This window comes from Clostridium sp. KLE 1755, assembly GCF_000466465.2.
GTDB classification, from domain to species: domain Bacteria; phylum Bacillota; class Clostridia; order Lachnospirales; family Lachnospiraceae; genus Eisenbergiella; species Eisenbergiella porci.
Window position 1 is genome coordinate 1 of the sequence record NZ_KE992783.1, and the last position, 54514, is coordinate 54514.

A 54514-nucleotide genomic window follows, 5' to 3' on the forward strand; every position below is an offset into this window, starting at 1 on the left:
CCCCCGGTGATCGATGGATCACCGGGGGCGCGGCTTTTTTTGAAAAGAAAGAGAAACGGTACATTATAAAAAAGCAAAAAAGATTAATATTATTGACAAGCAAAATAGAGTGATATATTATTAGTAAAAATGATGAATAAATAGCCTTAAAAAACAGTGTAAATTACAAGTTTGGACAAATTATAAAAGAGGTTTTATGGAAAATTCTGATTTTTGTATTATGATTTGGGTTAAACCAAATGCATAAATTGTATAAAATATACAAAAATATAAAAATTACCTGATTGTAGATATTTACCAAAGGTTTTGCCGAAAACAAAGAAATGAGGTGCTGTAAAATTATGAATCAGGAGAATAAAGAAATTGCGGACATCCTGCGCAGAGAAGTAAAGCAGCTGCAGTCCGACCGGCTGATTAAATTGGAGTCGGAAAGAAAACTCGAACGGAGGCTTATGGTTGGCAGGCAGCGTATCCGGGAAGTAATTAATCAGCTCGTATCCGAAGGGCTTCTTATCAAATATGAAGGGAAAGGCACATATGTCACACCCATTGTTAAAAATAAATACATAAATCTTATATGTTCTCCCAGCATCAAACTTAATGATCCCTTTTATAACAGGATGCTTATGGAGCTGACTGGCTATTCGGCAAAAAATAGCGTAAACATGATTCCATTGACTTTGGAAACGCTGGAAAACGGTGATATGATTTCACCGGTCCTTATGATTGGTAAGTTTGAAGAAGAAAATCTGCAGAAAATAAAAAAAATATACCCCCATATCATTTCTTTTGAAAATTATCCTAATCATGATGATTTTGCACAGATATATTTCGATCATTTTAAAATCGGTATGAATGCAGCTAAGGTTTTGAGTGGCTATGGACATAAGAAGGTAATACATATCACCGGGCCTGGTACTTATGCCTCAGCTCTTTACCGTAAGAACGGTTTTATCAGAGGGGCAAGAAAAAATGGGATTGAGAATGTAATTCTGGAAAGCAAAATGAACTTCAGGGGAGGCTACGATCTTGCAGAACGGGTGGCTAATCTGGTCATGTTTCATAAATACACGGCGATATTTGCAGCAAATGACTGGATGGCGATTGGATTAATTCAGGCGTTGAGGACAAAAGGAATTGAAGTTCCGGATCAAGTTTCCGTGCTCAGTGTAGATAATATACCGTTGGCAGGGCAGTTTGCTCCAGCGTTAACAACCTATTCTCTGGATGCAAATATGATGATTGCAGAATGCTTTTCATTGATGGATGCTGTGGATAACCGTATGGAAAGCAATGATGTTGAGGAGCAGAAGTTCCATAAGAGAATAATTCTGCAGCCGGTGCTGATAACCAGGGATACACTTAAAAAACGGGAGGAACAGCCTCATCCCGGCAGCTGATTTATAAGCCTGGCTGTATGATGAAAAAAAGAATGTCCTTCCCCTGAAAGAGACAGGACCGTGTTAATTGTGGCATGTTATTTTACAGATAGGCGTACAGTGACCGGAATAGGGGATTAAAAATCGGATTTCCTGCTGCAGGCAGCGGGGAACCTGGCCCTTGCGGTAATTGCCAGGCAGAGAAGGGAACCTTTGGTTTTCAGCATAGGTGGCAGTCTGGCTGGTGATACCCGGGTAAATATAAATTAAAAAAGCGGAGGAAAAGCGGATGAACAAACAAGTAAATGTAAAGGTGGATGCAGGTGTTTCTATAGGGGTACAGGAACATCTCTGGCGTTACATTGGCTATGACGAGTGCAACTATACTTATATCCCTGAGGGAGTGGATTTATTGAAAAAATTTGCTGCACTGGGAGATGCCCCCTATTATTTCAGGACCCATTTCATGTTCTGTACGGGCAACTGCCATGGAACTTATAAATTCGGTTCCACCAATATTTATTGGGAAAACGAAAAAGGGGAGCCGGTTTATGATTTTACCTATTATGACTATATCATAGACGCATTTCTTAGTACCGGAAACAAACCCTTTATAGAGCTGGGCTTTATGCCAATGGATTTGGTGGATACCAATTATCTGAGACCGGCAGCGGGCAACTGGGAAAAATACGGACGATATAAAGAGGTAGGCTGGACCTGCCCTCCGAAGGATTATGATAAATGGCATGATTTCATTAAGGCGGTTGCATCCCACCTGGTGGAAAAATACGGGGCGGAAGAGGTAAAGAGCTGGTATTTCGAGCTTTGGAATGAGCCGGATATTTTCTATTGGAGCGGGACTGCGGCGGAATACTGCAAGTTATACGACTATACGGAGCATGCGGTGCATGAGGTGCTTCCGGAATTAAGGCTGTCAGGCCCTGCGGTAACCGGTATTTTTGAGGGCGGCCATGCGCAGAAGTTTTTCCGCTTTTTCCTGAACCACTGCAGGGACGGCGCGAACTTCTGTACGCAGGAAAAGGGAACACGGCTGGATTTCATTACCTTCCATGTTAAAGGCGGCGGCTTCCCGTTTGAAATGCATGCGCCCAAAGCCGTGCCTTCCGTAGAAAGCCTGGTGCATCAGGTGAAGCTGGGGCTGGATATCATTCAGGAGTACGGCTACCAGGACTGCGAGGTGGTGCTTTCAGAGGCGGACCCGGACGGCTGGGCAGCGGGCGGCATCTATGACAATGCCAACATGATTTTCAGAAATACGGAGTATTATGCAACCTACGTTGCTTCCACCTATGAAAAAATTGATCAGCTCAGCAGCCAGTACGGCATCCGGGTAAGGCCTCTTGCATGGGCATTCATGTTCCCGGGAGAAAGGTGTTTTGAAGGAACCAGAACCTTTACCACACAGGGAATCGATAAAGCTGTATTCAATATGTTTAAAATTTACGGCTCTCTGGGAAACGAAAAGCTTTCCTTTGAAAGCGATGGCACAAAGAAGCTTGAATTCCTGAAGGAGCCTGAAATCGGCGTAAAAAATCACAGCCAGTACACCGGCGAGGGCGAGGATACGGATGTGGCGGGCTTTGCCGTAAGAGGGAAAAACGGGGAAATCCAGATTGTTATTTACAGCCACTGCAACGACCGTGACAAGGTGGAGGATCAGAAAATCAGCCTGACGGTGGATGGAATCGGTGAAAAAGAGGTGAAGATCAGACATTACCGCATTGATTCCGAGCATTCCAACCCGTATGCGGAATGGGTGAGACAGGGCAGCCCGCTGTTCCCGGAAGGAGAGCAGTATGATGCAATTAAGGCAAGAGACGGCCTGGAGAAGCTGTGTGAGGATGAAACGGCTGCGGTTAACGGAGCCCTCAGCCTGGAATTCAGCCTGCCGGCGCATGCAGTCTCTTATCTGGTAATTGAGTAAAGCATTTGGCCGCGGGAAATGCCGGCCGTAAGAAAAGGTCAGCTGCAAGGAAATTCCGGCCATAAGGAAATACTGGCCATAAGGACACATAACAGGCTGCCAATTGGGACAGCTTCAGCTTCCGGCCTTTTGCAAAAGGGCCGGAAGAAAAAGGGGGTAAAATATGAGCATGGATTTAAGCGGAAAAACACTGGGGATTATTCACGCATCCCATATTACAATTCAGGCGATGGAGCCTTATATCAGGGAATATATTCCTGAAGTGGAAATCATGCATCTGTGTGACGATACGATCCAGCGGGATAACATTAAGGCAGGGGCAGGCGTTATCCCCAAGGTTAACTATTTTAAATTTGCCCAGTATGCGCATAATCTGGAGGAAGCCGGCGTGGATTTGATTCTTCTGGCATGTTCCACATTCAACTATGCGGCGGAGCTTGGCAGGCCGCTTGTAAATACGCCTATTGCGCAGATTGACCGTCCGATGATGGAAAAGGCTGTCAGGACGGGAAAGCGGATCGGCCTGCTGGCGACGCTTGCCACAACGGTGCCGTCCTCGGAAAGGCTTCTGGATATCGCGGCAGCGGAGGCGGGAATGCAGATAGAGCGGAAAACGGTTTTATGCAGCGAGGCCTTTGAAGAGTATTCCAAAGGAAATATTGCCAGGCACAACGAGATACTGGTGGAGGCAATTGACAGGCTTTCGGAGGAGGTGGACTGCATCGTTATGGCGCAGCTGTCCATGTCCGCGCTGGCGCCGTTTTTAAAGGATACCAGGGTGCCTGTGTATAACAGCGGTGAGACAGGGTTCTTAAGAGTCCGGGAAATGCTTGAAAACATGGAATAAGGAGGGGCCGGCAATGCTTAATCAGGAGAAAAAGCAGGAACTGGAAATACAGGCCAGGGAAATCAGGAAAGACATTGTAACGATGATCGGTGTGGGGAAGGCAGGACATCTGGGAGGCTCCTGTTCGCTGGCGGATATTGTTACGGTTCTGTATTTTTATAAAATGAGGCATAACCCGGCGCAGCCGGACTGGAAGGAAAGAGATCGTTTCCTGCTGAGTAAAGGGCATGCGGCGATTGTCCAGTATGCCGCTTTGATGGAATGCGGCTATTTTGACAAGGAAGCCTATATCCATACGCTGAAAAAGCTGGGAAGCCGTCTGCAGGGACATCCTGACATGAGAAAGCTTCCGGGCATTGAAGCCAATACAGGCTCTTTGGGACAGGGGGTATCCCTGGCGGCGGGACTGGCGGCAGGCCTTAAGCTTGACGGGCTGGACTCCAGGGTCTATGTGGCGGTAGGAGACGGTGAGCTTGCGGAGGGGCAGCTGTGGGAGGCTTTTATGGCGGCTTCCAATTTTAAACTGGACAATCTGCGTGTCATTATTGACAGAAACGGGCTGCAGGCAACCGGAAAGACCATGGATCGGTTCCGGATTGGCAGTATTGAGGACAAGATGCGTTCCTTTGGATTTGAGGTTATGGTAATTGACGGCCATGATATGGGACAGATTGCCGATGCTTTTGACAAAGCGGATGAAATCAGGGAAAAACCGGTCTGCATCATAGCCGATACCGTAAAAGGAAAGGGAATTCCGTTTGCAGAAGGGGTCGCAGCCTTCCATAATGGAACGCTTACGCAGGAGCAGTACGAAGAAGCGCTGCAGGCTTTAGGCTGTGTCAGCAGAACGGAGGCGTAAAATGGGGATACATAATCAGAGAAAAGAATATGGCAGCATGCTGGTGGAGCTGGGAAAGAAGAATCCGGATATCGTGGTGCTGGAAGCGGATCTGGGAAAATCCACCATGAGCTGTATGTTTGAGGAAGCATTTCCGGACAGATATTTTGAAATGGGGATTGCGGAGCAGAATATGACAAGCTTTGCGGGAGGCCTTGCGCTGGCGGGAAAGGTGCCGTTTACCAACACGTTTGCCGTTTTCGCCTCAGGAAGGGCGTATGATCAGATCAGGCAGAGCATTGCAACGGCGAAGCTGAATGTTAAGATCGTAGGATCCAGCTCCGGTATGTCGGATTTCGGAGACGGTGCGACGCACCAGTCCATAGACGATGTGGCAATTATGAGCGCAATTCCCAATATGACAGTATTCACGCCATGCGACGGGCTTGAGGTGCGCCGGGCGGTTGAGGCTGCGGCGCAGCTGGAAGGCCCCTGCTACATCCGGCTGTGCAGAAATGATCTGGAGGATATTTTCCCTGCTGATGCAGCCTACAGGATTGGTGAGCCTGTGGTTTTGCGCGAGGGGACGGATGTGACGGTTTTTACCCATGGAATTATGGCGCATGAAGCGCTGAAAGCGGCCGCAGCGGCAGAGAAAGAGGGGATCAGCGTAAGCGTGGTCCACATTCCCACCATCAAGCCGCTCAATGAGGAGGCGGTAAGAACCCTGTCGGCCGGGAAAAAGGGTGTTGTAGTCTGCGAAGAATGCAGCATTCGCGGCGGGCTGAATATGCTGGTCAGCTTTGCCCTCAGGGGAAGCGGCATTCCTATGGAAAGCGTCGCTGTCATGGATGTATTCGGGCAGTCCGCGTCCTCCCATGAGGAACTGCTGGAATATTATGGGCTGGATGCAAAGAGCATATATAGGAAAATCAGAAAGGCAGCGGGAAAACAGGAAATATAGCCGGATTGGGACTATTTACGGGACAGGCGGCGGAAGGCTGCAGAGCAAGGAGGAAATTTGCAAATGAAAATAGGTTTTATCGGTCTTGGAATCATGGGAAAACCCATGGCTAAAAATCTGCTGAAGGCAGGGTATGAGCTGAATATATGCGATATCAACAAGGATGCGGTGGCTGATGTAGCCGCCTCCGGCGGCAGGGCATACGATACGCCCAGGGAAACGGCGGCAGAAAGCGATATCATCCTCACCATGCTTCCCAACTCCCCTCATGTAAAAACTGTAATTGAAGGGAAGGACGGCGTCCTGGAAGGCATGAAGCCGGGAACGATCCTTGTGGATATGAGCTCCATTGATCCGAACGTTTCCATAGAGCTGGAAAAAGAGGTGGCGGCGGCCGGCGGGGAAATGCTGGATGCACCGGTGAGCGGAGGAGAACCCAAGGCGGTGGATGCCACGCTTTCCTTTATGTGCGGCGGAAAGCAGGAGGTGTTTGACAGGGTAAAGCCGATTTTGGAGAAGATGGGCTCCTCTATCGTTCTTGTAGGGCCAGTGGGAAGCGGGAATATGACCAAGCTGGCCAATCAGATTATTGTGGCGGTAAATATTGCCGCATTGTCTGAGGCCCTGGTTCTGGCTACGAAGTCCGGCGTAAATCCGGAGAATGTCTACAAGGCTATCCGCGGCGGGCTGGCAGGCAGTACGGTTATGGACGCCAAGGCGCCGATGATGCTGGACCGTAATTTTGATCCGGGCTTCCGTATCGAGCTTCATATCAAGGATCTGACGAATGCGCAGAATGCATCCAAGGCCGTTGGCATGGAACTGCCCATGACGGACAGGGTGCTTGATATGATGAAAAAACTCCAGGAAGAGGGGCTTGGAAAATGTGATCACGCAGCGGTGCTCCGTTATTATGAGGAACAGGAAAATATAGAGGTGAAACGCTGATTAATTTCGGCGATAGCTGTGAAGGGACGGAACAGTTATAAACGCTGACTGTTCCGTCAGGAAGGGGAAGGCTATGAAACTGGGATGCTGCCTGAATATGCTGGGGGACAGCAGCGAACCGATTGGCCGCAGATATATGAATTTGCTGTACCGGGCGGGGTATGATTACATGGAGCTTCCGCTGGCGCAGATAATGGAGCTTTCGGAGGCTGGATTTGAGGAGCTTCTTTCACAGATACAGGAGTCGGGAATTCCCTGTGAATGTTGCAATAATTTTTTCCCGGCTTCGGTAAGGCTGACAGGGGAAGAGGCCGATCCGCCCAAAATCAGCGAGTATGTAAAAGGGGCAATGGACAGGGCGGTCCGGCTGGGAGCGAAAATAATTGTATTTGGCAGCAGCGGCGCCAAAAATGTGCCGGAGGGGTTTGATTATCGCAGGGCTCTCTGCCAGACGGCAGATGCGCTCCGCATCATTGACGCTTTTGCGCTGCCCGCGGGAATCCGCATCGCCATCGAACCGCTCAACCGCAGGGAAAGCAATATTATATGCAGCCTGGAGGAGGGAGCGCTTCTGATGAAGGAAGCGGACAGGTCTTCCATCCGCCTGCTGGTGGATTATTATCATTTTATGATGGAAAAGGAGAGCCTGGAGACTCTTGGCGCGCTGACGGAGGATATCATACATGTGCATTTTGCAGAACCGGCGGGGAGAAGCTTCCCTACAGCGGAACAGGAAGCGTACAGGGAATTTTTCACCGTTCTAAAAGAGAAGGGATACGACGGCAGGGTGAGTATTGAGGCTTATGGGAAGGAGCCGGAGAAGGAGCTTGAGAAGGCGGTTTTTATAAGAAAATACTTGTAACTGTCAGGGATGGGACAGGTTCAAATATTTTTGATAAGCTCTATTGACGCCGGCATATGGGGAAGTGGGTATGGATATAAAAAAAGTGGTTTTGATTCCGGATTCCTTCAAAGGGACGCTATCATCCACCAGGGTCTGCGAAATTATGGACAGCAGCATAAAACGCCGATTCCCGGATTGTGAGGTGATACAGATCCCGGTGGCGGACGGAGGGGAGGGCACGGTGGACTGCTTCCTGCAGGCTGTGGGCGGCAGAAAACGGACGGTGCGGGTGCCCGGCCCCTTCCTGGATCCGGTGGCGGGTTTTTACGGAATCCTGGAGAATGAAGAAAGAATAGCTGTCATTGAAATGGCGGCATGCGCCGGACTTCCGCTGGCGGAGGGCAGGGAGAACCCGGAAAAGGCCAGCACCTATGGGGTGGGCGGGCTGATTGCGGATGCGCTGGAACAGGGCTGCAGGGAATTTGTGCTTGGCCTGGGCGGGAGCGCGACAAATGACGGCGGCTGCGGTATGGCGGCCGCGTTGGGAGTGCGTTTCCTGAATAAGGAAGGAAAGCCTTTTCTGCCTGTGGGCGGGAACCTTATGGAGCTTTGCAGCATCGATATGTCGGGACTTCATCCCGCCTTGAAGGAATGCCGGTTTACCGCCATGTGTGATATTGATAATCCCATGTATGGCCCGCTGGGCGCAGCCTGCATTTTCGGCCCCCAGAAGGGAGCGGATGAAGCCATGGTAAAAAGGCTGGATGCAGGGCTGCGGCATCTGTCCGGTGTGCTGGCAAGGGATCTGGGCAGGGATGTTTCCGGGCTGCCGGGCGCAGGAGCGGCAGGTGGCATGGGAGGCGGCGCAGCGGCCTTTCTGCAGGCGCAGCTGCGTTCCGGCATTGAAGTGGTTCTGGACACTGTCCGGTTTGATGAAAGGATAGAGGGGGCAGACGTTATTTTTACCGGAGAAGGAAGGCTGGACTGCCAGAGCCTGATGGGCAAGGTGGTGGGAGGCGTGGCGCAAAGAGCAAAACGCAAAGGGATTCCGCTGGTGGCAGTGGCGGGGAGCATTGATGAAAACACCGGGGATATCTACACCTCTGGCGTCAGCGCCGCGTTCAGCATAACGAGGAAGCCCGTCCCGTTCAGGGAGGCGCGTAAGTCCAGTGAAGAAAATCTGGCGTTTGCCATGGATAATATCTTACGGCTTCTGGCAATATCGGAAGGAAACAAAGCCGAGACAAAAGGGTGAGACGGGACCATGAGAGGAAGGCGGTGCCGTGAGAGCAGGGCGGCGCCGTGAGAAGAAGGCGGAGCCGGAGTTAATGCCAGAGGCATAGCCGCAGGTTAAAGGACTTAGCGGGCCTGTTCCTGCATATATTGGATAGAAAAGACCTTTGGAGCCGCCATGAAACGCTGCGGAAAATTAAAACATGCAATTTTAATAGAGCTGGTGCTTATCCTTCTGCTGCTTGCGGTCAGACAGGCCGGAGGAAGGCCTGCCAGCGTGAACTCAGATTCTGTGCTGATGGAGGAAAATGCAGAGGAAGAAACGGGAAAAGACTATATTAAGTGGGTGGACTTCAATGTTTCCTGTGAAGCCCTCAGTCAGGCCTATGAGACGGACGTGGATACCTACAGGGAGGATTATCACATTGACTGGATTTCCCTGCTTGCCTATACTGCGGCCAGGAACGGCGGCGAGTTTGGGAAACAGGCACTGAAGGATATGGATGCCCTGACGGAAAAGATAAAAAACGGGGAAACCACTCTGGAAGAGGCGACGGCGGATCTGAAGAACTATGATTATTTCCGCGAAGCCTACGATGCTGCGCTGGGCGGTATGGTAGGCGAGTTCCTGCTGCAGGAGCAGGATGAATCCGGGAATCTGGTATGGAAACGGAAATATGGCCTGAAGGCCTATTCACCCATTGCCAAGGGCTTCCCCTATACCGACTATGATGATTTCGGCTCTTCCAGAAGCTATGGTTACAAGAGGCCGCACCTGGGGCACGACATGATGGGCCAGATTGGCACCCCTGTGGTGGCTGTGGAATCAGGATATGTGGAGGTGATGGGCTGGAACCAGTACGGCGGGTGGCGAATCGGCATCCGCAGCTTTGACGGAAGGCGCTATTATTATTACGCCCACCTGCGCCAGGATTATCCGTTCGCGGAAGGCCTGGAGGAGGGCAGCGCGGTGACTGCCGGCGACATCATTGGCTACATGGGCCACACCGGGTATTCCAAAACAGAAAATGTGAACAACATTAAAACCGTCCATCTCCATTGGGGGCTGGAGCTGGTTTTTGACGAATCCCAGAAGGAATCGGACAACGAAATATGGATTGACTGCTACCAGCTTTCCCGCTTCCTCTATCTTAACCGCTCTGAGGCGGTGAAGGTGGATGACAGCAAGGAGTGGAAGCGGGTGTACGACATGGAGGATCCGGCGGTGGAAAAATACCTGGAGGAGCATGGAGACTCTGTTTCCGGAAATTCGGTTTCCGGGAACGGGGTGTCGGAGAATGGTTTGGAATAAGGGGAGCGTAATTGTATTTTTATTCCCGCGAGCAACGAGCCAAGTAGCCATGCTTGCATGGATATTTGGCGACTGCATTTAATATTTTTGTCCGCCAGTCGCTGCGGGAGGGTGGAATTCCCTTTGCAATCAAAACGGAACGCCCCAACAAGGAAACCATCGCTGCGCTGCTGAAGGCGGAAAGGATTGCGAAAGATCAGTCGGTAAAGGGCTACACCGATTTGGATGAACTGTTCGCAGAACTGAAGAAATGAGAGAAACCAAACTGACCGTAAAACCCACCACACAATTAAATGTTCTGGTATTGACCCTGGTCCGCACCGGGACACACGCTGATTTGTTTGGATAATAGAAACTGCACCGCCGCCGTATGGGAAAATTTTGCCTGTGCGGCGGTTTTTTCGTGTCCGGCATTTCCGCAGCCTTGGCGCTGATCCGGTTTAAAAGAGTCATAGAACTGCAGGGCTATATTCACTAATTCTCCAAAGGTCATAAAAAGACAGTCAAAAAGCCAATGACTATTTTCTCCCTGCATATTACAATAACCTGTATAAGCAAATCAAACACCCCACCGCAGGCAGCGGCCATCAAGCATGAAGCAGTAATAGGAGAAAAAACACATGAAGCTGACAAATTTAAAAGTGAATCATCTGAAGAACCCGCTGGGCTTTTGCGTAAAAAACCCGTCCTTTTCCTTCCAGGTGGAGGAAAGCACCGGCAGGCATCTGAAATCGGCCAGAATCAGGGTATCCAGGACGGAGGATATGACCGATCTGGTATATGACAGCGGAGAGAGGACGGATATTTCCTCCCTTTCCTTTACCCCTGAACAGGAATTTGAGGGCGGCATCCGTTATTATTGGGATGTATGCGCAGAAGCGGATAACGGGGATACCGGCATCAGCAGTGTTGCCTGGTTTGAAGGCGGCTGCAGGGAAGAGGAATGGAGCGCGGACTGGATTGCTTCCCCTCTGGATAAGGAAATCCAGCCGGTGATGTACCGTGAATTCACACTGGACGCCCCGGTATCTGAGGTTGCCTGTGCCAGGCTTTACATAACAGGGCTGGGCGTATATGAAGCCGGCCTGAATGGGGAAAAGGCCGGTGAGGAATATCTGGCTCCTTTTTACAACGATTACCGTTTCTGGATACAGTACCAGACCTATGATGTGACACAGCTGCTTTGTCCGGGAGAAAATGTGCTTTCCGTCATGCTGGGGGACGGCTGGTACAAGGGCCGATTCAGTTACCTGGATGAAGCGAGGGTGACGGAAATTTACGGCGATAAATTCCTTGCCGCCGCACAACTCCTGATTACCTACAAGGACGGCTCACAGCAGAAAATAACAACGGATGAAAACTGGAGATGCCTTCCGTCACCCGTTCTTTTTTCCAATATTTATGACGGCGAGGTCTATGATGCCAACAGGGATTTCCGGGACTGCTCCGGCAAAATCTGCGCCCGCGCGAAGGAAGAGGCCGTGCCCGTCAGCAGGGCATCCGCGCCGAAGGCGAAGCTGACCGAGCGCCTGAGCGTTCCGGTGACCATCCATGAGAGACTGCGTCCCGTCAGCCTCCTTATGACGCCGGCAGGGGAACAGGTTCTGGATTTCGGTCAGGAAATCACAGGCTGGGTGGAATTTGACTGTAAAGCGGAAAAAGGGACCCGGATTTATCTTCAATACGGGGAAATCCTGCAGGACGGTAACTTCTACAGGGACAACCTGCGCACCGCAAAAGCGGAATTCACCTACATTTCCGACGGCAGCAGCGCCCATGTGCGCCCGCATTTTACCTTCTATGGCTTCCGTTATGTGAAGGTGATCGGAATCACGCTTACGCAGGAAAATCTGGACAGCTTTGCCTTTGAGGCCTGCGCGGTTTATTCTGATTTGGAAAGAACAGGCCGGATCACCACCGCGGATGAAAAGGTGAACCGCCTGATAGAAAATACGCTTTGGGGACAGAAGGGAAACTTCCTGGATGTGCCTACAGACTGCCCGCAGCGTGATGAAAGGCTGGGCTGGACCGGAGATGCCCAGGTGTTCTGCCAGACGGCGTCCTACCATATGGATACGGCGGCTTTTTACCGGAAATATCTGAAGGATATGCGTTATGAGCAGCGGATCAACCAGGGCGCCGTACCCTTTGTCGTGCCGGATGTCCTTTCCGTGGCCCGTGAAAACATGGGGCAGGAAGCGCCGGATATGACGGCAAATACCTGGGGAGAGGCCGGTTCCTGCGCCTGGGGCGATGCGGCGACGATCATCCCCTGGACCCTGTACCAGTTTTACGGGGATACAGGCCTGCTGGCTGAAACCTATGAAAATATGAAGCAATGGACAGATTTCATCATCCATATGGATGAGACTTACTGCGGCGGCGGAAGGCTGTGGCAGGTGGGCTTCCATTTCGCGGACTGGCTGGCGCTGGATAATCCGGATAAGGACAGCTGCTTCGGAAGAACCGATCCTTATTATGTGGCTTCCGTCTATTACCTGTATTCCTCCCTGCTGACCGCAAGAGCGGCAGCCGTGCTTGGCAAAAAGGAGGACGAAGCCTATTACGGCAGGATTGCGCAGGAGGTCAGGGACGCTATCCGCAAGGAATATATTACGCCGGGCGGAAGGGTGGCGATCGATACGCAGACGGCGCTGGTGCTGGCGATTTATTTTGACATCATCCCTGAAGAATTCATGGAAAAAACAGCGTCCCGCCTGAAAAAAATGCTGCAGGAGAATGGAATGCATCTGAATACCGGTTTTGTGGGGACCGCTTATCTCTGCCAGGCGCTCACAAAGGCGGGGCTGGTAAAAGAGGCCTATACGCTGCTTCTACAGGAGGATTATCCCAGCTGGCTGTACGAGGTGAACATGGGAGCCACCACCGTCTGGGAGAGATGGAATTCCGTTCTGCCCGATGGGAAAATCAGCGGCACAGGCATGAACAGCCTGAACCATTACGCCTACGGGGCTGTTTCCGAATGGATTTACAGAAGCGTCTGCGGCATTGCGCCGGATGAAACGGCTGTCGGCTTTAAAAAGGCGGTCCTGGCACCCTGCCCGGACAGGAGGCTGGGCTGGGTGAAGGGCGAATTTTCCTCTGCGGCCGGTGTTTACGAAAGTGAATGGGCATATGAAGAAGATGGCATCCGCTTCCAGGTCCGTATCCCCTTTGACTGCACCGCCCGGTTTATTGTGCCGGATGGAATGGTCCTGAAGGCTGTGGATGGCGCTGAGCCGGAAGCGCAGAAGGCACTTTCCCTGGAAAACGTGAAGTCCCTTACCCTGGAGGCGGGAAGCTATCAGCTTCTTCTGCAGGAAGTTTAGAGTCTGTAATTTAGAGCTTGCAGCTTAGAGCCTGCGGCCGATTGACATCAGGCAAAAAGGAACCTATACTAACTGATATGGAATGGTTCATACAGCCGGAAAAATTTAGCCGCTGGCCATAGGAATCAATAGCGGCAGCAGGCGGCCGGCAAGAGTCTGGTTATCCGGGCTGTTATGATGCCGGCTACAAATAGGAAACGGGGGATTTTTGCATGCTTGACAAAGTATATGTGGTACATTTCAGTCCGGCGGGAAATACCAGGAAAGCCGCTCTGATGCTGGCCGGAGAGCTGGCGGCGCAGGTGGAGGAATATGATCTGACGCTCCCCTTGGGGGAACGGCGCAGCTTTGCACCATCGGATGTGGTGATTGCGGCGGGGCCGGTTTACGGCGGCCGGCTTCCCGGTGTGATGGCTGAAAGGCTTTCCCGTGTGCAGGGAAACGGCGCCTGGTTCATTTCCCTTGCGGTATATGGGAACCGGGCTTATGAGGATGCCCTTGCAGAGCTGGATGACAGGATGGAGCAGCAGGGTTTTTCCAGGCTGGCTTCAGCGGCTCTCGTTGCACAGCATTCCATCGTAACACAGCTGGCTGCGGGACGGCCGGATGGGCAGGACCGCAGGGAAATCGCCGAATTTGCCGGTGAGATTTTACATAAGCTGAAGACCCTGGCCGAAGGGAACAGGCCGGAGGAAAAAGCGACGCCGGGGAACCGTCCCTATAAAAGCTGGAAGCCCATGCAGGCCGTCCCTCAGATAGCAAAGGACTGTATCCGGTGCGGCCTCTGCGCACAAAAATGTCCCGTGGAAGCCATACCCGCCGGAGATCCGACGCAGACAGATCCGTCAAAATGTATTCTGTGCATGCGGTGCATTACCATTTGCCCGGAAAAAGCGAGAACTCTCCCTGCGCCGGTAACGGAGATGCTCAGCCAGAAGCTGGCGCCGTTCCTTTCTGTGAGAGGAAAAAACGAATGGTTTTTGTAAATGGCGGAAAAAAGTAACGGTTCAGACAAGCCTGCGCATTTGCTGCGCGGGCCGTACGGGTTCGTGGTGGCCGGGCATCCGGTCCATCGCGGGGAAAGGAGCAGGAAATGAATGAAACACTGAAGGTATTGACGGAGCGCAGAAGCGTGCGTTCCTATAAGGACGCGCAGGTGCCGGAAGAAACACTGCAGCAGATTCTTACGGCGGGAGAATATGCCCCCAGCGGCATGGGAATGCAGCCGGTGGTGATGGCGGTGGTACAGGATAAGGAAACTATCCGGCAGATGTCCCGCATGAATGCGGCGGTGATGGGAAATGACAGCGATCCTTTTTACGGTGCGCCGACGGTGGTGGTGGTTTTTGCAGACAGCCGCAGGGGAACCTGTGTGGAGGATGGAAGCCTTGTAATGGGCAACCTGATGAATGCCGCTTTCTCCCTGGGTGTTGACTCCTGTTGGATCCACCGGGCCAGAGAGGTTTTCCAGACGGAGGAAGGAAAAGCCCTTATGAAAAAATGGGGACTTGGCGAAGAATATATCGGCATCGGAAACTGCATCCTGGGTTATGGCGACAAACCGCTTCCTCAGGCGAAACCGAGAAAAGAAGGCTTTGTCATCCGGGCATAACAGCGGGGATGCAAAGCAAGTATATGAATCTGTGAAGGAAACGCGGGCTGCCGGCGATGGGCAGCCCGTTTTTTTGCGTACCCGGAGGGCGCAGCTAAGATAAACTGATGTCAAAGGCAAACCGCATATCTTCTTCAAACCACTGTTTAAAATTGGTTCCCCACCGGTTGTTGTACAAAAGGAAAAAGAAGCCCTGGGAAAGCTCAGGCATGCTGTTGTCCGGCTGGTACAGCTTTTTACCGCCCAAAGACACAAGCGGCGCATCCGTCGGGGTGATATGGAGCCTGCTGTCTGCGCCAGTATAGGACAGGTCCTGCACAACATGCAGCTGCCGGTTTCCGTTGGAAACCACATTGGAAGGGGAAAGGGCCGCGCCGCTTTTAACCATCTGCCAGCAGGAGGGATTTTCCACCTCCGGACGTATGCCAAGCCATAATGCTTCCGGGCTTCGCAGCGCATCCTTATCCTTCCAGAACAGCTCCAGATGGATATTCCCTTCGGTGAACCTGTATACTGCCAGGGCCTCCCTGGGGCAGCCGTACTGCTCGCTGGCCTCCGGAGGAAATATAAGGCGGATATACAGCTGTCCTCCGCTTACATGGATGGAAGCGGGGAAAGGACGGCAGGTACGATGTTGGATTTCAGGATGGTAGCGAAGTCCCGGTTTTCCGAAGTCAGGCTCCGCCCAGTGGAAGTTCTCCCCCAGATCCCGGCCGTATTCAAAATAACAGTCATCCACTTCCTTTCCGCCAAAGGTTTCATATTCCAGCAGACCGATGGCGCCGGATATTTCCCGTTTTTGTCCGTTGGCGCTGAAGGAAATATGCGTCAGCTCCCCGCTGGATCCAACGGTTACCATACAGGGGCCGGCCTGAAGGGGCGTATAGGCGCGGCAGGGCACGGCACAATCGGGCAGCGCCGGATAGGAGAAGGAAAAGGAAGCCTGCGCTTCTTTTTTCAACGCATCAGGCAGCGCCCCCAGGGCGCGGGTGATGTAGTCCCTCTGTTCCTGATGGGAGCTTTCAAACAGGGAATAGGAGGAGCACTGTCCGCCGCGGACCTTTTTGTAATCCTCCAGTTCGGGGAGCAGCGCCTGGAAGATATGCTGGTTCTGCGGAGAAAAAAGCGCGTAGGAGGTGATATCCTTTTTCCGGGCTTCGGCAAAGGCCCTCTTTTCCCAGTTGGTGAAATCAAGCAGGAATTTCTTGGTATCCATCCCCCAGGTGTGTTCGCAGATCAACAGGAGATTTTCCATCAGCGTATCATAGGCCGGGCTTTCCTGTGCCAGCCGGCCCTCAGCCAGCCATTTTTCCTTCAGGAGAAGCAGGCGTCTGTACCAGGATACCTTCAGGGGATCGCTGGCGGCGCCGTGAATCCAGGTATCGCCGATTTCCGCTTCCAGGACGGGCAGGCTGTCCCTCACCTGCCGGATTTCCTCCGCGAATTCGTCAAGAGTCCCCGCTTCGATATGTGCCTGGGGATACTGCGCTGCCAGCCGGGCATACAGCTGCTCCAGCTCTTCGGGAGAGGGCGGGGCGGAATTGTCATGGGCATGATAGAAAACGAGCGCGGCTCCATTTTCCAGTAGGGTGACATTCCCATATTCCGCGGCATAGTTAACTGTGATTTCTTTGCCGCCAAAACGCCAGCGAAACAGGGAGGGGACGGAAGGCACCCGGGAAGAGGCATTTACCCCGATATGGAGGAATTCAATCCCTGCGTCGGAAAGCGTGGGAACCAGGCCTATGGTATGCCCCGGGACGTCCGTCATTTTGGCAGCCAGCGTGGTGACGCCGAAACGGCGGTCAAGCGCCTGTGAAATGGAAAGATCATAATCCATCAGCCGCCTGTCCATCAGTTCGGTATGGGTAGTGCAGGCCAGCCCGTGCCAGCGGATGAAGCCGGCGCGGATGGCCTGTTCCAGCCGGACGCAGGCATCCGGTTTTGCATGCTCCAGATAATAGCGTATGAGGTAGGAGCCTACCGTCCAGACGAATTTTTTCTGCGCCCCGGTATTGACACGGAAAGCCAGCTCCACCGCTGCAGGGATAAAATCATCACAGTATCGGCGGAGCACGTCTTCCGCCAGCCCTGTAAAACCGATGTCCAGGTGGGTTTTAAATACCACAATAACCTTTTTTGCAGTAATATCCATATTTTAAGTAATTCCTCTCTTTTTTCAGCCAAAATAAACAGGATTGCTCAGCAGGGCCTTCATAGGGGGAAGGCCGGGCGCATAGCTGCGGTAAAGCTCCAGCCGGAGGAACAGCGCATCCGGATAATTACGCTTCAGCATCAGCTGTACCGCGCCCTTCGGCGCATTCAGGATTTCTGTATCCTTCTCTGTAATCAGGCGGATTTCATCCCCGGCCTGCAGGCCCGTAAAAAGAAGGGAAACCTCAGAGCCGCGGACGGCAAAATCCCCGAAGGAGGCGGCATTTCCATCCATTCCCTCGGCCTGCAGGTCGGCCATCGGCCCGGAGGGCAGATAGGAAATAAAGCCGTTTCCCCGTCGGAGCGCCTGCAGCAGGTCTTGCGGGGAACGGGAGGGCGCATACAGACAATGGCAGGGCATGGCAAGACTGCCCAGCAGTCCGGGGCGATGGTAATCGCTGCCTCCGGTGACCGGAATCCGCCGGCCGGCACACAGCTGGGCATGCCACCAGCCCGCCGCCCTTTCATTCCGTTCGGACATGACGCCGTTCCATACCTCCAGGCCGTCAAAGGGAAGGGCAAAGCCCCATTCCCATGGTACCAGAGGGCAGAAAGGATGGTTGATGACACGGAAAGCGCCGCGTTCCCCCGCCTCCCGGAAAAGTGCATCCGTTTCTTCCGGGGAGCCTGTGAAATAAGGACGCAGGAAAGCCCTTTTTACGCCGAGAAAACCGGCATGTCCCTTGTAATGCGTCCATTCGGTGCCGGGAAGAAGCGTAATGTCATCGCAGTCGGGCAGATTTTCGTTTTGTGCGCTGTTATTGTGGTCTGTGAAAAAAAGATAATCCAGCCCCATGCGTTTTGCCAGCCCCGCCGCCTCTTCCGGCGTCAGGATACCGTCCGAAGCGGTGGTATGAACATGGGTATCGCCTTTAAAAAGCCGGCGCTTTTTTTCCGTAAATTCCAGCGTATATTCTACGGTGACCCCTTCTGCGGGCACATGATAGGCGCCGGCGATGATATGCCAGGTCCCTTCCGGCAGTTCACCGGAAAGAAAACCGGCGCTGCTTCCCAGCGGGGACAGCCAGACGTGGTTTCTGTCGGAACCGGAGGCCCCGGCCATGGTTCCATCCGGCAGCATGACGGCCAAATCAATGGTACAGGGTTCGCCGGAAATGCAGTAATTCCCTTCGCTGCTGATCGGAGACGACGGATAGCGGTAACGGATGTCTATCCTCTCCGTATTTTTTTCCACCTGAAAGGGGACTTTGATGTAGCCGCGTTCCTGGGATTTGTCCAGGGTAAGGGCGAGATGCTTTATTTTATCCATAATGTTTTATTCTCCTGTTGATATTTTCCGTTGGGATTGTCTGCTTCTGCTGCCGGGAATGCGGCGTCTCGGAAAAATCAGCGGCTTTACGGCGCAGCTCCTCGAAAGGAGCGCTGCCCCAGGAAACCGGTATAAAGCCTTCTTTTTCTACCAGACGGGCAAGTCGTCCGCTTTTGAGAAAATAATATTCCCATTCCCTCTTCCGCCACTGGGGCGTGCGCGCCAGAAGCCGTCCGTCCGGGACGGAGGGGTGGAGGAATACTTCGGTAATGCCTGCGGGAGCAATTCTTAACTGCTCCTCATAATAACGGCAGAGCGCTTCGTAATCTCTGATTTTTTCCACAGGATAAGGATTGGTGATGAAATAGTCGGGCAGAGCCACCCCCATACGCTCCGCCAGAAATACAATTCCCGAATGGGCCAGTGTGACTGCCGGAGACACCCTTCCTGCAAACTGCCTCTCCAGGAAGGCGGTTGTACGTGCAAAACGGAAGGGCAGTCCGTATTTCCGGCACAGCCTGAATGCATTTATGAAAAAAAGCCTTCCATTAATCCCATACAGGGTTCCGCCATGGCTGTCCGCATGATCAGGAATGCATCCTGCAGCAGCCATGCGCAGATATTGCGCTTCCAACTCTCTTGTAATATCGCTGGAAGCCGCGCGCTTTGCCGCAGCGCCTCCGTCCGCAGGCAGAAACCCGTTGTCCGTAAGAAAACCGTGCTTTCCCTGTAAGGATGCGGCGGGCCAAAGCTCCTCCTTCCACTCGGAAAAAAGTGTCCAGTGCACGCCGGCAGGAAGCTTCTGCTGTGCCGCCAGGGCACTGGCCTTAGCCGCCCTGGGCGCAGGACTGAGAATGGAAGAAGAGGTGATGGCCCCTAGCCGGAAAAGTTCCTGCACCGCCTGGTTCATGCTTTCACACAGACCAAAGTCGTCCGCATTGATGATCAAATACCGTTCGTTCATTGTCTGAATTGTCCTTTCGGATATTACTTTTTCGCTTCCCGGGTTTCCGGCTGTTTATGCGAAGCCTGGGAAGGCGCTTCCGGGAATTTGAGGAAACGGGAGCACACAACGCACAAAAGCATGGCGCACAGCGGGAATACCACCATCAGAAAACGGGCGGCGTCATGAGGCCTTGCCCCCGGCATGTCGCCGCTTTCAAAACCATAAAGCCAGCCCACCAAAAGAAAGGCAAAGCTTGTAAAAAATCCGCTCAGCCGGTTCATAAAGCCCATGGCGCTGGCATAGGTGCCCTCACGCCGCAGCCCGTTCTTCCGGGTATCCTCATCCATAATGCGGGCGCCCACCAAATCCATGGTGGTGATGGCGCCGGAGTAGCCGAAGCCAAGCAGGCAGGAGGCGGCGAGCGCCGGCACAAAACCGGACACAAAATAGAGCGGGATAAAAGACAGCGCAAGCGCGATGAGCGCCGTACGCCATATGGGCATTAAAGAACGTTTTTTCACAAAGAAAGCCCAGACCGATACCCCGGCCATGGCAAACAGGAGCACCACGCCAAGGAGCATGGTATTTGCCATGCTGTCCAGCCCCAGCGTATATTTAACATAAAAAGGAACCGCCGACATCACCAGCGCCATGGCAGCGCTGTAAAAAGCATTGGTCAGCCCGAAAATCCAGAATTTGGGGTTGGTGAGAAGATCCCGCAGGGTGGAAAGCAGACGTGGTTTTTCCAGTTCTTCCTCCTGTGCGGTTTCATGGCAGCCGAGAGTGCAGTAGAGAATAACGGAAACGGCTAAAAGCCCGTAAATCACACTGGTCAGGCCGTAACCCAGAGCATCCGTTACTATAGGCGTGAGTGCGATGCTGATTACCATGGCGAGCAGCTGGAAGGCCTGGCGCATGGCGTTGGATTTGGCACGCTCCGCATCCGAACGGAAAAGCTCCGGGAAAAGCGCCCCATAATTGGCATTGATGAGGGAATCCAGCGTACCGGTGAGTATGTACATCAGCAGCATATAGGAAAAAATTCCGCTTCCGCTTAAGAAAGACGGGATATTGAAAAAGGCAATGAAGCAAAGCGCCAGCAGCGGCGCGCCGATAACAAGCCATGGCCTGCGCCGTCCCCAGCGTGTCCGTGTCCTGTCGGAAAGAAAGCCGTACACCGGATTATCAATGGCATCCACAAAGGTATACAGGAACAGCACCATGGAAAACTGCGCTGTGGTAACGCCGTGCCCGATAACATAAAATGCGGCGGCATAGGTTTTAAACATATTGATGGGGATGGATGTGCCGAACATGCCGACAGCATAACGGAAGGGACTGGTTTTCCTGGTAGTGTTCATGGGTAGCCTCCTTTGGCTGGGATAATTTTAAGTAAAGGGTGGTTGTCTTGCCGCCATTTTCGACAGAAATGGTGTAAGACCTGCTTTAAAGGTAGCATAGGGGTATTTGTTTGTAAATCGGACTGATTTTTTTCTCTGATTCTGCTAAAAAGCGGAAGGGATTACTGGGGAATGTGACATGAAAAAGAGGAGTAAAGTATATTTTTCTTGTTGTATATATGGCTGTATTTGTAATAAAATATATTTTATTGAGGATGAATGAAATGGAAGATTGATGGAGAATTAAGGTATGCGTGTTTGCATATTAGGCATTCAGGTTTAGCGGTGAAGGGATGTTATAAAGAAAATGGGAAAAGTATTTTTATATCAGAAGGTATATGAGGAGTTGCTGGAGCGTATCCAGAACGGAACCTATCCGCCCGGTGAAAAACTGCCTGCCGACGAAGAACTGTGCAGAGAGTTTTCGGTCAGTGCAATAACAGTGAAGAAAGCGCTGGAAATGCTGGCGGAAAGCGGATGTGTGAAAAGAGTGCCGGGGAATGGCAGCTTTGTGAGAAAACAGGAGAAGGCGGCAGGGGAAAAGGGCGGTAAGGATCATTTGCTGGGATTGGTACTGGAGCATGTATCAACACCCTTCGGGCTGGAAATGATGTATCGCATGGATTGTCTCGCCAAAAAGACAGGATACAGCCTGATTGTCAGATTTTCCTATGGAGACAGGGAGAGGGAAACGGAGGAGATCCATTTTCTTATGTCGCTTCATGTGGACGGCATGATAATCATGCCCTGTCATGGAAAGAATTACAGTCCTGCTATCCTGCAGCTGTATCTGGATGATTTCCCTGTGGTTCTTATTGATAAGAAGATGAAGGGCATCCCGGTACCTTCGGTAAGAACTGACAATAAGGCGGCGACAGCTGCTTTGGTCAGGGCTTTGGCTGAGGACGGCTGCCGCCGGATAGCTCTGTTTACTACGGAGGATACCGAAGCGGTTTCAGTTCAGGAACGGCGGAATGGGTTTATTAATGAGATGGAACGTCTCGGTCTGACTGAAGCCGGAATCTGTGTGCTGCCGTCAGGCGGAGGGAAGGAGTCTCTCTTGGATAACCACCCCTGTCCGGAAGCAATTCAGGCGGCAGTACGGTTCCTGGAAAAGGGGAGAACGGAAATGGATGCCATAATTGCGGAGGAGTATGGCATTGTGCCTGCCATTACTGCCGCGGCGGGGAAAGTAGGAATCTCTCTGGATAAGGAAATCCGCCTAGCTTGTGTGGATGAAGATTATCTGGCGCCCTATGGGCCGGCCTTCCTGCATGTGAAGCAGGATGAGGCGGCGATTGCGGAGAAGGCGGTGGAGGTGCTGTTGGGGAGGATTGCTGGGGGACGTGGGGAAGAGGAGATATTAATATATGCAAGGTATAAAAAATATAATTAAACTTAAAAAACGGACTAATAACTTCATTAAACTGTTTAAATTATTAGTCCATTTTAAATCAAATAATACATAATTGGTATAGGAAGTCATATTATTTAACTATTTTTACCCATATATCTTTATCTTTACTTAAATCTTCTGCATTTGTTTTTGCATTAATTAATTTAGAGATTGTTTGCTCACTTGCATCTGGCATGGAATTTGCTCCGGTAGTTCCATTATTACCAAGAAAATAATAATACGAACCCTGATAATATGCGAGTGATACATAGAACGTACCTTCGGTTTTTGTAGCAACGAAATAATGTTCATATGTAGAATCACTGTTTTTATAACGGCACGGCATCCATTTTAAAGAATCTAGAGTCGAATTTGACAAAGTAGTTTTAGCGCTTAATAAATCTTTTTCTGCATCTGTTAAGGCTGCTTCACTAGATTCATAATATTCTTTTCTTGCAACATTCCAAACATTATTATTATTATAATTATTACCATATTTTTCTTCGAAAATTTTACCATAATTTTTTATTCTATTGTCCATATCACTTAAATTATTTTGCTCCTTAATATAAAAAATTGAGGCGTTTTTAATATCATAGACAACTATTATATTTTCTGAATACTTGTATTCTAAATAAGCAACTTCAGTCGAAGGCATATCTGAAAAGTTTACACCAAAAACTATAGAACCAGATACACTTGCAGCAGCACAAATTTTTTTCCTAAAATCGTTATTTTGAAATTCCAGAGGATTAAATAAACTTTTTCCATATTGTTCCAGGGCCAAAGTCTGCGCCGCCGTAACCACCGCCCGACACTCCACAATCGCCTGCTGCTCTTTAGCCTTCTGTATGTACCTAAACATCCCCGGCACCAATATAGCCAGAAGAATCCCTATTATAACTATTACAACTATCATCTCAACAAGCGTAAACCCTTTATTTCTGTAATCCTTCTTCATAATAGGACTCCTTATTGATCAATATAATATAAGATCTTCCATATATTATGTTATTCTACAATATTCCAACCACAATAGCAATCAGCATAAATAAACAAGAATAAATCAAAAAAACAAGAGTAAACTGAAAAACATTATTGACATCCTAATTAAATTTTGCTATGCTTTCAAATGTTTTGAAAATCAAAATATTTGAACTTGATTCTAAAATATACCATACTTTATATAACCCGATGACCCACACACAATTAAAACAGTAACATTAAATCAATAAAGCTGAAGATTTCCACCATTCGGCCCGTTTTTGATAATAGCGTATTTACGCGCAGACAGGAGTAAAAATGAGTATCCGTTTTATCTGTGATTCAACCTGCGATTACACAACAGAACAGGCAGCCAGTCTGGGCATCACCCTGGTTCCCCTTAAAGTACTTTTCGGAGAAAAAGAATATTTTGACGGTGTTGACATGAAACCGGAGGAATTCTATGATAAGCTTGCCTCAGCGGAGGAACTGCCCACAACAAGCCAGCCCTCTCCGGAAGCATTTCTGCAGTATTTCAGGGAGGCCAAAGAAGCGGGGGACGACGTAATATGCATCCTTCTTGCGAGCAAGCTTAGCGGTACCTGCCAGAGTGCGCTTATTGCCAGGGATATTGTGGAATATGACAGGATTTACATAATCGACAGCATGCAGGCAACGCTGGGGACACAGCTTCTGCTGGATCGTGCATTTGCCCTCAGAGAGGAAGGAAAGACAGCGGAGCAGATTGTTGAAATTCTTGAAAAAGAAAAAGAGAAGATCTGCATTTATCTGATTGTAGACACACTTCTTTATCTCCAGAAGGGAGGACGCCTGTCCACAACGGGCATGGTAGTGGGAAGCGCGCTGAACCTTAAGCCCATTCTGTCCGTGAGATACGGGGAAGTGCGTGTGGCCGGGCTTGCCAGAGGCCAGAAGAGCGCCTGGGACAAGGTGCTTAAAACAATTGAGAAAGACGGCGGGATGGACAAGACAAGAGGCTACAATCTTGGCTTTACAGGAAAAAAGGAATGTGTCAGCGGATTTGAGACATTTATTAAGGAACATTTTGATGCGGAATACAAAAAGACAGTTCCGGTTGGTTCTGTAATCGGGGTACACGTAGGTCCTGGAGCGAATGCGGTTGCCGTTTTCCTGAACTGATGCTGTCCGCAGAATGCCGGAGTGCATGAAAGGATGCAATATGGGAGATTTTACTTCAGCCGCCCTGCCATGGGTGGTGATAGGACTGGATATCGCAGATAAAAAGTAAATCTCTGTTGAAACCGTATATATTGCGTATGATGATAAAAAGGAGCCATGGCAGGAAAATTCCGCTGGAACGGAATTTTTGCTGAGGCTCCCTTTTTATATGCTTCCGGCAGACAGTTTAAATAAATGCTATATTACCTGAATCCGGAACGCCGTGGCGATTGGCGGTATGCTTGCCGTCTGGAAATTTGAGTGTGATATCTGCACCAGCTGTCCGGGGCGGAGAGCGCGCAGAGGGATTGGGAAACCGTTCCTGTTCAGAATAATTGTGGAATTTGTTATGACAAATACCATCTGTCTGTTTATATTGTTTTGCGAAACGGTGATCAGCCGGTTATTATTTGCATCTATCCAAAGGATTCGTGCTGTTGTTACACTTGGCGGCGCAACGGGAGGCCGCGACGGGCGTCTTACAGTGATTGAAAATGCATTGCTCTGAGGCGGGATGCTTCTTGTCATACGGGGCGAAAAGGTGACATCGACCCGCATTCCCTCGCGCAGATCACAGAGACATATCGGCAGTCGGAAGGAATTCAGGATAACGGTATTGTTATTTACGTTAAGCTGCAGCTGGTCTGTCGTGGTAATTCCGCTCTGCCATGGGACGGAATAGGAGATAAGGATATATCCGGTGTTGTTATTTGAGAAAAAAACCTCATCAATAACAGCGTTGTCAATCCGGAGAACATTACCCAGGGATACGATGGAACCTAAATTATCAGTGGCCATATCTAACCTCTTGAGAGACAAAATAGTCTTTTTTATCATTATATGACTGAAAAACCGAGAGGTGCGTCCGTGCAGCGACATATCCGAAGCGTTACAAAACTTAATTTTTATTAAAAATTTATTTATTTTTACACTATTTTAATTAGGTTTCTTATGCCAGAAAGTTTCCTGTTATTGAGCATCGAAAAATCCTTGCTATTAAATATTCTCTATGCTATAATAAAGGCTGTGGGTAATGACAAAAAATTAACAATACCGTCAAAACCCAGTAAATTCGCAGTTTTTAATGAATATGGAGGAGAAAACATGGCAAAGAAAATCGTTTTGGCAGGTGCATGCCGTACAGCCATCGGTACAATGGGCGGGGCCTTAAGCACAACTCCGGCAGCGGAGCTGGGTGCTATCGTTATCAAGGAAGCTTTAAACAGAGCGGGAGTTGCTCCCGAAGCAGTTGATCAGGTATATATGGGATGTGTTATCCAGGCTGGCCTGGGACAGAACGTGGCACGTCAGGCATCTATCAAAGCTGGTTTGCCTATCGAAGTTCCGGCTGTTACCATGAACGTTGTATGCGGTTCCGGTCTGAACTGTGTGAACCAGGCTGCACAGATGATTCTTGCAGGAGATGCGGATATCGTTGTTGCAGGCGGTATGGAAAACATGTCCATGGCTCCTTATGCAATCCCTCAGGGACGTTACGGATATAGAATGGGCAACGCAACTATGGTTGATACCATGGTGAACGATGCTCTTACAGATGCATTCAATCAGTATCATATGGGCATCACTGCAGAAAATATCGCAGAGCAGTGGGGACTGACCAGACAGCAGCTGGACGAGTTCGCTGCATGGAGCCAGCAGAAGACTGTTGCAGCTCAGGAAGCAGGAAAGTTTGATGATGAAATCGTTCCTGTAGAAGTTAAGAAGAAAAAAGAAACCATTATTTTCAATAAGGATGAAGGGCCTCGTCCGGGAACCACCGCAGAAGGCATTGCAAAGCTTCGTCCTGCATTCAAGAAAGACGGCGTCGTAACCGCTGCGAACTCTTCAGGAATCAATGACGGCGCGGCAGCAGTTGTGGTTATGAGCGAAGAAAAGGCAAAAGAGCTGGGCGTAACCCCTATGGCAACATGGGTAGCGGGAGCACTGGCAGGCGTGGATCCTACCATCATGGGAATCGGACCTGTTGCAGCAACCAGAAAGGTTATGGCTAAGACCGGAATGAATATCGATGATTTCGATCTGATTGAAGCCAATGAAGCTTTTGCCGCACAGTCTCTTGCTGTTGCACATGATCTTGGCATTAACAATGACAAGCTGAATGTAAACGGCGGCGCTATTGCGCTGGGACATCCCGTAGGAGCTTCCGGATGCCGTATTCTGGTTACTCTGCTTCACGAAATGGTTAAATCTGATGCTAAGAAGGGTCTTGCAACTCTGTGCATCGGCGGCGGCATGGGCTGCGCAACCATCGTAGAAAGAGACTGATATAGGCTTCTAAACTGAATGATTAGCGGACTTTGCGGTCTGCTAATCATTCGTTATGCACAGGGGTAGCTGAAAAATTCCCGTCATAAAAGACGGTGATATAGAAAGGATGAGTACTATGGAATACATTGTATATGAACAGAAGGGTTCCTACGCAGTTATCACCATCAGCCGTGAAAAAGCGCTGAACGCTCTGAATTCCCAGGTTCTTGATGAACTGAATGAAACTTTGGATGCTGTGAATCTGGAAGAGGTAAGATGTCTGATTCTGACAGGCGCAGGGGCAAAATCCTTCGTTGCAGGCGCGGATATCGGAGAAATGAGCACTCTGACCAAGGCGGAGGGCGAGGCCTTTGGTAAGAAGGGAAATGATGTTTTCCGTAAGCTGGAGACATTCCCGATTCCTGTTATTGCTGCTGTTAACGGCTTTGCACTGGGCGGCGGCTGTGAGATTTCCATGAGCTGTGATATCAGAATCTGTTCTGATAATGCAGTATTCGGACAGCCTGAGGTTGGCCTGGGAATCACACCTGGTTTCGGCGGCACACAGAGGCTGGCCCGTCTGGTTGGACCTGGAATGGCTAAGCAGATGATCTATACGGCAAGGAATATTAAGGCTGACGAGGCTCTGAGAATTGGCCTGGTGAATGCGGTTTATACACAGGACGAGCTTATGGCTGCTGCTGAGAAGATGGCGGCGGGAATTGCCAAGAATGCGCCGATCGCTGTGAGAAACTGCAAGAAGGCTATTAATGATGGTCTGGATGCGGATATGGATGAGGCGATTGTAATCGAAGAGAAGCTGTTTGGCGACTGCTTCGAGAGCTATGACCAGAAGGAAGGAATGGCTGCTTTCCTGGAGAAGAGGAAAGTGGAGAAGTTTTTGAATAAGTAAGGACTTAAGGGATTAAGGACTTAAGGGATTGGTTACCGGAAATCCGCCGGGAGGCTCAAGGCCTGCGGCCTTTCGCTATGCGGCTTCGCCGCATGTGGGCCGGATTGTAAAAACTGGTCGGTGAGCAAGCTCACCGCTCAGCTTTTACAATCCGGTCCACGCCCGGCTCAACTAAAACATATCTTGTAGGAGGTTTAATCAGATGAAGGTTGGTATTATTGGTGCAGGTACAATGGGTTCTGGTATTGCGCAGGCTTTTGCTCAGACGGAAGGGTATGAAGTTTTTCTGTGTGATATCAATGAGGAATTCGCTGCAAACGGAAAGAACAGAATCGCTAAGACTCTGTCTAAGAGAGTGGCAAAGGGTAAAATGGAGCAGGCTGCTGCTGACGCTATCCTTGCTAAAATCACAACAGGTGTGAAGACTATCTGCACAGATTGTGATCTGGTTGTTGAAGCTGCTCTGGAGAATATGGAAATCAAGAAGCAGACTTTCAAAGAGCTGCAGGATATCTGCAAGAAGGACTGCATCTTCGCTACTAATACATCTTCCCTGTCCATTACCGAAATCGGCGCTGGCCTTGACAGACCTGTTATCGGAATGCATTTCTTCAATCCCGCTCCTGTTATGAAGCTGGTTGAGGTTATCGCAGGACTGAACACACCTGAAAGCGTAGTGGAAACAATTAAGGAAATCTCCGTAGCTATCGGCAAAACACCTGTACAGGTTAACGAAGCTGCAGGTTTCGTAGTAAACAGAATCCTTGTTCCGATGATCAACGAAGCTATCGGCATCTATGCTGAAGGCGTTGCTTCCGTAGAAGATATCGACACCGCTATGAAGCTGGGCGCTAATCATCCCATGGGACCTCTGGCTCTGGGCGATATGATTGGTCTGGATATCGTTCTGGCTATCATGGAAGTTCTGGAATCCGAAACAGGCGATCCGAAATACCGTCCTCATACACTGCTTAAGAAGATGGTTCGCGGCGGACAGCTTGGACAGAAGACCGGCAAGGGCTTCTATGACTACAGCAAGTAAAATATCCCGCAGCAGATTACGGAACGGCGGGCAAAAGGCGCAGTAAGCGGCAGGGCTTATCCCCTGCGGGCGGCCGCCGGAGCCGGGATTCCCTGACTCAGGCCCGCTGCTTTCGCAATAATAAAGATAAAAACGGAGGAGTAAATAATCATGGATTTTACTTTAAGCAAAGAGCATGAGATGGCAAGAACTCTTTTCAGAGAATTTGCAGAAAAAGAAGTAAAGCCTCTTGCACAGGAGGTTGACGAAACAGAGGAGTTCCCCAGGGCTACCGTTGAAAAAATGGCTAAGCTTGGTTTTCTGGGAATTCCGGTTCCGAAGGAATACGGCGGACAGGGCTGCGATCCTCTGACCTACGCTATGTGCGTGGAAGAGCTTTCCAAGGTATGCGGCACCACAGGTGTTATCGTATCCGCCCATACATCTCTGTGCTGCGATCCTATCATGACCTATGGTACGGAAGAGCAGAAGCAGAAATACCTGGTTCCCCTTGCAAAGGGTGAAAAACTGGGTGCATTCGGCCTGACAGAGCCCGGCGCAGGTACTGACGCACAGGGACAGCAGACCAAGGCTTATCTGGATGGAGATGAGTGGGTGCTTAACGGATCCAAGATTTTCATCACCAACGGTAAAGAAGCTGACGTTTATGTAATTTTCGCTGTTACAAGCGTTGTTGAAGATAAGAGAGGCAGAAAGAAAAAAATGATTTCTGCATTCATCGTGGAAAAAGGAACTCCCGGCTTCTCCTTTGGTACCAAAGAAAAGAAGATGGGTATCCGCGGTTCATCAACCTACGAACTGATTTTCACAGACTGCAGAATCCCGAAGGAAAACCTGCTGGGAGCAGAAGGCAAGGGCTTTGGTATCGCTATGCATACTCTGGACGGCGGACGTATCGGTATCGCTGCACAGGCTCTTGGGCTTGCTGAAGGCGCTCTTAACAATACCATCGCTTATGTAAAAGAAAGAAAACAGTTCGGCAGAGCAATCGGCGCTTTCCAGAACACCCAGTTCCAGCTTGCAGATATGGCTACCAAGGTTGAATGTGCCCAGCTGCTTGTTTACAAGGCTGCTATGGCAAAGGCTACCCAGTCCGTATATTCTGTGGAAGCTGCAAAAGCTAAGCTGTACGCTGCAGAGGTTGCAATGGAAGTTACAACCAAGGCTGTTCAGCTGCACGGCGGTTATGGATATACAAGAGAATATGATGTTGAGCGTATGATGCGCGATGCCAAGATTACCGAGATCTACGAAGGAACAAGCGAAGTTCAGAGAATGGTAATCTCCGGAGCACTGCTGAAATAAGCTGCGGCACGACTGTTATCTTAAGAAAATTATAAACAAGGAGAGAAAATACAATGAAAATTGTTGTTTGTATTAAGCAGGTACCTGATACAAAGGGCGGCGTTAAATTCAAACCCGATGGTACGCTTGACAGAGCTGCAATGCTTACGATCATGAATCCCGATGACAAGGCAGGTCTGGAAGCTGCACTGAGACTGAAAGATCAATACGGCGCAGAGGTTACCGTTATCACCATGGGTCTTCCCAAGGCAGAAGAGGTTCTCCGTGAAGCTATGGCTATGGGCGCTGATAACGGAATCCTGGTAACCGACAGAGTTCTGGGCGGCGCTGATACATGGGCTACCTCCCAGACAATCGCAGGCGCTATCCGCAATCTGGATTATGACCTGATTATTACAGGCCGTCAGGCTATCGATGGCGATACCGCACAGGTTGGGCCTCAGATTTCCGAGCATCTGGGAATCCCGGTTATTTCCTATGCACAGAATATCAAAATCGAAGGCGAAAATGTTATCGTAGAGCGTCAGTTCGATGACAGATATCATGTCCTGAAAGCTAAAATGCCCTGCCTGATCACAGCTCTGGGCGAACTGAATGAGCCCCGTTATATGACACCCGGCGGAATCTTCGATGCATACAAGAAAGAAATCACCGTATGGGGAAGAGCAGATCTGAAGGATGTTGACGATTCCAACCTTGGTCTGAAGGGATCACCGACTCAGATCGCTAAGGCTTCTGATAAGGTAAGAAAGGGAGCAGGAGAGAAGTTTACCTTTGATACTCCTGATGAAGCAGCTTCCTTTATTACAGGAAAATTACAGGAAAAACACGTTATTTAATATTAATAGAAAAGTGTGGTGAATAAGGATGAATTTAGAAGAATATAAGGGAGTATTTGTCTTTGCACAGCAGGTTGATAACGTAGTAAGCGGAATCGCATTTGAACTGATTGGCAAAGGGAAAGAACTGGCAAAGGATTTAGGAACAGAAGTAACCGCAGTACTGATCGGTTATGAAGTAAAAGGACTGGCTGACGAGCTGGCTGCATATGGCGCTGATAGAGTAATCGTTGTTGACGATCCTGAACTGAAGGAATACAGAACAGAGCCTTATGCCCATGCACTTTCCTCTGTAATTGAAAAATATAAACCGGAAATCATGCTGGTAGGCGCTACCGCAATCGGCCGTGACCTTGGCCCCCGTGTTTCCGCAAGAATCCATACAGGTCTGACTGCAGACTGTACACAGCTGGATATCGGAGATTTCCCGTTAAATCCCATTCCCGGACAGGAGCAGAAACATAATCAGCTGTTAATGACCCGTCCTGCATTCGGTGGAAATACCATCGCTACTATCGCCTGCCCGAACTTCCGTCCTCAGATGGCAACCGTTCGTCCCGGCGTTATGCAGAAGGCACCCAAGGTAGAAGGCGCTAAGGCTGTAGTGGAAGAGTTTAATCCCGGCTTTACCCCGGACAACAAATATGTTGAAATCATGGAAGTTGTTAAATCCGTAGTTGATACCGTTGATATTATGGATGCAAAAATCCTGGTATCCGGTGGCCGTGGAGTTGGCAGCCCGGAGAACTTCAAGATTCTGGATGACCTTGCAGAAGCTATCGGCGGAACAGTAAGCTGCTCCCGTGCAGTTGTGGACGCAGGCTGGAAGCCCAAGGATCTTCAGGTTGGACAGACCGGTAAAACCGTTCGCCCCAACGTATACTTTGCAATCGGTATCTCCGGAGCAATTCAGCATCTGGCAGGTATGGAAGAATCTGACATCATTGTTGCAATCAACAAGGATGAGACAGCTCCTATCTTTGACGTAGCTGATTACGGCATCGTTGGTGATCTGAATAAGATCGTTCCGATTCTTGCCGATAAGATCAGGGAAGCAAGAGCTGCAAAATAATGCGGTGAACAACAATCGCCGCTCTACGGTTCTGGTATCACACCAGTTTTGCCGTAGGGCGGCGGTTTTTTATATAAAAAACAGTATTCTTTATTTTTCTTCTTATATTTCTCTTGGCTGCCCTGCATGGATGTAAAGTATTCCGTTTATCCGAATGGCTTTCTCCGGAGTCCCTGTTTTCTATTTATCAAATCATAATTTCACAGCTTCTTAGTTTCACGGCTTCATAGTTTCATTGCTCTATAGTTTCACAGCTTCTTAGTTTTATAGCTTCACAGCTTATAAAGTTCTGCTCTTTATCCGTTCAAGGAAATACATACTTTGTAATGTGTTCAAAACGGTTATTCTCCACATAATACACCGCCTGTTCTTTTGCAGAGTAAACAAAGGATACTCTGGTAGCCCATGCACCCTCCTGACGGACGGCATGAAGCAAAGTATATGCGTTGGATACCGAGAAATCATTTCCGCAGCAGTCCAATAACTGCAAAGCCCGCTCATACCGGTCATCACCCGGCACAATATAATTTTTTGTGCTTTCCGGATCTATCAGAGAATAATTCGTTATCAGGGAATATTTCTTATGTTCTTCCCGATATCCCAATCCCGGCTCGATTATCAAAACACGCCCATGGATATCTGACAGCAACGCCTGCATAGTGGCGTCCGGCGCATAGGTAATCTTTTTATCCCTTACAAGCTGAAGCGCGTCATCAAATGTAATCTGTCCTTTAATAAATTCTTCCGTCAAATCTGCAATTGTCATGCAGTCCGGTCCGGCCTGGTATTCCCCGCCAGGATTGCCGTGCACGTAAAGCAGCGTACCGACATTCCCATTTTTATTAATCCCATGATAAGAATGATAGGTTCCATCCGGACGTAAGATTCCAATATAAAAACGTTCCTCATCCATAATCACCTTATGCTTCCATGCAGAGAGGTCAATATCAAAATTAAAGCCTGTAATCATATCATTTCCATGATAAACAAATCTGGTACACATAATTGTTTCCTTTCATAAAGCCTGAGTAAACACCTCATAAATTCATTATAGATTTCCCTTTTATTCTACGGTTATTGGAATATTTTTTCTATATACAGTATGCTACCGAACCAATATGTATAAAAAAAGAGGCCGCGACTGGCAGCCTCCTTCAATTATTTTTGATATATGATTTTCCGGACAGTATATAAAGACAAACAGTATTTTTCAGTCAGACATTCAATGGAAACACCATTCCGATATTCCCTTTTGATTTGCTGATTACGTTGTTCCAGTTCCTGCCGATAGCCGGAAGCTTCTCCCCAACGTTTTTGCTGTTCCTGTTCTATTGGAATGTAGATGTAACCACCCTGAACATAGTTCTGCAGCTCTTTTACCAAAGTGTCCGGAAGAACAGATGTTGCGTTCAGATATTTCATGCAGGCTTCCTCCTTGATATTATAGTCAAGTTCCAAAAGCCAGCATTATTATTTTGCGACCATATCTACTCCATGCAACCGTCGCAATCTGCTGGCTTTGCATGGAGAAAAACTTTCTTCTTATTTTTTGTGTTGATACACATATAAACCCCTTCTTTCTTTATATACGGTTAAAAGCTAATGTAGCTTTAGTGTAGCATATTCTTTATTCCGTATCAACTAATCTCGGATTTTTGTGAGAACAGTAACTATATTTATTCATATATAAGATAATATATTATAAAACTAAAAAAAACCACCTGTTTTTGCCAAAATTTGTGCTCTTTGTTTCTTTTATATTATCTACTATAATTCAATAGTAAGTTGAATGCATTCACATTTTATGTCAGAAATAATCGTGCCGTGAAGAAACGGCACATGATTCAGGAAGGAGACTTTTCCAATGAAAAAAGCTATTGCGATGTTGCTGGCGGGAGTTATGACGTTATCTCTGACAGCATGTTCAGGAAATACAGCATCTGAAACAAACTCCGGCACAGGAGAAAATAATACGGCAGGAAGTACTGCGGCGATACAGGAAAGCACTGCTTCGCAGGGAGGCGAAGGCGGTGAAGCGGAAAATGGTGAGGTAGTGGAAATTACTGTTCAATCCTGGCAGTATGCCCTGGGAAATTATAAGGGATTTACAGAGGATGATGAATTGACGCAGGCAATTGCAGATGAATTTAATGCCACCCATCCCGGTATACATGCAACTGTAAAAATCATGAGACAGGAAGATCATTATAACGCATTGAAGGTTGATTTTGCAGCAGGCAGCGCACCTGATGTAATTGGTATTGCGCCTGGTGCAGACTTGGAACAGTATAAATCGCAGCTGGCTCCTCTGGCAGATTATGCATCACAAGATTTGGGCGAGGACTGGCAGGATAAGTTTACAGAAGCTTCATTTACGACAATTAAACTGTCCGGTGATGAAATCTATGCATTTCCCAGTGCGATGAGCGCGGCAGGAACCGTTTGGTATAACAATAAACTGATGACAGAAAACGGCGTGGAATCTTTCCCTGCTACCTGGGAGGAACTGCAGACTGCGGCACAGACACTGCGTGGTGCAGGACAGATTCCGCTTATGTTCGGCGGAAAAGACAACTGGCAGAATTATGATATGTTCATTACCATTATGGCAACCATCAACAAGGATCTCTGTAACGGAATTTTTGCCCTGGAAAATGAATGGACGGAAAGCGATGTGGTTAAAGCCTTTGATTATTATCAGAAACTGTTTACAGACGGAATTGTTCAGGACGGAGCCCTTTCTACAACTTTGTATAATGAAGGTTATTCCCAGTGGAAGGATGATGATGGAAATTCCACAATCCCGATGATTTTTAATGGTTCCTGGGATATGGGCTCTCTGAAGGCAGAAAATTCCTTCTATGAAAATTTCTCTTCCAATGATATTAAAGTATCAACCATGCCTTCTATTGAAGGCAAGCCTGGTGCAGTGCTGACAGCTCCCGACGTTGCCTGGGGTGTAAATGCCAACAGCGCTAATAAGGAAGCTGCATGGGAATTTGTAAAATGGCTTTGCTATGATATGCAGCAGGAAGTTGTTGACGGACTTGGCTTTTTCAGCGTATTGAAAGATGCTCCCAGTCCCACCGTGGATTTAACCGACGATTATAAAGCAGCTTATGATGTTATTTCCGCGGCTGCAGCATCGGACAATACGGTAGGCTTCCGCAGTTCTTTCTATACAAAGCTGAATGATGCGCTGTTTGATCAGCTGCAGCTGCTGGGAACCGGGGCTGCTACACCTGAAGAAGCAGCTGCTGCTATGGCTGAAGCGGCAGCAGGTATTTCCAAATAATAAGGCCGGTATCTTATTAATGCTCCGGACTGCCGCAAGGCGATAAGCGGGCGGCAGTCCTTTTTATGTCCTGCTACAACGGTTCAGGCTTTTTACAGTTAACAGTAACATTTTGATAAGTTTAAACTACCGACGGTTCTATTTTCAGGAGGCCGGAATAAATGATTAATTTTAAAAACAGTAAGAAAATCGGTTTTTTCTGTGTACTGCCATTAGTGCTCTTTGTGCTGGTATACATGGTTTATCCGATTCTGTATAATGTAAAAATCAGTTTTTATGACTGGAACGGCATCGATCCGGATATGACCTTCATCGGCATTAAAAACTTTACCGATATCTTTAAAGACAAGGTTTTCCGTGTTGTTTTAAAAAATTTCCTGCTTTTTGCCCTGTTCACAGTAACAATACAGGCAGTGCTGGGCTTCCTTCTGGCGGATTTATTTCAGAAAAAATTTTTAGGAAGGGATGTTTCCAAGGCTGTTCTGTTCATGCCGGCCATCCTTTCATCTATTATTATCGGTCAGGTTTTTTACAGACTGCTGGATCCCAATATCGGATACCTGAAAAATATTCTCAGCTTTTTCGGAGTCAGCGCACCGCTTTCCAACCCGAAGCTGGCTATCTGGGCAATTATCATCGTTAATATATGGCAGTGGACGGGATATTCCATGACACTTTATTATGGTTCCATGGCAGGAATATCTGAAGACCTGTATGAGGCAGCAAGAATTGACGGTGCCTCCCATTTCCAGATTCTGAGAAAAATAATGCTGCCGTTGGTGCGCGGAACTACATATAATCTGACCATTATCGGAGTTATCGGCGCGTTGAAGCAGTACGATTTGGTTGCATCCCTTACAGGAGGCGGCCCTGCCAATTCCACACAAACTTTTGCGACCTATCTGTATGAAGCGGCATTTACAAATTATGAACAGGGGTATGCGTCGGCTATTGCGGTGGTAATGTTCCTGATTGCAGGCATAATTACCGTCATACAGCTGCGGCTTTATAATTCTAAATCAATTTATTAGATCTGCGGCAGATATCTTGATGATTTGAAAGCGCGCCATAGCGCGCGGTTAGGAGCAAAGATGAAAAAATTACGGTTGGCAGGTGCCGTGCTTCGGTATCTGATATGTATTGCATGTGTTGCAGTCATTCTTCTGCCCATAGGGATTCTGGTGCATGGCTCCTTCCAGGGTGGAGGAATTCAGAACTATGTGGATATTCTTACAAAGTACCATATTCAGACGTATTTTATAAACAGTCTGATTATCAGTGTTTCGGTGGTAGTGCTGGTGGTGGTTCTGGATGTACTGGCGGGATTTGCCCTTTCCAAGCTGAATTTCCCGTTTAAAAACGGAGTGTATATTTTCCTGCTTTCGGCGCTGCTTCTTCCTGCAGCTGCCATCCTGGTTCCGGTTTTTCAGATAAATTCAAAGTTGGGCATATTGAATACTTATCTGGCAGTGATGGGGCCTTATGTGGTGCTGATAGCTCCATTTAATCTTCTTACGATAAAAAACGGGTTTGACGCACTCCCTAATACGGTATTGGAAGCAGCGCTCATAGATGGCTGCGGTATTATGAAAACGCTCTTCAAGATAGCGGTGCCCATGTGTAAGCCTGCTATTGTCATGGCAGTTATCTGGACTTTTCTTTCCAGCTGGAATGAATATATGATGGCATTTGTAATGCTTCGCAAGGAAGAAATTATGACAATCACAGTGATTCCCACCAAGTTCCAGTCAATGTATGGCGGTAATGTGGGAAAACTTTATGCAGCTCTTTTCATCATTCTGGTGCCGGGTATTGTCATATATCTGCTGATGCAGAAATTTATTGTAAACGGCCTGAATGCGGGAGCCGTGAAGGAGTAGCAGCCGATAGAAGACGGCTATTGGCATATATGAAAACATAGCAACAATCCGGTTATCTGAAATGTTACGAAAAAAGGAGATTACGAATGAATAGAGAAGAATTCAAGAGCAGAGTCTATGGCTGCTGGATGGGAAAGAATATCGGCGGTACCCTGGGTATGCCCATGGAATGGGAACGATGCAAAAATAACATTACATATTATACGCATGATCTTAATGGTGAACCGCTTCCCAATGACGATTTGGATATTCAGATACTCTGGCTGCTGGCGCTGGAGGATCGGGGCATCCATATAGATGCCAAGGATCTTGGTGAATATTTTAATGAATTTATGATTTTTACTCATGCAGAGTACGGGGTGGCAAAAACCAATCTGAGGAGCGGGTTCCAGCCGCCTGTGACAGGGAGCTTCAACAATGAGTTTAAGGACAGCTGCGGTTCCTATATCCGTTCTGAAATATGGGCGTGCCTGTTTCCTGGTAAGCCTGATTTGGCGGCTGAATATGCATTCCAGGATGCCATTGTGGATCATGGGGATGGTGAAGGTGTATATGCGGAGGTGTTCATTGCCGCTATGGAGAGCGCGGCATTTTATCTCAGGGATATCAGAAAACTGATTGAAATAGGGCTTTCCTATATTCCGGAGGGCTGTGCGGTAAGCATCGGTGTGAGAAAAGCCATGGAAACCTTCGATTCCGGTATGGATGAAGAGGAAACAAGAGAATATATCATGCAGAACTTTATTGGTCATCTTGAGTGGCACTATATTTCTGAGGAGGATGAGAAGAAGGGCTATCAGAATGGAAAAATGGGTTGGGATGTTCCTTCTAATCTCATGATCATTATCTATGGCCTGCTTTTTGGCGGCGGGGATTTTGAAAAATCAGTTCTGACAGCTGTCCATTACGGAGAAGATACGGATTGTACGGCAGGAACCATCGCGTCTCTCTTTGGAATCATGTATGGCATTGATTTCTTTGAGGCAAAATGGATTGATCCAATCGGACACGGAATTGTAACCTGCAGCATTGATCCCTTCCGGATGGCAGGAAGGATTCCTTCCACGGTAGAGGAACTGACCGACAGGGTTCTGGCGCTTAAGGAAGTGGCCTGGAAAGAGCTGGCGTTGACAGAAGCTACGGCAGAAGATGAAGAAATTTTCTATGCGAAGCCTTATTTCAGAAATATTTTTGATGAAATGAAGACTGTAAAGTATGAATTTCCCTACCTGAATGTACGTGTGGATTATTGCGGTGATCCGGTGATTAATGCAGAAGAACCGAAAAAAATCAGGTTTATTCTTTCCAACACGTCCAAATCGGTGACTTCGGATAGATTGAATGTTTACCTGTATAATCGGGATGGATGTACGGTGAGTCCACAGAACGAAGCTTCTGTATTTCTCACTATGGCACATATGGGAGCCGGTATCAAGGAGGTGGACTTTGAGATAAACGTAGAGGGTCCTCTAAAGCCGCTATACCGTTTCGTAGCAGAATTTACCTTTGAGGAAAGCAAAAACAGACGGGTAATGCATGTACCAGTGGTTCTTGTCAGTGAAACCGGAACAGTCAGGGATGTGAAGTGGGAGAAAAAGGGCCCCCGTTCTGTAAATAATCTTCCCAGAGTATAGTCGTTATAAAATTAAATTATAAAAAACAGGAGGAGACTTCGTAACAGTTTGTTTCCGCCTGAAAGGTTATAAAACTCCGGCAGGAAAGCATGGACAGTCAGGCTTTCCCATCCGGAGTTTTATGATGCGCTTTTATCTGGGAGGGTGAGATTCCATGGTATTTTTTGAAGGTATTGCGGAAATGCCTGATATCTTCATAGCCCAGCATGTGAGCTGCTTCATAGATTTTACAGTTGGCGGCGATCAGTTCGGCGGCCTTATCCATTTTCAGCTTGGTGATGTAGGAAATATAGGTCTGCCCTGTTTCGCGCTTAAACAGTGTGCTGAAATAAGAGGGATTCACATAAAAATAGCTGGCGATGGTATTCAGGGAAAGATCTTCCATGATATGGTTGGTGATGAACTGGAGGACCTCCTGAATTTGAAAGCCGGTATTGGAACGTGTCAGATCAAAGTTGTCCAGTGTGTAAATCAGCCAGGTACAGAACCAGTCCTCAAGCTGGGAGGCTTGAGTTATACTGAGTATTTCATGTACCTCAAGGCCGGATTTAATACGCTTCAGCTTCAGGCCATACATATCAAACAAAACATATTTAATACTGGAATAAAGGATGATCAGATCGTATTTCATGTCATCCAGCTCATAATTCAGCGCCCGGCATTCAGCAAACCATTGGCGGGAATACTGCAGTGCATTGCTTCCTTCCCTGAACTGAATGTCTGTCCGTATGGAACGTTCGATTTCCATGAGCTTTTGGGGCTTTAGCATCTGTCCCGGAGGGCTGGAAATCTCTTCAAAAATGGCACAGGGCCGTTGATAGGAATTTACATAATATACTTCACAGGCCTCCAGAAAGGAGGAGGTAAGGCCGGCCAAATCATGATGGATCACCCCAAGACAAAACATGGGAAGGCTGTCTTTTCCGGATTGGATTCGCTCTATCAGCAGCTGCCGGTTTCGCTCAAGCTGCGTGAAATTTCCGGTGGGCTCAAACAGGACAAACAGAAACAACGGAATACTGTCATTATAATAGCAAAAAGAAGAATGGAATAAGTGTGTAAGCAGGCGGCAGAGGTTTAACAATTCAGGCGTCTTTTTTTGTCCCCGCAGAAGGCAGACAGTAAAGCTGAAGCCGGATAAATTGGGTATAGTAAGGCCGGCTCCCGGATTTATATGGCTCAGGAAGGAAAGACGTTCCAGAAAGGCCTGACTTTGGGCATAGGAAACAAATTCCTTATTTTTTACAGGAAGAAATGCCTTGTCGTATAAGAGGGGAAGTACCAGCTCCCGCAGGTCTGTGCTGCCATCATAAACCAGTGCGGGAATGTGAGTATGCTGGGAGGACAGCAGCCGAAACCAGGAATGTGCGTCCTGATCGGGGCAGGAGCGGACATCCAGCAGAAAGGCGGAGGGAGAACCTTTGGGAAAAATCGCTGCAGGGCCCTGAAGAGGACCGGCATTTTCCACGTAAAGCTTATCCCCAAGGTACAGGGAGAGAAGCACTGTGATTTCCTCCGCCAAAGTATCAGAAGGGGTGAAAAGCAGAAGATAATACATGACACAATTCCTTTCAGCAATTATGATTAGTCCTTTTTTATAATAGCGTAGATAACTGGACAGTTATGCTTTTTTCACCCTGGTATTTTCTAAAGCGTCGCCTGTAATTTCCTGGCCGCGTATGATCTGGCGGATGGACTGGAACAGGTACGGCTTTAATTCCTGTATGGGCACGGGCTCCTCATATAAAATGGAGCTGTAGCAGGTGGAGCCGGTAAGCTCTATGATTAGATAAAGCATGACCTCAGGGTTCCGGTAAAGCTTGTCTGACGCTTCATTTTCGAATACGGAGGTATACAGCTCATGGAAATCAAAATCAGAGCTGTCAGAGGAATGAAGCAGTTCATTTTTAAAGATCCCCCAGCTTAAATTTTTGGAAATAAACCGCAGAAGGATCTTGTCTTCATTAAACTGCTCCAGAATATGATCCACCAGGAAAATTATTTTATCCTCCAGCAGCGTAATGTCCGTCTGATGGAGCGCCTCCTCCGCTTTTGTGAAAACCTGGCTGGCCTTATGGGCAATCAGTTTGTTGCGGATGTCATATTTGTCCTTGAAATAGAGATAAAAGGTTCCCTTAGCCACTCCTGCCCGATCCACAATATTGGAAATGGTGGTGTCTGTAATTCCTTTACTGGTGAACAGCTCGAATGCGGTATTTAATAGCGCGTCTTTTTTCTGTTTCTTATTCCGTTCCGCTTTTCCCATAGGCCATAACTCCCTGCCGTTTTTTATTTCCCTTATTATAAGGCAGATTCCTTCAAATGAAAATGCTTTACAGAAAAAAAGGGACTGCCGGGGCAAAAGGACCGCGGCACTGTAATATCCATGCAGAGAAGGGCCGGAGGGATAATGCGTCGGGTGGAAAACGGTAAATATCAGGCTTTATAGTTATTTAATAATTTAAAATATTGACCAATGGTCATTAAAATGATATAACAATACAGGTAAACAAAAATGACCAATGGTCATATAATGATAAAAAACAGAGGTGCAGGGAATGGATAGGTTTGGAAGGAGAATTGTGGCTTTAAGGATTCCGATCCTGATAGCGGCGTTAGTGTTGTTGGTGCCGTCCGTTATCGGCTATGCGAAAACACGGGTGAATTATGATATTTTGTCTTATCTTCCCGGTGATATTGAGACGATGGCGGGGCAGGATATTCTGACGGAGGAGTTTGGAACAGGCGCCTTTTCCATGTTTGTGGCGGAAGGGATGACGCCAAAGGAAATTACGGAGCTGAAGAATGAGATTGAGCAGGTGGAGCATGTAAAGAAGGTTATCTGGTATGATACGGCCATGGATATTTCGGTTCCCATGGAGATGCTGCCGGATGAACTGTATGAGGCGTTTAATCATGGGGACAGTACTTTGATGGCCATTATTTTTGATGATACGACTTCTTCGGATGCGACGATGAAGGCCATTGAGGAGATACGGCGGGTTGCGGACAGAAACTGTTTCCTGAGCGGAATGTCAGCGGTGGTCACGGATACAAAGAATCTGTCGGAAAAGGAAGCGCCGGTTTATGTGTGCATTGCTGTTCTGCTTTCCTGCCTGGTGCTGTCCCTGACCATGGATTCCTATCTGATTCCTTTTTTGTTTCTGCTGAGCATAGGGATGGCGATTTTATATAATCTGGGAACCAATGTGTTCCTGGGGCAGATTTCCTATATTACCAAGGCGTTAAGCGCGGTGCTTCAGCTGGGAGTAACTATGGATTATTCCATCTTCCTCTGGCACAGCTATCAGGAGCAGCAGCAGACCGGTACGGGTAAAAAGGATGCCATGGCAAAAGCGATCGCGGCAACCATTACCTCAGTGGTGGGCAGCTCCATTACTACGGTGGCGGGCTTTCTGGCGCTTTGCTTTATGAGCTTTACCCTGGGGCTTGATTTGGGAATCGTGATGGCAAAGGGTGTTGTGTTCGGGGTAATTGCCTGCATCACCATACTGCCGTCCATGATTCTTGTTTTCGACAGGGCGCTGGAAAAAACAAGGCACAGGGCAGTGCTGCCGGAGCCGAAGGGAATCGGCGCATTTATTACTAAGCACTACAGGGTGTTTGCCGTACTTTTTGTTGCGGCTCTGATTCCGGCAGTGTTCGGCTATACGCATACGAAGGTTTATTATAACCTGGATGAAACGCTTCCCAAGACACTCCCCAGCATTGTGGCAAATGATAAGCTGAATGCGGAGTTTGATATGAATGCCACGCACATGCTGTTGGTAGACGGCGATGTTTCACCAAAGGATGTCCGGCATATGACGGAGGAGCTTGAGAAGGTGGACGGCGTAAAATGGGTGCTGGGGCTGAATGCCCTGAAAGGGACGGCGCTTCCCGGAGAAATGGTGCCGGCTGAGCTTACAGAGACCCTGGAGGATGAAAACTGGCAGCTTTTGCTCATTGGATCTGCTTATAAGGTGGCATCGGATGAGGTGAACGCTCAGTGCGATACGCTGAGCGCAGTGAGTAAAAAATATGATCCCGGCGCGATGCTGGTAGGAGAAGCGCCATGTACCAGGGATTTAATCCGGATTACGGATCATGATTTCAGCACGGTAAGCATTGTTTCCATCGGGGTTATTTTTCTCATCATCCTGCTGGTATTCAAATCCCTCACACTTCCGGTAGTCCTGGTGGCGGTGATAGAACTGGCGATATTTATCAATATGGGAATCCCCTATTATACGGACACGGCCATACCGTTTATCGCCTCCATCGTAATCGGAACCATACAGCTGGGCGCCACAGTGGATTACGCCATTCTGATGACCACAAGATATAAAAGCGAGCGCCTGGGCGGGGCGGATAAGGCGCAGGCGGTTTCCGTGGCCTGCCAGACCAGCGTAAAATCCATTATGGTAAGCGCATTGTCCTTCTTTGCGGCCACCTTTGGCGTCGGGCTTTATTCCAATATTGATATGATAAGTTCCCTGTGCACCCTGATGGCAAGAGGCGCGCTGATAAGTATGGCATCGGTTATTTTTATTCTTCCTTCCATGCTGATGGTATTTGACGCGCTGATCCGGAGGACTACCTGGGGAATGAAAACAAACAAAGCAGAAAAGGAACAGGAGGCTTCACAGGCATGAATAGAATAAAAAGAAACGGATATCAGAAAATACTCAGTCTTACCCTGAGCGCATCGCTGCTGCTTGGCCTGACAGGGTGCGGGGCGCAGAAGGCGGAGGAAACCGCTGCTACAGCTTCGGAGGAAGAGGCGCTGCTGACAGAGGCGCTGAGCAGTCAGGGAGCGCCTTCCCACAGTGCGGAAACGGGAAAGGAGGAGACCGTTTATGTTCTGGCGGACGCTTCCGGCGGCGTGGAGAAGATCATTGTAAGCGACTGGCTGAAAAATAAGGACGGTGACAGTACCCTGCAGGATGCATCGGATTTACAGAATATCGAGAATGTCAAGGGCTACGAAACATTTGTCTCAGATGGGAAAAACGGGCTTACCTGGCAGGCGGACGGAGCCGATATTTACTATCAGGGAAGTACGGAAAAACAACTGCCTGTTGCGGTGAAGCTTACCTATAAGCTGGACGGAAAAGAAGTAAAGCCGGAGGAAATCGCGGGAAAGAGCGGACGGGTGACCATCCGTATGGATTACGAAAATAAAGAAACGAGAACCGTTGAAGTAAACGGCAGAAAGGAAGAAATACATATCCCCTTTGCCATGCTGTCCGGTATGCTTTTGCCCCAGGATACCTTTTCCAATATCGAAGTTACCAACGGCCGTCTGCTGTCGGAAGGAAATAACAGCATTGTGGTGGGGATCACTTTTCCGGGGCTGAAGGAAAGCCTGAACTGGGAGGAACTTAAAAAAGATTTGTCAAAGGCGGAGAAGAAACAGGCGGAGGAGGAGCTTGCCATTCCGGATTATCTGGAGGTCAGCGCAGATGCTGAAAATTTTTCTCTGGGAATGACTATGACAATAGCCATGAGTGACATGCTTTCTGATTTTTCCCTCGCGGATTCCCTGGATCTGGAGGAAATGAATGATTCCATGAATGATCTGCAGTCCGCATCCAATGAACTGAAGGACGGGACCTCCGATTTAAAGGACGGCAGTGCAAAGCTGAAGGAAGGGACGGACAGTCTGGCAGATGGTGTGGTAAGCCTGAAGGACGGCGCCGGGAGCCTGAAGGAGGGAACCGGGGAGCTGTATGAAAAGTCCGGAGAACTGGACGAAGGCGCTGCAAAACTGGAGGAGGGCGCATCTTCACTGGCAGAGGGAGCAGATAAGCTCAACAGCGGCGCTTCCTCCTTAAGCGACGGGGCAGGAAGCCTGAAGGACGGCACCCACAGCCTGGTAGAGGGAACCGGCAGCCTGATGGACGGCGCCGGAAAGCTGGATGCCGGAGCGGGGGCCCTGCAGGAAGGAATTGCCGGTGTTAATAATGGTATTTCGGCGTTGAAAACGGCCATGGAAACCGGAAGCGGCGACCAGCCGCCGATCCTGGGCAGTTCCGAGGCAATCGCGCAGAACATGGGAACATTATATGAAAAGGTAATCGCCTATTTTGATACCTATGAAAAGGATTTGGCGCCCGTAATCCAGATGATAGAAGAGCAGATGAGTCATGCAAATGGAGCCCTGGAGACCGCCCAGGCTAATCTGGATGCCGCCAGATCCCGGTGCAGCCAGGCTCAGGCCGATCTGGACAATGCATGTCAGCCTTCCACGGAAGAGGTGGAGGTAGTGACCGGCCGCAGTGTGGAAAGTGTCAGCGGCAACGATATTGTATCGGTGGACACTCAGACGAAGGAGGTGGCAACCATCTCTGCGGACGCGGTATCGGGGGCGGTGGAAAGCTACCGGGAGGCCGTCAGGGAGGAGGCTGTCTATGAAGCACAGGTTTCCGCTTACAGCGAACAGCTGAACCAGCTGGAGGAGGTGTATCAGGTGGTTCAGGGCCTGAGCAGCGATGCGGTGCAGAAAGCGACGGACATTGTTACTATCAAGCAGTATTGCGCTCAGCTGAGTGCCGGAACCCAGGCTCTTTATGCGGGCCTTGGGCAGGTGGACGGCGGGTTAACGCAGCTGGCGGATCAGGAAAAAGGGGTTCCCGCCCTGGTTGCGGGCGCCAATGCTCTGAAGGAAGGGACCGCAGGCGCAGTATCCGGCGCCCGGGAACTCAATGAGGGCGCCAAAAAGCTGGATTCAGGAGCCGGGACGCTGAAGGGCGGCCTGGATGAACTGAAAAACGGAGCCGCTACGCTTTCTGCAGGCAGCGGTACTCTGAAAACAGGAACCACACAGCTGAAGGAAGGCACTGCCCGGCTGGTGGAAGGGACAGGAAAGCTGGATGAAGGAGCGCTGACGCTCACCGACGGAGTGGATACCCTGGAAAACGGCGCGCATTCCCTGCAGGAAGGGGCGCTGGCGCTGGACGAAGGCGCAGGAACCCTGAAGGATGGCATGTTCCGCTTTGACGAAGAAGGAATCAGTAAGCTGACGGATATTTTTGGAGATAATACAAAAATCGTGACGGACCGTCTGAAGGCTGTGGCGGATTCCGGAAAGGAATACAAGACCTTTACCAGGCTGCCTGAGGGAATGGACGGTAGCGTGAAATTCATTATTAAAACAGCAGAGGTCAAAGCGGACAGCTGACCCGCCTGCTATGATCTTCCGAACCGCCGGTTGCGGTTCACTTTTACTCCATCGTGAGGGATTTGCGCCGGATGCGCAGAAAACTGCAGGTTGCACTGCCGCAATTATCGGTTCCTCAACCGTACCTTGCGTGCCGGGCAATGACAAATACGATATTCTGACTGTATAGCACAGCCGGAAGATGCCAGATGTAACGGCGCTTCCGGCTGATTTTATATTAAAGCGGGGGACATTGTATGTAGCAGTTAAAATGAAGAGAATAAATCTGTTTTTTACTGCCTTTTTTAGACAGTAAAATTTACAATGACAACATACATGTGTATGTATATCAGGAGGAGGAACATGTCAGAAAAAATAATTGAAGTATCCGGGCTGCAAAAATCCTATAAGGAAAACCATGTTTTGAAGGATGTCAGTTTCACTATTGATAAAGGGAGTATTTTTGCTTTGCTTGGTTCCAATGGTGCAGGAAAAACGACAGTTATCAAAATTCTTTCCACACTATTGAAAGCAGACGGCGGCAGGGCTGTTGTTAATGGATTTAATGTGGCGACGAATGGCGGCAATGTACGTGAGTGTATCAGCCTGACAGGGCAGTTTGTGGCGGTAGATGAAGTTTTGACAGGCAGAGAAAATCTGACGCTTATCGGACAATTGAAACGTCTGCCAAACCTCAAAAGCACCGTAAACGAGTGGCTGTCTTTTTCGAGATTGGAGGATGCAGCCAACAAAAGAGTCTCCACCTATTCGGGGGGGATGCGGCGCAGGCTTGATATAGCTATGAGCCTTATGGGAAACCCAAATGTACTTTTTCTTGATGAACCTACAACAGGGCTTGACCCACAAAACCGTATTGCCATGTGGGATTTGGTAAAGGATTTAGCAAGGACAGGAACAACTGTATTTCTCACAACACAATATTTAGAAGAAGCTGAATTTCTCGCTGATGATATTGCTATTTTACATGACGGTAAAATCATTGCAGAGGGCACGCAGAGGTATCTTAAAGAAATATTGCCGGAGAGAGGGCTGAGGCTTGTTTTTGAAAGTGAGGCTAAAGCCGGTTCAGCGATAAAGCTCTTAAATGAAAATGGAATTTTTGCCGACAGTATAGAACAAAACCTGCCTTCATTAGAAGATGTATTTTTAACACTGATTGATGAAAAAAAGGAGAAAAACCAATATGAAAAAATTTAGTAGAAAATTATTCCCCGATTCATGGGTTATGTTCAAACGCTGTTTAATTATATCATTGCGTAATCCTGAAACACTCCTGACGGCAACGCTGATACCATTTTTCTTAATTCTTTTATTTGGCACGGTCTTTGGCAGCATATCCGATGTAGGGGATTTTAATTACATTGATTTTATTGTGCCGGGAATTATTTTTCAAAGCATCGCCCAGGCCTCTCAATATTCGGCAATGAATGTTGCAGCGGATATGACAAAGGGTATCATAGACCGCTTTCGCTGTATGTCTGTTTCAAAATCTGCTGTGTTGATTGGCCATACAGGGGCTGGAGTGATGCGGGGAATTATTTCAAACATTGTTATTATGGCAACAGCTCCCATTCTTGGCTTTAGGCCGCAAGCAGGGTTTGTGGATTGGGTTTTGGTTATAGCGCTCCTTTTGCTGATAAATATTACATTTACGCTGATCGCTGTACTTTGTGGGACGATTTCAAAGTCGGTAGAAGGGGCAACCGGACTATTGTTCCCCCTTTTTATTTTACCTTTTACGAGTTCGGGATTTGCTCCTGTTGACACTATGCCAAGAGGTATTGGCAGGTTTGCTTCGATACAGCCTATGACACCGATGATTGACAGCTTGAGAGCCCTGACCCTTGATTTGCCTTTGGGGAATAGTTTAATGCTGGCACTTACATGGTGCATAGTATTAAGTGTTGTGTGTTTTGCTGTGTCAATGCGGACATTCAACCGTAAATAAGCATAACGGTAAATTATTAGCCAAGCCTTGCTGCATTGTGTTTAAAGTAAAAAATTGCCGGAGTAATTTCCTGACAACAAAAAATGTTTATTAAAATATTATATGATATTATTGCGTTATAAATTTCAGTATGCTACAATCGGATCAAGCAATGAATTCAACATATCTGTTCATCTTTTAAGATTCTATGCCGTACTGTCTCAGCGATTCCGCTGACAGGCCGGTATCTGCACGCAGTTTCGCGTGTGCATGAATGCATATGCCGAGGAAAATCCCATAGGAACGGCAGAGAGATTGCCCGGGCCATGAGGAAGATACATCCCGGTTACGTATGCGTGATAATGCATGAACTCCTTGCTGACAAATGAATAAGCAGGGAGAGCAAAAGGCATAGTTCTCTCTGCGGAAAAAGAAAGAGAGGAATGCCTATGAACCTTATAACAACAGGGGATACTTCTACCCAATTGCTGCCCCGGAACTATCAGTTTAACCTGAGTGATTTCGCTTTGTTTTTATCCGTGATGAAGAACAAGACGGCCTATGAATGCACCCTGAGTATTATTCTGGATGAACCGGAGCTGAAGCTGGCTGAGGTAGAGGTGGAGCAGGTAGTACTTAACAAAAGCGGGAAACGGGCTATCCGGCTGGATGCCTGGGCACGGGATACGCTTGACCGCCGTATTAATACGGAAATGCAGAATGAAACCGAAACGGATGATGTCAGGCGAAGAGCAAGATTTTATCAGGGTTTGCTGGATACTCCGGTTTTAAAATCAGGAAAGATGACAAAATATAAGCATTTGCCATCGACTATTATCATTTTCATTACGCAGGAGGATATTTTTGGACGGGATTTGGCTGAATACACATTTACTGAACAGTGTGAAGAAATTTCCGATTTGCCGCTGGATGACGGCACGAAGAAAATATTCCTGAATATGACCAGCAGGAATGGCCGTCCTGAGCTGATAAGCCTGTTGCAGTATATGAAAAATACGACGATTGATAATCCTGAAATCATAGTAAAGGATAGACGGATTGTCACGTTGGATGAAATTGTAAATGAAGTGAAGCAATCGGAAGAATGGGAGGCTGTAAAGATGAATATTCTTGAGATTGGAATTGAAAAGGGCAGGCAGGAAGGGCTTAAACAGGGAATCCGTGCAATGGTACAGGATAATCTGGAAGAGGGTGTGGAAGAAAAACGCATTTGTGAAAAGCTTCAGAAGAACTTTTCGCTGACCCGGGAAGCTGCGGAAGAAGAACTGCGCAGTTTCATGGAGGAAAAAGCAAAGAATCAGGAAGAACAATAGCAACTGACAAATAAGATATGCTGTTTCACATTCCCTGTAATAAAGAGGATCCGAAGAGACTGGAAGGCAGTTTCTCCGGATCTTTTTCTCTTTTCCGGCCGCTTAGTAACAGCTGAGAAAACTTAGCGGTTATCCCATTTCTTTGCGTTCCCTCCATCCCCCACATTTCACAGTATACGTCCAAACGCCGATATGCTATAATGACCAGGTACAAACACGAAAGAGGTGGCGGAATTGGCAAAACAAAAAGAAATAAAAACCAATGCCATGCGCATTCTGGACCGAATGAAAATCCCCTATACCCACTACACCTATGAATGCGGCGAATTTATTGATGGCATACAGGTTGCGGATATGCTGGACCTTCCTCATGAAAAGGTATACAAGACTCTGGTTACCCAAAGCCCGTCCAAAGAATATTTTGTATTCGTGATACCCATAGAAGCGGAGCTGGATTTGAAGAAGGCGGCCAGGGCTGCGGGCCAGAAATCCGTGGCAATGCTCCATGTAAAGGATATCAATACTGTTACAGGATACATCCGCGGCGGCTGCACCGCAGTGGGGATGAAGAAACAGTATAAAACACTGATAGAAAAAAGTGCGCAGTCCCTGCCTTCCGTAATTGTAAGCGGAGGCCGCATCGGTTCCCAGATTGAACTGGATCCGGCAGATCTGGCAAAAGCGGCGGCAGCGGAATTTGCGGATATTATTGTTGGCTGAGACTGGACGGCGGACGAAGTATCGGACAGCGTCCGGAGAATCCTGAAAGGAGGAAATGCAGTGGCAAAGAAAGCGAAAACCAGGGAAGATAAGTTGAAGGTTTGGGAAAAGAAGATATCCAAAAAACTGGATTTTCTTATTGTGGGAATTTTTTTCCTGATATTTGCGGCAACGGCGGTGAACGAAACACTGGAAGCAAAAGGGATGACCCTTCGGGGCCTTCTGTCTGAAGTCAAATTTCCCGGAAAAAGCTGACAGGGCATCCTGCCTGATAAGCGGAAGGATGACGGAGTATCAAGCCCGGTATACATTAAGCGGAGGAAAATCCTCTGTTTGTCAGAGGCTGGCATTTTGCTCCGCAATACAAGGAGGTAACACAGTTGAGTGAGAATAAAAATATCATGGAGTACGAAACGGTAGAGCTGGATGATAAGGATGACGCTCTTGTCATCATAGATCAGACAAAGCTGCCGGGAAAAACGGAGATTATCCGTCTGAAAACTGCACAGGAAATGTGGGATGCCATTTATCTTCTGAAGGTACGCGGCGCCCCGGCCATTGGCGTGGCGGCGGCTTTTGGCATTTACCTTTTGGCCAAGCAGATAGATACGGCGGATTACAGCACTTTTCTTGCCGAATTCAGAAAACAGAAGGAATACCTGGATTCGTCCCGCCCCACCGCGGTAAATCTGTCCTGGGCGCTGAAGCGTATGGAAAAAATTGTGACAGACAATGGGGATAAATCGGTGGAAGAAATCAAGCGGCTTCTGAAAGCGGAAGCGGATGCCATCAAGGCAGAGGATATCCGGGTATGCAAAACCATCGGGGAATTCGGCCTTACCCTTGTGAAGCCCGGCGACGGCATCCTCACCCACTGCAATGCGGGACAGCTGGCTACAAGCAAATACGGAACCGCCACAGCGCCTATTTATCTGGGAGAGGAAAGAGGCTATCACTTCCGTGTTTTTGCGGATGAGACCCGTCCGCTGCTGCAGGGAGCCAGGCTGACCAGCTATGAGCTGCATTCTTCAGGTGTGGATGTGACCCTGATCTGTGATAATATGGCGGCCACCGTAATGAAAAACGGCTGGGTAGACGCTGTTTTCGTAGGCTGTGACAGAGTGGCCCGTAACGGTGATACCGCTAATAAAATAGGCACTTCTTCGGTGGCGATTGCTGCGAATTATTATAACGTGCCTGTCTATATCTGCGCACCTACCTCTACCATTGATATGAATACGGCCACAGGCGCGGATATTCATATTGAAGAACGCCCTGCAGAGGAAGTCACACAGATGTGGTACCGGGAACGCATGGCGCCGGAGGGCGTAAAGGTATATAATCCTGCATTCGATGTGACGGATCACAGCCTGATTGCAGGAATCGTAACGGAATATGGCATTGCACGGGAGCCCTATGAGGAATCCTTCCGTGAAATTTTTGCTAGAAAAGAAAATGCGGAATATGATTGAATATGGTAATTATATTGACAACAGGGGCGTGCTGGGAATAGTCCGCCGCGCCTGTAATTATGTGGATGCCAGGCTGGTGGACCACGGGTTCCGGGTAGCCTGTATCGTATCCAGGATACTTGCCAGGCTGGGCGGCTATACGGAAAAGGAAATGCGGGATATCTGCATCCTGGCTCTGTACCATGATATCGGCGCTTATAAAACGGAAGAAATCAGCCGGATGCTGGAATTTGAAACCAGAAATATGCAGGAACACTCCATTTATGGTTATCTGTTCATTAAGTATTTTACGCCTTTGCAGGAAGTGGCTCCGGGGGTCCTGTTCCATCATACCACCTGGAGCAGGCTGCAGGAGCTGCCCGGCGTCGGCCCGGAGAATAAGAGGCTTGCCCAGATCATGTACATAGCGGACCGGGCGGATGTGTGCCTGGAGGAAGAAGGCTGCAGCTATCAGGAATTTGCACGACGCCTTTTGGCCGGACGGGGAGTGAGATATTCTCCTGAAATAGCGGATATTGTGCTGGCGGAGGATTTCCTGGAGCTTTCCTCCGAAAGGGAGGCCTGGGAAGCTGAATTATGGGAAAAAATCTGGAAGGTTCCCTTCACAAAGGAAGAGATAAGAAAATATCTGGACATGGTGATTTATACCATTGATTTCAGAAGCAGGCATACTGTGACCCATACCATGACCACGACCAGCATCAGCTATGAGCTTGCAAAGAGGATGGGGCTTAAGGGCAGGGCACTGAGTGATATTTATTTCGGCTCCCTGCTTCATGATCTGGGAAAAATCGGCATACCCGTGGAAATCCTGGAATTCCCCGGGAAGCTGAGCCCTCAGGCCATGCGGATTATGCGCACTCATGTGGAGCTTACCGGCCTGATCCTGGGCCCTGATGTGGAAGAAAAAATACGGAAAATTGCCATGAGGCACCACGAAAAGCTGGACGGATCCGGCTATCCCCTGGGACTGACGGCCATGGATCTCAGCCTGGAGGAAAGAATTGTGGCTGTCGCAGATATCGTCAGTGCGCTTGCAGGGACAAGAAGCTACAAGGAGGCCTTTTCTAGGGAGCGTATTGTGGGAATCATCGGCAAGATGAAAGAGGACGGCCTCATTGACGGCAGCATTGTGGATGTTATGACGGATAATTTTGACGATATCATGGGAAAAACAGGAGTGCGCTGTCAGCCGATTATGGATATGTATCAGGATATCCAGAGGGAATACCAGGAACTTGCCGGCTATATGGAGGGTGACTGGAACGGCCGACATCATAAGCGGGCAACAGCTGCTAACGACGCTTGACGTAACAGTTGAGGCAGGTCTGTGCATTTACTGTGCAGACCGTGAGAAAGCATGGCGGCGGCAGGCATCCGCCCCTCGCCGAAGGCGACTTTTCATGGGCGGATGCAGTAACGGTTCGGCCGAAGGCCGAACTGTTACTGCTTGACAGATGGAAAGCGCTGTGATAGGATGTTAAAAATCCCGGGCCGCATACAGTAACGGATTTTATACTGTCAGATTTTTGCAGCGGCGGGAAAAGGAGATTACCAATGACACTTACAGCAGAAACCGATAAGATTACAAGGCGAATCAACTCTGTACAACTGGAACCGATGAAACATTGTACAGAGGTTAATCATTAGGCAGTAACGGTTCATCGGAAGAAACGGAACAGATGCAGCAGTATACACACGGTATGCCCCGGAATATGGGGCGGCGTGTGTCTGGTTTGTGTACCGGTTTTCTCCGAAGATACCCGTGCCGCTCCTTTTTTACGGAGCGCTGTTGTAGGTGATATATGAGAGGCCGCGGACAATGTTTTGTCTGCGGCCTTTCCGTATCTGTGCACACCACAGGCCTTCCTGCGGCAACAATGCCGGAGAAGAATGCCTGAGGATATCTGTGCATGGAAGCGGATGTAATGCGGAAGGGCTTTGCAGGAATGCAGGGCCTTTTTTTGATAGAAATATTTGTATGGACTGCAGAATGCGATGGGCGTAAAACGCCGGGAAAGCATTGGAAATATCTGCGGCAGGCACAAAAAGAGAGGAATGACAGATTATGAGCTTACTTGATATTACGGAGCTGTCACTGAGCTATGGTGACAAATGTTTATATAAAAATGCGGAATTCTCCCTGTTTAAAGGAGAGCATGTGGGAATCGTGGGGGCAAACGGCGTGGGGAAAAGCACTTTTATCAATAGCTGTACCGAAAATACCATACCGGATGAGGGACAGATCAGGTGGCAGCCGGGAATCAGCCGTGGCTACCTGGATCAGCATGCCGCGGCTGATGCGCAGCAGACCGTGCTGGAGTATATGCAGGCATCCTTTTCGGCGCTTTTTGAGAAGGAGAAGGAGATGGTACAGGCTTATCAACGCTATTCGGCCGGAGAAGAGGACGCGCTGAAAAAAGCGGAAAAATACCAGCAGCAGCTGGAAGCCGCGGATTTTTATTCCATTGAATACCGGATCATGCGGATTGCGGAGGGGCTGGGGCTGACAGCCATTGGCATGGATAAACAACTGGGGAATTTAAGCGGGGGACAGCGGGCCAAGGTGATTCTTTCCAAGCTTCTGCTGGAGGAGCCGGATGTACTGCTGCTGGATGAACCTACGAACTTTCTGGACAAGGAGCATATCCGGTGGCTGTCTGAATATCTGACGGAGTTTTCCGGGGCGTTTCTGGTGGTATCCCATGATTTTGCCTTCCTGGAGCAGATCAGCACCTGCATCTGCGATATTGATGAACAAAGCATCCGGAAATACAGCGGAAAATACTCAGACTTCCTGAAGCAGAAAAAACATCTGCGGGAGGATTATATAAGGCGGTATACCGCCCAGCAGAAGCAGATAAAAAAGACGGAGGAATACATCCGTAAAAACATTGCCGGCGTCAACAGCCGGAATGCTAAGGGCAGAAGAAAGCAGCTGGAACGGCTGGAGCGTATGGCTCCGCCTG

45 protein-coding genes are annotated in these 54514 nt (G+C 48.7%); 35 read left to right on the top strand and 10 right to left on the bottom strand.

Annotation, left to right across the window (positions count from 1 at the left end):
• Nucleotides 1-341 precede the first annotated feature (341 nt).
• The 13 genes from HMPREF1548_RS28470 to HMPREF1548_RS28535 all read left to right on the top strand — a co-directional run bounded on the left by HMPREF1548_RS28470 (nucleotide 342) and on the right by HMPREF1548_RS28535 (nucleotide 15251).
• Nucleotides 342-1400 carry a substrate-binding domain-containing protein gene (locus tag HMPREF1548_RS28470; RefSeq protein WP_021640383.1) on the top strand — a complete coding sequence of 353 codons (1059 nt, stop codon included), beginning with the start codon at nucleotides 342-344 and terminating at the stop codon, nucleotides 1398-1400.
• A 268-nt stretch (nucleotides 1401-1668) separates the two neighbouring features.
• Nucleotides 1669-3324, top strand: a complete 1656-nt coding sequence (locus tag HMPREF1548_RS28475; RefSeq protein WP_021640385.1) for a GH39 family glycosyl hydrolase — start codon at nucleotides 1669-1671, stop codon at nucleotides 3322-3324.
• Nucleotides 3325-3487: 163 nt separating this feature from the next.
• On the top strand, nucleotides 3488-4171 hold the full coding sequence (locus tag HMPREF1548_RS28480) for an aspartate/glutamate racemase family protein (protein ID WP_021640386.1): 684 nt from the start codon (nucleotides 3488-3490) through the stop codon (nucleotides 4169-4171).
• Nucleotides 4172-4184: 13 nt separating this feature from the next.
• Nucleotides 4185-5030, top strand: a complete 846-nt coding sequence (locus HMPREF1548_RS28485) for a transketolase (RefSeq protein ID WP_035324411.1) — start codon at nucleotides 4185-4187, stop codon at nucleotides 5028-5030.
• Nucleotide 5031: 1 nt separating this feature from the next.
• On the top strand, nucleotides 5032-5973 hold the full coding sequence (locus tag HMPREF1548_RS28490; RefSeq protein ID WP_021640388.1) for a transketolase family protein: 942 nt from the start codon (nucleotides 5032-5034) through the stop codon (nucleotides 5971-5973).
• A 63-nt stretch (nucleotides 5974-6036) separates the two neighbouring features.
• Nucleotides 6037-6921, top strand: coding sequence for a 2-hydroxy-3-oxopropionate reductase (gene garR / locus HMPREF1548_RS28495; protein ID WP_021640389.1), 885 nt, complete (start codon nucleotides 6037-6039; stop codon nucleotides 6919-6921).
• Between the two features lie 73 nt (nucleotides 6922-6994).
• Nucleotides 6995-7783 carry a sugar phosphate isomerase/epimerase family protein gene (locus HMPREF1548_RS28500; RefSeq protein ID WP_051358507.1) on the top strand — a complete coding sequence of 263 codons (789 nt, stop codon included), beginning with the start codon at nucleotides 6995-6997 and terminating at the stop codon, nucleotides 7781-7783.
• A gap of 70 nt (nucleotides 7784-7853) precedes the next feature.
• The gene (locus HMPREF1548_RS28505) at nucleotides 7854-9020 is read left to right on the top strand and encodes a glycerate kinase family protein (protein ID WP_021640391.1); all 1167 of its coding nucleotides are present in this window, start codon (nucleotides 7854-7856) and stop codon (nucleotides 9018-9020) included.
• A gap of 156 nt (nucleotides 9021-9176) precedes the next feature.
• Nucleotides 9177-10310, top strand: a complete 1134-nt coding sequence (locus HMPREF1548_RS28510; protein WP_021640392.1) for a M23 family metallopeptidase — start codon at nucleotides 9177-9179, stop codon at nucleotides 10308-10310.
• A gap of 65 nt (nucleotides 10311-10375) precedes the next feature.
• Nucleotides 10376-10564: a type II toxin-antitoxin system RelB/DinJ family antitoxin gene (locus HMPREF1548_RS28515; protein ID WP_021640393.1), complete on the top strand. Its 189-nt coding sequence runs from the start codon at nucleotides 10376-10378 to the stop codon at nucleotides 10562-10564.
• A 366-nt stretch (nucleotides 10565-10930) separates the two neighbouring features.
• Nucleotides 10931-13639, top strand: a complete 2709-nt coding sequence (locus HMPREF1548_RS28525; RefSeq protein ID WP_021640395.1) for an alpha-L-rhamnosidase — start codon at nucleotides 10931-10933, stop codon at nucleotides 13637-13639.
• A 212-nt stretch (nucleotides 13640-13851) separates the two neighbouring features.
• The gene (locus HMPREF1548_RS28530) at nucleotides 13852-14625 is read left to right on the top strand and encodes an EFR1 family ferrodoxin (RefSeq protein WP_021640396.1); all 774 of its coding nucleotides are present in this window, start codon (nucleotides 13852-13854) and stop codon (nucleotides 14623-14625) included.
• Nucleotides 14626-14732: 107 nt separating this feature from the next.
• On the top strand, nucleotides 14733-15251 hold the full coding sequence (locus HMPREF1548_RS28535; RefSeq protein ID WP_021640397.1) for a nitroreductase family protein: 519 nt from the start codon (nucleotides 14733-14735) through the stop codon (nucleotides 15249-15251).
• Between the two features lie 94 nt (nucleotides 15252-15345).
• Here HMPREF1548_RS28535 and HMPREF1548_RS28540 read toward each other — a convergent pair whose 3' ends face one another.
• From HMPREF1548_RS28540 to HMPREF1548_RS28555, 4 genes are read right to left on the bottom strand one after another with little or no spacing between them, the layout of a single operon-like run.
• Nucleotides 15346-17406 carry a DUF5054 domain-containing protein gene (locus tag HMPREF1548_RS28540; protein ID WP_021640399.1) on the bottom strand — a complete coding sequence of 687 codons (2061 nt, stop codon included), beginning with the start codon at nucleotides 17404-17406 and terminating at the stop codon, nucleotides 15346-15348.
• A 24-nt stretch (nucleotides 17407-17430) separates the two neighbouring features.
• Nucleotides 17431-18735, bottom strand: a complete 1305-nt coding sequence (locus HMPREF1548_RS28545; protein ID WP_035324414.1) for a CehA/McbA family metallohydrolase — start codon at nucleotides 18733-18735, stop codon at nucleotides 17431-17433.
• Complete coding sequence (locus HMPREF1548_RS28550; protein ID WP_021640402.1) at nucleotides 18728-19699, bottom strand: polysaccharide deacetylase family protein; 972 nt, start codon at nucleotides 19697-19699, stop codon at nucleotides 18728-18730. Before HMPREF1548_RS28550 ends, HMPREF1548_RS28545 begins: the two co-directional genes overlap by 8 nt.
• A gap of 23 nt (nucleotides 19700-19722) precedes the next feature.
• Nucleotides 19723-21042, bottom strand: a complete 1320-nt coding sequence (locus HMPREF1548_RS28555) for an MFS transporter (RefSeq protein ID WP_021640403.1) — start codon at nucleotides 21040-21042, stop codon at nucleotides 19723-19725.
• Nucleotides 21043-21388: 346 nt separating this feature from the next.
• Between HMPREF1548_RS28555 and HMPREF1548_RS28560 the strand changes: the two genes are divergently transcribed.
• Nucleotides 21389-22477 carry a GntR family transcriptional regulator gene (locus HMPREF1548_RS28560; RefSeq protein ID WP_021640404.1) on the top strand — a complete coding sequence of 363 codons (1089 nt, stop codon included), beginning with the start codon at nucleotides 21389-21391 and terminating at the stop codon, nucleotides 22475-22477.
• Between the two features lie 91 nt (nucleotides 22478-22568).
• On the opposite strand, the gene HMPREF1548_RS28565 is transcribed toward HMPREF1548_RS28560, so the two are convergent.
• Nucleotides 22569-23438, bottom strand: a complete 870-nt coding sequence (locus HMPREF1548_RS28565; protein WP_021640405.1) for a type II secretion system protein — start codon at nucleotides 23436-23438, stop codon at nucleotides 22569-22571.
• 341 nt (nucleotides 23439-23779) lie between these two features.
• On the opposite strand from HMPREF1548_RS28565, the gene HMPREF1548_RS28570 reads away from it, so the two are divergent.
• Entirely contained in the window at nucleotides 23780-24622 is an 843-nt protein-coding gene (locus HMPREF1548_RS28570; protein WP_021640406.1) for a DegV family protein, read from the top strand.
• Between the two features lie 237 nt (nucleotides 24623-24859).
• On the opposite strand, the gene HMPREF1548_RS28575 is transcribed toward HMPREF1548_RS28570, so the two are convergent.
• The gene (locus tag HMPREF1548_RS28575; RefSeq protein ID WP_025490320.1) at nucleotides 24860-25459 is read right to left on the bottom strand and encodes a hypothetical protein; all 600 of its coding nucleotides are present in this window, start codon (nucleotides 25457-25459) and stop codon (nucleotides 24860-24862) included.
• A 306-nt stretch (nucleotides 25460-25765) separates the two neighbouring features.
• Here HMPREF1548_RS28575 and HMPREF1548_RS28580 point away from each other — a divergent pair, with 306 nt between their 5' ends.
• The 6 genes from HMPREF1548_RS28580 (at nucleotide 25766) to HMPREF1548_RS28605 (ending at nucleotide 32100) form a co-directional block, all read left to right on the top strand.
• The gene (locus HMPREF1548_RS28580) at nucleotides 25766-26947 is read left to right on the top strand and encodes an acetyl-CoA C-acetyltransferase (protein WP_025490321.1); all 1182 of its coding nucleotides are present in this window, start codon (nucleotides 25766-25768) and stop codon (nucleotides 26945-26947) included.
• A gap of 118 nt (nucleotides 26948-27065) precedes the next feature.
• The gene (locus HMPREF1548_RS28585) at nucleotides 27066-27842 is read left to right on the top strand and encodes an enoyl-CoA hydratase-related protein (RefSeq protein ID WP_025490322.1); all 777 of its coding nucleotides are present in this window, start codon (nucleotides 27066-27068) and stop codon (nucleotides 27840-27842) included.
• 202 nt (nucleotides 27843-28044) lie between these two features.
• Nucleotides 28045-28884, top strand: a complete 840-nt coding sequence (locus HMPREF1548_RS28590; RefSeq protein ID WP_021640410.1) for a 3-hydroxybutyryl-CoA dehydrogenase — start codon at nucleotides 28045-28047, stop codon at nucleotides 28882-28884.
• 150 nt (nucleotides 28885-29034) lie between these two features.
• Nucleotides 29035-30189 (top strand): acyl-CoA dehydrogenase, encoded by a 1155-nt coding sequence (locus HMPREF1548_RS28595; protein WP_021640411.1) that lies wholly within the window; start codon nucleotides 29035-29037, stop codon nucleotides 30187-30189.
• 53 nt (nucleotides 30190-30242) lie between these two features.
• Nucleotides 30243-31028 carry an electron transfer flavoprotein subunit beta/FixA family protein gene (locus tag HMPREF1548_RS28600; protein ID WP_021640412.1) on the top strand — a complete coding sequence of 262 codons (786 nt, stop codon included), beginning with the start codon at nucleotides 30243-30245 and terminating at the stop codon, nucleotides 31026-31028.
• 28 nt (nucleotides 31029-31056) lie between these two features.
• A complete protein-coding gene (locus HMPREF1548_RS28605; RefSeq protein ID WP_021640413.1) occupies nucleotides 31057-32100 on the top strand; it encodes an electron transfer flavoprotein subunit alpha/FixB family protein in 1044 nt (347 codons plus the stop codon).
• 304 nt (nucleotides 32101-32404) lie between these two features.
• Here the strand turns inward: HMPREF1548_RS28605 and HMPREF1548_RS28610 are convergent, their stop codons facing one another.
• Together HMPREF1548_RS28610 and HMPREF1548_RS28615 are read right to left on the bottom strand one after the other, a co-directional pair.
• A complete protein-coding gene (locus HMPREF1548_RS28610) occupies nucleotides 32405-33103 on the bottom strand; it encodes a conjugal transfer protein (RefSeq protein WP_035324415.1) in 699 nt (232 codons plus the stop codon).
• A gap of 155 nt (nucleotides 33104-33258) precedes the next feature.
• Entirely contained in the window at nucleotides 33259-33522 is a 264-nt protein-coding gene (locus tag HMPREF1548_RS28615; protein ID WP_025490325.1) for a CD3324 family protein, read from the bottom strand.
• 442 nt (nucleotides 33523-33964) lie between these two features.
• Between HMPREF1548_RS28615 and HMPREF1548_RS28620 the strand changes: the two genes are divergently transcribed.
• The 4 genes from HMPREF1548_RS28620 (at nucleotide 33965) to HMPREF1548_RS28635 (ending at nucleotide 38909) form a co-directional block, all read left to right on the top strand.
• Entirely contained in the window at nucleotides 33965-35395 is a 1431-nt protein-coding gene (locus tag HMPREF1548_RS28620) for an ABC transporter substrate-binding protein (RefSeq protein WP_021640417.1), read from the top strand.
• A gap of 161 nt (nucleotides 35396-35556) precedes the next feature.
• Nucleotides 35557-36426: a carbohydrate ABC transporter permease gene (locus tag HMPREF1548_RS28625; protein WP_021640418.1), complete on the top strand. Its 870-nt coding sequence runs from the start codon at nucleotides 35557-35559 to the stop codon at nucleotides 36424-36426.
• Between the two features lie 60 nt (nucleotides 36427-36486).
• The gene (locus HMPREF1548_RS28630) at nucleotides 36487-37275 is read left to right on the top strand and encodes a carbohydrate ABC transporter permease (protein ID WP_021640419.1); all 789 of its coding nucleotides are present in this window, start codon (nucleotides 36487-36489) and stop codon (nucleotides 37273-37275) included.
• 86 nt (nucleotides 37276-37361) lie between these two features.
• A complete protein-coding gene (locus tag HMPREF1548_RS28635; protein WP_021640420.1) occupies nucleotides 37362-38909 on the top strand; it encodes an ADP-ribosylglycohydrolase family protein in 1548 nt (515 codons plus the stop codon).
• A gap of 97 nt (nucleotides 38910-39006) precedes the next feature.
• Here HMPREF1548_RS28635 and HMPREF1548_RS28640 read toward each other — a convergent pair whose 3' ends face one another.
• Nucleotides 39007-40467 carry a helix-turn-helix transcriptional regulator gene (locus tag HMPREF1548_RS28640; RefSeq protein ID WP_021640421.1) on the bottom strand — a complete coding sequence of 487 codons (1461 nt, stop codon included), beginning with the start codon at nucleotides 40465-40467 and terminating at the stop codon, nucleotides 39007-39009.
• A 63-nt stretch (nucleotides 40468-40530) separates the two neighbouring features.
• The gene (locus tag HMPREF1548_RS28645; RefSeq protein WP_021640422.1) at nucleotides 40531-41175 is read right to left on the bottom strand and encodes a TetR/AcrR family transcriptional regulator; all 645 of its coding nucleotides are present in this window, start codon (nucleotides 41173-41175) and stop codon (nucleotides 40531-40533) included.
• Between the two features lie 292 nt (nucleotides 41176-41467).
• Between HMPREF1548_RS28645 and HMPREF1548_RS28650 the strand changes: the two genes are divergently transcribed.
• The 10 genes from HMPREF1548_RS28650 to HMPREF1548_RS28695 form a co-directional block, all read left to right on the top strand.
• Complete coding sequence (locus tag HMPREF1548_RS28650; RefSeq protein WP_021640423.1) at nucleotides 41468-43564, top strand: efflux RND transporter permease subunit; 2097 nt, start codon at nucleotides 41468-41470, stop codon at nucleotides 43562-43564.
• Nucleotides 43561-46092 carry a hypothetical protein gene (locus HMPREF1548_RS28655; protein WP_021640424.1) on the top strand — a complete coding sequence of 844 codons (2532 nt, stop codon included), beginning with the start codon at nucleotides 43561-43563 and terminating at the stop codon, nucleotides 46090-46092. The genes HMPREF1548_RS28650 and HMPREF1548_RS28655 overlap by 4 nt, the downstream gene beginning before the upstream one ends.
• A 342-nt stretch (nucleotides 46093-46434) precedes the next feature.
• The gene (locus HMPREF1548_RS28660) at nucleotides 46435-47289 is read left to right on the top strand and encodes an ABC transporter ATP-binding protein (protein WP_035324416.1); all 855 of its coding nucleotides are present in this window, start codon (nucleotides 46435-46437) and stop codon (nucleotides 47287-47289) included.
• Complete coding sequence (locus HMPREF1548_RS28665) at nucleotides 47276-48040, top strand: ABC transporter permease (protein ID WP_021640427.1); 765 nt, start codon at nucleotides 47276-47278, stop codon at nucleotides 48038-48040. Before HMPREF1548_RS28660 ends, HMPREF1548_RS28665 begins: the two co-directional genes overlap by 14 nt.
• 428 nt (nucleotides 48041-48468) lie before the next feature.
• The gene (locus tag HMPREF1548_RS28670) at nucleotides 48469-49353 is read left to right on the top strand and encodes a hypothetical protein (protein WP_198168697.1); all 885 of its coding nucleotides are present in this window, start codon (nucleotides 48469-48471) and stop codon (nucleotides 49351-49353) included.
• A 234-nt stretch (nucleotides 49354-49587) separates the two neighbouring features.
• Nucleotides 49588-50073 carry a Cys-tRNA(Pro) deacylase gene (gene ybaK / locus HMPREF1548_RS28675; protein ID WP_025490329.1) on the top strand — a complete coding sequence of 162 codons (486 nt, stop codon included), beginning with the start codon at nucleotides 49588-49590 and terminating at the stop codon, nucleotides 50071-50073.
• A 60-nt stretch (nucleotides 50074-50133) separates the two neighbouring features.
• Nucleotides 50134-50328, top strand: coding sequence for a hypothetical protein (locus HMPREF1548_RS28680; protein ID WP_021640431.1), 195 nt, complete (start codon nucleotides 50134-50136; stop codon nucleotides 50326-50328).
• Nucleotides 50329-50474: 146 nt separating this feature from the next.
• Nucleotides 50475-51545, top strand: a complete 1071-nt coding sequence (gene mtnA / locus HMPREF1548_RS28685) for an S-methyl-5-thioribose-1-phosphate isomerase (RefSeq protein ID WP_021640432.1) — start codon at nucleotides 50475-50477, stop codon at nucleotides 51543-51545.
• A complete protein-coding gene (locus HMPREF1548_RS28690) occupies nucleotides 51505-52854 on the top strand; it encodes an HD-GYP domain-containing protein (RefSeq protein ID WP_320920759.1) in 1350 nt (449 codons plus the stop codon). Before mtnA ends, HMPREF1548_RS28690 begins: the two co-directional genes overlap by 41 nt.
• A 759-nt stretch (nucleotides 52855-53613) precedes the next feature.
• A partial coding sequence (locus tag HMPREF1548_RS28695; protein ID WP_021640437.1) for an ATP-binding cassette domain-containing protein occupies nucleotides 53614-54514 on the top strand: 901 nt, incomplete at its 3' end.

What these genes read in the sequence shown, in the direction of transcription:
- garR (WP_021640389.1), top strand. Translation starts at nt 6,037, where the DNA reads ATGAAAATAGGTTTTATCGGTCTTGGAATCATGGGAAAACCCATGGCT.
- HMPREF1548_RS28545 (WP_035324414.1), bottom strand. Translation starts at nt 18,735, where the DNA reads ATGGATAAAATAAAGCATCTCGCCCTTACCCTGGACAAATCCCAGGAA.
- HMPREF1548_RS28585 (WP_025490322.1), top strand. Translation starts at nt 27,066, where the DNA reads ATGGAATACATTGTATATGAACAGAAGGGTTCCTACGCAGTTATCACC.
- HMPREF1548_RS28510 (WP_021640392.1), top strand. Translation starts at nt 9,177, where the DNA reads ATGAAACGCTGCGGAAAATTAAAACATGCAATTTTAATAGAGCTGGTG.
- HMPREF1548_RS28490 (WP_021640388.1), top strand. Translation starts at nt 5,032, where the DNA reads ATGGGGATACATAATCAGAGAAAAGAATATGGCAGCATGCTGGTGGAG.
- HMPREF1548_RS28620 (WP_021640417.1), top strand. Translation starts at nt 33,965, where the DNA reads ATGAAAAAAGCTATTGCGATGTTGCTGGCGGGAGTTATGACGTTATCT.
- HMPREF1548_RS28480 (WP_021640386.1), top strand. Translation starts at nt 3,488, where the DNA reads ATGAGCATGGATTTAAGCGGAAAAACACTGGGGATTATTCACGCATCC.
- HMPREF1548_RS28645 (WP_021640422.1), bottom strand. Translation starts at nt 41,175, where the DNA reads ATGGGAAAAGCGGAACGGAATAAGAAACAGAAAAAAGACGCGCTATTA.
- HMPREF1548_RS28550 (WP_021640402.1), bottom strand. Translation starts at nt 19,699, where the DNA reads ATGAACGAACGGTATTTGATCATCAATGCGGACGACTTTGGTCTGTGT.
- HMPREF1548_RS28580 (WP_025490321.1), top strand. Translation starts at nt 25,766, where the DNA reads ATGGCAAAGAAAATCGTTTTGGCAGGTGCATGCCGTACAGCCATCGGT.
- HMPREF1548_RS28540 (WP_021640399.1), bottom strand. Translation starts at nt 17,406, where the DNA reads ATGGATATTACTGCAAAAAAGGTTATTGTGGTATTTAAAACCCACCTG.
- HMPREF1548_RS28505 (WP_021640391.1), top strand. Translation starts at nt 7,854, where the DNA reads ATGGATATAAAAAAAGTGGTTTTGATTCCGGATTCCTTCAAAGGGACG.
- HMPREF1548_RS28600 (WP_021640412.1), top strand. Translation starts at nt 30,243, where the DNA reads ATGAAAATTGTTGTTTGTATTAAGCAGGTACCTGATACAAAGGGCGGC.
- HMPREF1548_RS28615 (WP_025490325.1), bottom strand. Translation starts at nt 33,522, where the DNA reads ATGAAATATCTGAACGCAACATCTGTTCTTCCGGACACTTTGGTAAAA.
- HMPREF1548_RS28525 (WP_021640395.1), top strand. Translation starts at nt 10,931, where the DNA reads ATGAAGCTGACAAATTTAAAAGTGAATCATCTGAAGAACCCGCTGGGC.
- HMPREF1548_RS28530 (WP_021640396.1), top strand. Translation starts at nt 13,852, where the DNA reads ATGCTTGACAAAGTATATGTGGTACATTTCAGTCCGGCGGGAAATACC.
- HMPREF1548_RS28660 (WP_035324416.1), top strand. Translation starts at nt 46,435, where the DNA reads ATGTCAGAAAAAATAATTGAAGTATCCGGGCTGCAAAAATCCTATAAG.
- HMPREF1548_RS28665 (WP_021640427.1), top strand. Translation starts at nt 47,276, where the DNA reads ATGAAAAAATTTAGTAGAAAATTATTCCCCGATTCATGGGTTATGTTC.
- HMPREF1548_RS28570 (WP_021640406.1), top strand. Translation starts at nt 23,780, where the DNA reads ATGAGTATCCGTTTTATCTGTGATTCAACCTGCGATTACACAACAGAA.
- HMPREF1548_RS28535 (WP_021640397.1), top strand. Translation starts at nt 14,733, where the DNA reads ATGAATGAAACACTGAAGGTATTGACGGAGCGCAGAAGCGTGCGTTCC.
- HMPREF1548_RS28625 (WP_021640418.1), top strand. Translation starts at nt 35,557, where the DNA reads ATGATTAATTTTAAAAACAGTAAGAAAATCGGTTTTTTCTGTGTACTG.
- HMPREF1548_RS28470 (WP_021640383.1), top strand. Translation starts at nt 342, where the DNA reads ATGAATCAGGAGAATAAAGAAATTGCGGACATCCTGCGCAGAGAAGTA.
- HMPREF1548_RS28575 (WP_025490320.1), bottom strand. Translation starts at nt 25,459, where the DNA reads ATGGCCACTGATAATTTAGGTTCCATCGTATCCCTGGGTAATGTTCTC.
- HMPREF1548_RS28635 (WP_021640420.1), top strand. Translation starts at nt 37,362, where the DNA reads ATGAATAGAGAAGAATTCAAGAGCAGAGTCTATGGCTGCTGGATGGGA.
- HMPREF1548_RS28500 (WP_051358507.1), top strand. Translation starts at nt 6,995, where the DNA reads ATGAAACTGGGATGCTGCCTGAATATGCTGGGGGACAGCAGCGAACCG.
- HMPREF1548_RS28670 (WP_198168697.1), top strand. Translation starts at nt 48,469, where the DNA reads ATGAACCTTATAACAACAGGGGATACTTCTACCCAATTGCTGCCCCGG.
- HMPREF1548_RS28590 (WP_021640410.1), top strand. Translation starts at nt 28,045, where the DNA reads ATGAAGGTTGGTATTATTGGTGCAGGTACAATGGGTTCTGGTATTGCG.
- HMPREF1548_RS28610 (WP_035324415.1), bottom strand. Translation starts at nt 33,103, where the DNA reads ATGTGTACCAGATTTGTTTATCATGGAAATGATATGATTACAGGCTTT.
- HMPREF1548_RS28640 (WP_021640421.1), bottom strand. Translation starts at nt 40,467, where the DNA reads ATGTATTATCTTCTGCTTTTCACCCCTTCTGATACTTTGGCGGAGGAA.
- HMPREF1548_RS28605 (WP_021640413.1), top strand. Translation starts at nt 31,057, where the DNA reads ATGAATTTAGAAGAATATAAGGGAGTATTTGTCTTTGCACAGCAGGTT.
- HMPREF1548_RS28475 (WP_021640385.1), top strand. Translation starts at nt 1,669, where the DNA reads ATGAACAAACAAGTAAATGTAAAGGTGGATGCAGGTGTTTCTATAGGG.
- HMPREF1548_RS28655 (WP_021640424.1), top strand. Translation starts at nt 43,561, where the DNA reads ATGAATAGAATAAAAAGAAACGGATATCAGAAAATACTCAGTCTTACC.
- HMPREF1548_RS28560 (WP_021640404.1), top strand. Translation starts at nt 21,389, where the DNA reads ATGGGAAAAGTATTTTTATATCAGAAGGTATATGAGGAGTTGCTGGAG.
- mtnA (WP_021640432.1), top strand. Translation starts at nt 50,475, where the DNA reads ATGGAGTACGAAACGGTAGAGCTGGATGATAAGGATGACGCTCTTGTC.
- HMPREF1548_RS28630 (WP_021640419.1), top strand. Translation starts at nt 36,487, where the DNA reads ATGAAAAAATTACGGTTGGCAGGTGCCGTGCTTCGGTATCTGATATGT.
- HMPREF1548_RS28595 (WP_021640411.1), top strand. Translation starts at nt 29,035, where the DNA reads ATGGATTTTACTTTAAGCAAAGAGCATGAGATGGCAAGAACTCTTTTC.
- HMPREF1548_RS28555 (WP_021640403.1), bottom strand. Translation starts at nt 21,042, where the DNA reads ATGAACACTACCAGGAAAACCAGTCCCTTCCGTTATGCTGTCGGCATG.
- HMPREF1548_RS28485 (WP_035324411.1), top strand. Translation starts at nt 4,185, where the DNA reads ATGCTTAATCAGGAGAAAAAGCAGGAACTGGAAATACAGGCCAGGGAA.
- HMPREF1548_RS28650 (WP_021640423.1), top strand. Translation starts at nt 41,468, where the DNA reads ATGGATAGGTTTGGAAGGAGAATTGTGGCTTTAAGGATTCCGATCCTG.
- HMPREF1548_RS28565 (WP_021640405.1), bottom strand. Translation starts at nt 23,438, where the DNA reads ATGAAGAAGGATTACAGAAATAAAGGGTTTACGCTTGTTGAGATGATA.